Annotated in this window: 62 protein-coding genes and 1 pseudogene (1 of these 63 running past the window's edge); 7 read left to right on the forward strand and 56 right to left on the reverse strand. The window is 64.0% G+C overall.

Features of this window, described 5'->3' with window-relative positions; genetic code table 11:
* The 6 genes from A9J21_RS01450 to A9J21_RS01475 form a co-directional block, all read right to left on the reverse strand.
* Positions 1–32, reverse strand: partial view of a phospholipid-binding protein MlaC gene (locus A9J21_RS01450; protein WP_066731181.1) — the 5' end (the start) only. 598 nt of this gene lie to the left of the window's left edge; 32 of the gene's 630 nt are visible here — the first part of the coding sequence; the start codon lies at positions 30–32; its stop codon lies beyond the left edge, outside the window.
* A gap of 249 nt (positions 33–281) precedes the next feature.
* The gene (locus A9J21_RS01455; RefSeq protein WP_082926169.1) at positions 282–1076 is read right to left on the reverse strand and encodes a VacJ family lipoprotein; all 795 of its coding nucleotides are present in this window, start codon (positions 1074–1076) and stop codon (positions 282–284) included.
* On the reverse strand, positions 1073–1711 hold the full coding sequence (gene mlaD, locus A9J21_RS01460) for an outer membrane lipid asymmetry maintenance protein MlaD (protein WP_066731183.1): 639 nt from the start codon (positions 1709–1711) through the stop codon (positions 1073–1075). The genes A9J21_RS01455 and mlaD overlap by 4 nt, the downstream gene beginning before the upstream one ends.
* A 23-nt stretch (positions 1712–1734) precedes the next feature.
* On the reverse strand, positions 1735–2511 hold the full coding sequence (mlaE, locus tag A9J21_RS01465; protein ID WP_066731185.1) for a lipid asymmetry maintenance ABC transporter permease subunit MlaE: 777 nt from the start codon (positions 2509–2511) through the stop codon (positions 1735–1737).
* Positions 2508–3359, reverse strand: coding sequence for an ABC transporter ATP-binding protein (locus A9J21_RS01470; protein ID WP_066731187.1), 852 nt, complete (start codon positions 3357–3359; stop codon positions 2508–2510). Before A9J21_RS01470 ends, mlaE begins: the two co-directional genes overlap by 4 nt.
* 150 nt (positions 3360–3509) lie before the next feature.
* Complete coding sequence (locus A9J21_RS01475) at positions 3510–4598, reverse strand: tripartite tricarboxylate transporter substrate binding protein (protein ID WP_066731189.1); 1089 nt, start codon at positions 4596–4598, stop codon at positions 3510–3512.
* 173 nt (positions 4599–4771) lie between these two features.
* Here A9J21_RS01475 and A9J21_RS01480 point away from each other — a divergent pair, with 173 nt between their 5' ends.
* Positions 4772–5305, forward strand: coding sequence for a GNAT family N-acetyltransferase (locus tag A9J21_RS01480; protein WP_066731192.1), 534 nt, complete (start codon positions 4772–4774; stop codon positions 5303–5305).
* Positions 5306–5398: 93 nt separating this feature from the next.
* On the opposite strand, the gene A9J21_RS01485 is transcribed toward A9J21_RS01480, so the two are convergent.
* From A9J21_RS01485 to pilM, 11 genes are all read right to left on the reverse strand, one after another.
* The gene (locus tag A9J21_RS01485; RefSeq protein WP_066731194.1) at positions 5399–6862 is read right to left on the reverse strand and encodes a glutamate synthase subunit beta; all 1464 of its coding nucleotides are present in this window, start codon (positions 6860–6862) and stop codon (positions 5399–5401) included.
* A gap of 112 nt (positions 6863–6974) precedes the next feature.
* A complete protein-coding gene (locus tag A9J21_RS01490; RefSeq protein WP_231906775.1) occupies positions 6975–11642 on the reverse strand; it encodes a glutamate synthase-related protein in 4668 nt (1555 codons plus the stop codon).
* A gap of 396 nt (positions 11643–12038) precedes the next feature.
* The gene (locus tag A9J21_RS01495) at positions 12039–12764 is read right to left on the reverse strand and encodes a transposase (RefSeq protein ID WP_066731196.1); all 726 of its coding nucleotides are present in this window, start codon (positions 12762–12764) and stop codon (positions 12039–12041) included.
* A 57-nt stretch (positions 12765–12821) separates the two neighbouring features.
* Complete coding sequence (locus A9J21_RS01500) at positions 12822–13985, reverse strand: deoxyguanosinetriphosphate triphosphohydrolase (RefSeq protein ID WP_066731197.1); 1164 nt, start codon at positions 13983–13985, stop codon at positions 12822–12824.
* 55 nt (positions 13986–14040) lie between these two features.
* Positions 14041–15147, reverse strand: coding sequence for a 3-dehydroquinate synthase (gene aroB / locus A9J21_RS01505; protein ID WP_066731199.1), 1107 nt, complete (start codon positions 15145–15147; stop codon positions 14041–14043).
* Positions 15144–15743, reverse strand: coding sequence for a shikimate kinase (locus tag A9J21_RS01510; protein ID WP_082926170.1), 600 nt, complete (start codon positions 15741–15743; stop codon positions 15144–15146). Before A9J21_RS01510 ends, aroB begins: the two co-directional genes overlap by 4 nt.
* A 213-nt stretch (positions 15744–15956) precedes the next feature.
* Entirely contained in the window at positions 15957–18086 is a 2130-nt protein-coding gene (gene pilQ / locus A9J21_RS01515) for a type IV pilus secretin PilQ (RefSeq protein ID WP_066731203.1), read from the reverse strand.
* Positions 18083–18622, reverse strand: coding sequence for a pilus assembly protein PilP (locus tag A9J21_RS01520; protein ID WP_082926171.1), 540 nt, complete (start codon positions 18620–18622; stop codon positions 18083–18085). The genes pilQ and A9J21_RS01520 overlap by 4 nt, the downstream gene beginning before the upstream one ends.
* The gene (locus A9J21_RS01525; RefSeq protein WP_066731205.1) at positions 18619–19302 is read right to left on the reverse strand and encodes a type 4a pilus biogenesis protein PilO; all 684 of its coding nucleotides are present in this window, start codon (positions 19300–19302) and stop codon (positions 18619–18621) included. Before A9J21_RS01525 ends, A9J21_RS01520 begins: the two co-directional genes overlap by 4 nt.
* Positions 19303–19304: 2 nt before the next feature.
* On the reverse strand, positions 19305–19952 hold the full coding sequence (locus tag A9J21_RS01530; RefSeq protein ID WP_066731207.1) for a PilN domain-containing protein: 648 nt from the start codon (positions 19950–19952) through the stop codon (positions 19305–19307).
* Positions 19953–19972: 20 nt separating this feature from the next.
* On the reverse strand, positions 19973–21043 hold the full coding sequence (pilM, locus tag A9J21_RS01535; RefSeq protein ID WP_066731210.1) for a type IV pilus assembly protein PilM: 1071 nt from the start codon (positions 21041–21043) through the stop codon (positions 19973–19975).
* Between the two features lie 465 nt (positions 21044–21508).
* Here pilM and A9J21_RS01540 point away from each other — a divergent pair, with 465 nt between their 5' ends.
* Entirely contained in the window at positions 21509–23887 is a 2379-nt protein-coding gene (locus A9J21_RS01540; RefSeq protein ID WP_066731212.1) for a penicillin-binding protein 1A, read from the forward strand.
* A 63-nt stretch (positions 23888–23950) separates the two neighbouring features.
* Here the strand turns inward: A9J21_RS01540 and cyaY are convergent, their stop codons facing one another.
* Entirely contained in the window at positions 23951–24286 is a 336-nt protein-coding gene (gene cyaY, locus A9J21_RS01545) for an iron donor protein CyaY (RefSeq protein ID WP_066731214.1), read from the reverse strand.
* 132 nt (positions 24287–24418) lie between these two features.
* On the opposite strand from cyaY, the gene A9J21_RS01550 reads away from it, so the two are divergent.
* Together A9J21_RS01550 and lysA are read left to right on the forward strand one after the other, a co-directional pair.
* Positions 24419–24670, forward strand: coding sequence for an LPS translocon maturation chaperone LptM (locus tag A9J21_RS01550; protein WP_066731275.1), 252 nt, complete (start codon positions 24419–24421; stop codon positions 24668–24670).
* A 14-nt stretch (positions 24671–24684) separates the two neighbouring features.
* Positions 24685–25947, forward strand: coding sequence for a diaminopimelate decarboxylase (gene lysA / locus A9J21_RS01555; protein ID WP_066731215.1), 1263 nt, complete (start codon positions 24685–24687; stop codon positions 25945–25947).
* Between the two features lie 54 nt (positions 25948–26001).
* On the opposite strand, the gene msrQ is transcribed toward lysA, so the two are convergent.
* The 8 genes from msrQ to A9J21_RS01595 all read right to left on the reverse strand — a co-directional run bounded on the left by msrQ (position 26002) and on the right by A9J21_RS01595 (position 34297).
* Positions 26002–26700, reverse strand: a complete 699-nt coding sequence (gene msrQ, locus A9J21_RS01560; protein WP_082926173.1) for a protein-methionine-sulfoxide reductase heme-binding subunit MsrQ — start codon at positions 26698–26700, stop codon at positions 26002–26004.
* The gene (msrP, locus tag A9J21_RS01565; protein ID WP_066731217.1) at positions 26700–27710 is read right to left on the reverse strand and encodes a protein-methionine-sulfoxide reductase catalytic subunit MsrP; all 1011 of its coding nucleotides are present in this window, start codon (positions 27708–27710) and stop codon (positions 26700–26702) included. Before msrP ends, msrQ begins: the two co-directional genes overlap by 1 nt.
* A gap of 93 nt (positions 27711–27803) precedes the next feature.
* A complete protein-coding gene (locus tag A9J21_RS01570; protein ID WP_404851337.1) occupies positions 27804–28634 on the reverse strand; it encodes an anti-sigma factor family protein in 831 nt (276 codons plus the stop codon).
* Positions 28634–29167, reverse strand: a complete 534-nt coding sequence (locus A9J21_RS01575) for an RNA polymerase sigma factor (RefSeq protein ID WP_066731220.1) — start codon at positions 29165–29167, stop codon at positions 28634–28636. The genes A9J21_RS01570 and A9J21_RS01575 overlap by 1 nt, the downstream gene beginning before the upstream one ends.
* A 33-nt stretch (positions 29168–29200) precedes the next feature.
* Positions 29201–29629 (reverse strand): hypothetical protein, encoded by a 429-nt coding sequence (locus tag A9J21_RS01580; RefSeq protein ID WP_066731221.1) that lies wholly within the window; start codon positions 29627–29629, stop codon positions 29201–29203.
* 227 nt (positions 29630–29856) lie between these two features.
* Positions 29857–31080 carry a c-type cytochrome biogenesis protein CcsB gene (ccsB, locus tag A9J21_RS01585; protein ID WP_066731222.1) on the reverse strand — a complete coding sequence of 408 codons (1224 nt, stop codon included), beginning with the start codon at positions 31078–31080 and terminating at the stop codon, positions 29857–29859.
* 106 nt (positions 31081–31186) lie between these two features.
* Positions 31187–33439 (reverse strand): cytochrome c biogenesis protein ResB, encoded by a 2253-nt coding sequence (locus tag A9J21_RS01590; protein ID WP_066731223.1) that lies wholly within the window; start codon positions 33437–33439, stop codon positions 31187–31189.
* A gap of 198 nt (positions 33440–33637) precedes the next feature.
* Positions 33638–34297 carry a cytochrome c gene (locus A9J21_RS01595; RefSeq protein ID WP_066731224.1) on the reverse strand — a complete coding sequence of 220 codons (660 nt, stop codon included), beginning with the start codon at positions 34295–34297 and terminating at the stop codon, positions 33638–33640.
* Positions 34298–34627: 330 nt separating this feature from the next.
* Between A9J21_RS01595 and yihA the strand changes: the two genes are divergently transcribed.
* The 3 genes from yihA to A9J21_RS01610 all read left to right on the forward strand — a co-directional run bounded on the left by yihA (position 34628) and on the right by A9J21_RS01610 (position 37903).
* Entirely contained in the window at positions 34628–35302 is a 675-nt protein-coding gene (gene yihA / locus A9J21_RS01600; RefSeq protein WP_066731225.1) for a ribosome biogenesis GTP-binding protein YihA/YsxC, read from the forward strand.
* A 286-nt stretch (positions 35303–35588) separates the two neighbouring features.
* Positions 35589–36587 (forward strand): porphobilinogen synthase, encoded by a 999-nt coding sequence (gene hemB / locus A9J21_RS01605; RefSeq protein ID WP_066731227.1) that lies wholly within the window; start codon positions 35589–35591, stop codon positions 36585–36587.
* Between the two features lie 17 nt (positions 36588–36604).
* Positions 36605–37903, forward strand: a complete 1299-nt coding sequence (locus A9J21_RS01610; RefSeq protein ID WP_066731229.1) for a magnesium transporter CorA family protein — start codon at positions 36605–36607, stop codon at positions 37901–37903.
* A gap of 33 nt (positions 37904–37936) precedes the next feature.
* Here the strand turns inward: A9J21_RS01610 and dsbD are convergent, their stop codons facing one another.
* From dsbD to rplC, 30 genes and pseudogenes are all read right to left on the reverse strand, one after another.
* Entirely contained in the window at positions 37937–39922 is a 1986-nt protein-coding gene (gene dsbD / locus A9J21_RS01615) for a protein-disulfide reductase DsbD (protein WP_404851336.1), read from the reverse strand.
* Positions 39923–39951: 29 nt separating this feature from the next.
* Positions 39952–40332, reverse strand: coding sequence for a divalent-cation tolerance protein CutA (gene cutA, locus A9J21_RS01620; RefSeq protein ID WP_066731233.1), 381 nt, complete (start codon positions 40330–40332; stop codon positions 39952–39954).
* A 100-nt stretch (positions 40333–40432) separates the two neighbouring features.
* Positions 40433–40828, reverse strand: coding sequence for a 50S ribosomal protein L17 (gene rplQ / locus A9J21_RS01625; RefSeq protein ID WP_008642987.1), 396 nt, complete (start codon positions 40826–40828; stop codon positions 40433–40435).
* A gap of 157 nt (positions 40829–40985) precedes the next feature.
* Entirely contained in the window at positions 40986–41966 is a 981-nt protein-coding gene (locus A9J21_RS01630; protein ID WP_066731234.1) for a DNA-directed RNA polymerase subunit alpha, read from the reverse strand.
* A 175-nt stretch (positions 41967–42141) separates the two neighbouring features.
* On the reverse strand, positions 42142–42765 hold the full coding sequence (gene rpsD, locus A9J21_RS01635; protein WP_066731235.1) for a 30S ribosomal protein S4: 624 nt from the start codon (positions 42763–42765) through the stop codon (positions 42142–42144).
* Positions 42766–43045: 280 nt separating this feature from the next.
* Complete coding sequence (gene rpsK, locus A9J21_RS01640) at positions 43046–43447, reverse strand: 30S ribosomal protein S11 (protein ID WP_066731240.1); 402 nt, start codon at positions 43445–43447, stop codon at positions 43046–43048.
* Positions 43448–43471: 24 nt separating this feature from the next.
* Positions 43472–43837: a 30S ribosomal protein S13 gene (gene rpsM, locus A9J21_RS01645; protein WP_011299299.1), complete on the reverse strand. Its 366-nt coding sequence runs from the start codon at positions 43835–43837 to the stop codon at positions 43472–43474.
* 19 nt (positions 43838–43856) lie between these two features.
* Positions 43857–43973, reverse strand: coding sequence for a 50S ribosomal protein L36 (gene rpmJ, locus A9J21_RS01650; protein ID WP_008642959.1), 117 nt, complete (start codon positions 43971–43973; stop codon positions 43857–43859).
* Between the two features lie 31 nt (positions 43974–44004).
* Positions 44005–44222: pseudogene (gene infA / locus A9J21_RS01655) on the reverse strand (translation initiation factor IF-1).
* A gap of 28 nt (positions 44223–44250) precedes the next feature.
* Complete coding sequence (secY, locus tag A9J21_RS01660) at positions 44251–45594, reverse strand: preprotein translocase subunit SecY (protein ID WP_066731241.1); 1344 nt, start codon at positions 45592–45594, stop codon at positions 44251–44253.
* Between the two features lie 49 nt (positions 45595–45643).
* On the reverse strand, positions 45644–46078 hold the full coding sequence (gene rplO / locus A9J21_RS01665; RefSeq protein WP_008642954.1) for a 50S ribosomal protein L15: 435 nt from the start codon (positions 46076–46078) through the stop codon (positions 45644–45646).
* A gap of 19 nt (positions 46079–46097) precedes the next feature.
* Positions 46098–46280, reverse strand: a complete 183-nt coding sequence (rpmD, locus tag A9J21_RS01670) for a 50S ribosomal protein L30 (RefSeq protein ID WP_008642953.1) — start codon at positions 46278–46280, stop codon at positions 46098–46100.
* A 10-nt stretch (positions 46281–46290) separates the two neighbouring features.
* Positions 46291–46809, reverse strand: coding sequence for a 30S ribosomal protein S5 (gene rpsE, locus A9J21_RS01675; RefSeq protein WP_066731242.1), 519 nt, complete (start codon positions 46807–46809; stop codon positions 46291–46293).
* A 21-nt stretch (positions 46810–46830) separates the two neighbouring features.
* Entirely contained in the window at positions 46831–47187 is a 357-nt protein-coding gene (gene rplR / locus A9J21_RS01680; RefSeq protein ID WP_066731243.1) for a 50S ribosomal protein L18, read from the reverse strand.
* 11 nt (positions 47188–47198) lie between these two features.
* Entirely contained in the window at positions 47199–47732 is a 534-nt protein-coding gene (gene rplF / locus A9J21_RS01685; RefSeq protein ID WP_066731245.1) for a 50S ribosomal protein L6, read from the reverse strand.
* A 9-nt stretch (positions 47733–47741) separates the two neighbouring features.
* Positions 47742–48137: a 30S ribosomal protein S8 gene (gene rpsH / locus A9J21_RS01690; RefSeq protein ID WP_019451029.1), complete on the reverse strand. Its 396-nt coding sequence runs from the start codon at positions 48135–48137 to the stop codon at positions 47742–47744.
* 27 nt (positions 48138–48164) lie between these two features.
* Positions 48165–48470 carry a 30S ribosomal protein S14 gene (gene rpsN, locus A9J21_RS01695; protein ID WP_008642942.1) on the reverse strand — a complete coding sequence of 102 codons (306 nt, stop codon included), beginning with the start codon at positions 48468–48470 and terminating at the stop codon, positions 48165–48167.
* A gap of 9 nt (positions 48471–48479) precedes the next feature.
* Complete coding sequence (gene rplE, locus A9J21_RS01700) at positions 48480–49022, reverse strand: 50S ribosomal protein L5 (protein WP_008642941.1); 543 nt, start codon at positions 49020–49022, stop codon at positions 48480–48482.
* Positions 49023–49047: 25 nt separating this feature from the next.
* Positions 49048–49356 carry a 50S ribosomal protein L24 gene (rplX, locus tag A9J21_RS01705; RefSeq protein WP_066731247.1) on the reverse strand — a complete coding sequence of 103 codons (309 nt, stop codon included), beginning with the start codon at positions 49354–49356 and terminating at the stop codon, positions 49048–49050.
* Between the two features lie 9 nt (positions 49357–49365).
* Positions 49366–49734, reverse strand: a complete 369-nt coding sequence (gene rplN / locus A9J21_RS01710; RefSeq protein ID WP_006576237.1) for a 50S ribosomal protein L14 — start codon at positions 49732–49734, stop codon at positions 49366–49368.
* Positions 49735–50006: 272 nt separating this feature from the next.
* Positions 50007–50285 (reverse strand): 30S ribosomal protein S17, encoded by a 279-nt coding sequence (rpsQ, locus tag A9J21_RS01715; protein ID WP_066731249.1) that lies wholly within the window; start codon positions 50283–50285, stop codon positions 50007–50009.
* The gene (rpmC, locus tag A9J21_RS01720; protein ID WP_008642937.1) at positions 50282–50476 is read right to left on the reverse strand and encodes a 50S ribosomal protein L29; all 195 of its coding nucleotides are present in this window, start codon (positions 50474–50476) and stop codon (positions 50282–50284) included. The genes rpsQ and rpmC overlap by 4 nt, the downstream gene beginning before the upstream one ends.
* Before the next feature lie 10 nt (positions 50477–50486).
* A complete protein-coding gene (rplP, locus tag A9J21_RS01725) occupies positions 50487–50903 on the reverse strand; it encodes a 50S ribosomal protein L16 (protein ID WP_006576240.1) in 417 nt (138 codons plus the stop codon).
* A gap of 2 nt (positions 50904–50905) precedes the next feature.
* Complete coding sequence (gene rpsC, locus A9J21_RS01730) at positions 50906–51703, reverse strand: 30S ribosomal protein S3 (RefSeq protein ID WP_066731250.1); 798 nt, start codon at positions 51701–51703, stop codon at positions 50906–50908.
* Positions 51704–51712: 9 nt separating this feature from the next.
* Positions 51713–52042, reverse strand: a complete 330-nt coding sequence (rplV, locus tag A9J21_RS01735) for a 50S ribosomal protein L22 (RefSeq protein WP_066731251.1) — start codon at positions 52040–52042, stop codon at positions 51713–51715.
* Positions 52043–52051: 9 nt separating this feature from the next.
* The gene (gene rpsS / locus A9J21_RS01740; RefSeq protein WP_066731252.1) at positions 52052–52327 is read right to left on the reverse strand and encodes a 30S ribosomal protein S19; all 276 of its coding nucleotides are present in this window, start codon (positions 52325–52327) and stop codon (positions 52052–52054) included.
* 22 nt (positions 52328–52349) lie between these two features.
* Positions 52350–53180 (reverse strand): 50S ribosomal protein L2, encoded by an 831-nt coding sequence (rplB, locus tag A9J21_RS01745; protein ID WP_066731254.1) that lies wholly within the window; start codon positions 53178–53180, stop codon positions 52350–52352.
* 2 nt (positions 53181–53182) lie between these two features.
* Positions 53183–53497 (reverse strand): 50S ribosomal protein L23, encoded by a 315-nt coding sequence (rplW, locus tag A9J21_RS01750; RefSeq protein WP_061956557.1) that lies wholly within the window; start codon positions 53495–53497, stop codon positions 53183–53185.
* On the reverse strand, positions 53494–54114 hold the full coding sequence (gene rplD / locus A9J21_RS01755) for a 50S ribosomal protein L4 (protein WP_066731257.1): 621 nt from the start codon (positions 54112–54114) through the stop codon (positions 53494–53496). The genes rplW and rplD overlap by 4 nt, the downstream gene beginning before the upstream one ends.
* A 12-nt stretch (positions 54115–54126) precedes the next feature.
* Positions 54127–54771 (reverse strand): 50S ribosomal protein L3, encoded by a 645-nt coding sequence (gene rplC / locus A9J21_RS01760; RefSeq protein WP_066731279.1) that lies wholly within the window; start codon positions 54769–54771, stop codon positions 54127–54129.
* Positions 54772–54833 lie beyond the last annotated feature (62 nt).

A 54833-nucleotide genomic window follows, 5' to 3' on the forward strand; every position in this document is an offset into this window, starting at 1 on the left:
GTGAGGAAGGGGAGCAACAGTCGCTTGATCATGTGAATTTATCCTTTCTTTCCGGGACGGCACCTGCAGGGTATCGGCAGATCCACGCCCATCCGACAGGGCAACAATGCACCGCCATCGGAAATCATTGAAACACAGGCGTTAGCGGGGCATGGTACACGCACATGCCTCAAACACCACTTTCATACACTTTGTTTCAGAGCTCACAGCGCGCTCACAGGCCGGCCAGGCCCGCGCCTGCCATGGCTTGCGGGCAGACCTCGCGGGCTGCCCCCGGCGCCTCAGCCTTCCTTGGTATCCGAACCGGCCGGCGCGGCCTTGCCACCGCCATCCGGGTCCTGCGGCGACTTCTGCTGGGGCTGCTGCGGCTGGTCCTCGTCATCCTGTGACGGCGGATTGCCGTCGTGGATCAGGTAATCGCGGCGCTGCAGGTACGAATCGCGCAGGAACGCGTATTTGTCCAGCGCGGCGGCTTCGATCAGGTTCGTGGCGCCAAGCAGCTGGGCCCGGCCGTCAACCACGCGCACGGTCGACACCGACAGGCTGGCGTACCACGGCGAAATATAGGTGGTCGGGTCCATGAAACGATCCACCACCATGCCCGTGCCATCCCGCACGCTGCTCGGCCCGAACAGCGGCAGCACCAGGTACGGCCCCGACGGCACACCCCACACGCCCATGGTCTGGCCAAAGTCTTCCTTGTACTTCGGCAGACCGGCCGGCGTGGCGATGTCGATCAGGCCGCCCAGGCCCAGCACGCTGTTGATCGCCACGCGCATCGTGTCTTCCGCGGCCCGCGACGGCTTGCCCTGCAGCAGGTTGTTGGCCGCCGAGTACACATCGCTGACATTCGAGAAGAAGTTGCCCACCGCAGTGCGCACCGGCGACGGGACGTAGTCCTGGTAGCCCTCGGCCACCGGCTTCAACGCGTATTTGTCGAGATTGTCGTTGAACGTGGAAACGCCACGGTTGAACGGCTCCAGCGGATCTGCCGGGTTGGCATTGGGCCCGGTGGCGCAGCCGGCCAGGGCCAGCGCGACCAGCGATGCCGCGGTCAGGCGATGAAAGGTACTCATTTGCTACCGCCCATCCCCGGCGCGGCCGGCAGGGCCGCTGCACCCGAGCCGGACGCATTCGACGAAGCAGAGGAGGACGAGGAGGAAGATGCAGCCGGGGCCGGCGCGCTGCCGCCGCTGCCGCCGCTGCCGCCGCTGCCGCCGCTGTTGCCGCTGTTGCCGCTGTTGCCGCCTGCGCCGGCATCGGCCGCCTTGTTGTACAGGAACTGGCCGATCAGGTTTTCCAGCACCACGGCGGATTGCGTCATCGTGATCTTGCTGCCCTGCGCCAGCATCTTGTCGTCACCGCCGGCTTCCAGCCCGATGTACTGCTCGCCGAGCAGCCCCGAGGTCAGGATCTTGGCCGACGTGTCCCGCGGGAATTCGTAGCGCTTTTCCAGGTTCATCGTCACGGTGGCCTGGTATTGCTTGTCGTCGAAGTTGATCGACGCCACACGGCCCACCACCACGCCGGCGCTCTTGACCGGCGCACGCGGCTTCAGGCCGCCGATATTGTCGAACTGCGCGGTGACCGCGTAGGTATCCTGGAACGACAGGCTGCTCATGTTGCCGGCTTTCAGCGCCAGGAACAGCAGTGCGGCGAATCCCACCACCACGAACAACCCCACCCAGTAGTCGAGCGAATTTTTCTTCATGCGAGTCTCTTGTCGAATGCTTGTCAGCTGAACATCAGTGCGGTCAGCAGGAAATCCAGGCCGAGCACGGCCAGCGACGCCATCACCACGGTCCGCGTGGTGGCGCGCGACACCCCCTCGGGCGTCGGGTTGGCCTCGAATCCCTGGTACAGCGCGATGAACGTCACCGCAATGCCAAAAATAAAGCTCTTGATCACGCCGTTCAGCACGTCGGCGCGCACGTCCACGCCGCCCTGCATCTGCGACCAGAACGCGCCGGCATCCACGCCGATCAGCTGCACGCCAACCAGGTAGCCGCCCAGGATACCCACGGCACTGAAGATCGCAGCCAGGATCGGCATGGCGATGACACCGGCCCAGAAGCGCGGCGCGATCACCCGCTGCAACGGGTTCACGGCCATCATTTCCATGGCGGTCAGCTGCTCGCCGGCCTTCATCAGCCCGATTTCGGCCGTCAGCGACGTGCCGGCGCGGCCCGCGAACAGCAGGGCCGACACCACCGGCCCCAGTTCACGCACCAGCGACAGCGCCACCAGCAGGCCCAGTGCCTGCTCGGACCCATAGCGGTTCAGCGTGTAGTACCCCTGCAGGCCCAGCACGAAGCCGACGAACAGACCCGACACGGCGATGATGACCAGCGACAGGTTGCCGACGAAGAACACCTGATCGGAAATCAGCCGGAAACGGCGCAGCAGGGCCGGCGACAGCGCCAGCACGGACAGGAACATGCGCGTGGCGCGGCCCAGGCCGCCCACGAACTGGCGCACCGCGGCGCCGATGGTAGTGAAGAAGCCGGTCAACGCGCGCCTCCGGCCAGGAAATCTTCGGCCAACGTGGGGCCGGCGTAGTGGAAAGGCACCGGGCCATCGGCCTCGGCGTGCACGAACTGGCGCACAAACGGATCGCTCGACGCGCGCAGGTCGTCGGGCGCCCCTTCGGCGGCAATCTTGCCGTTCGCGATGAAATAGACGTAGTCGGCGATCTGGAAGGTTTCCTGCACGTCGTGCGAGACGATGATGGTGCTGGCGCCCAGCGCGTCGTTGAGGTCGCGGATCAGGTTGGCCGTCAGCCCGAGCGAGATCGGGTCCAGCCCCGCGAACGGCTCGTCGTACATCAGCAGCGCCGGGTCCAGCGCAATGGCCCGCGCCAGCGCCACGCGCCGCGCCATGCCGCCCGAGATCTGCGCCGGCATCAGGTCGCGCGCCCCGCGCAGCCCCACCGCGTTGAGCTTCATCAGCACCAGATCGCGAATCATTGATTCGGGCAGGTCCGTGTGCTCGCGCAGCGGGAATGCGACGTTGTCGAATACCGACAGGTCAGTAAACAGCGCGCCAAACTGGAACAGCATGCCCATCTGCCTGCGCACCGCATACAGCGCGGTCTGGTCCATGGCGTCGATATCGGCGCCATTGAACGTCACGCGGCCACGCTGCGGGCGCACCATGCCGCCCACCAGCCGCATCACCGTGGTCTTGCCACAGCCCGACCCGCCCATGACGGCCACCACTTTCCCGCGCGGAAAACGCATGGAAAGGCCGGAAAGGATGGGCTTGTCGCCAGCCGCGTATGCAAAATCGACATCCGCGAGTTCGACGACGTTGGGGCCTGTAAAGGCCTGGCCAGACGGGTTCGGCACGTTAGCGGTCACGATGTCACCGGATTTGAACAGGCGGCCATTATAAGGGCTACTACCTATCGGTCGCCGTCCTGTGTGGTGATCTCACCATTGCACAGCCGGCAACAATCCGAGACAAAGGTGTGACGCCACCCCGACCCTGGCCAGGGCGGCAGCACGCGCTCAGGGTTCGGCGCGCGGGCCGGCCTGGCGCAGGATCACCTGCCACTGCACCGATTCCGAGCGGATGGCGGTGGCAAAGGCGTCGGGCGAGTCGCGCACCGGGGTCAGACCGGCAGCCATCAGCTGGGCCTGCACGCCGCGTTCGTTGGTCACACTGTCCAGCTCCGTAGCCAGTCGCGCGACGATTGCACGCGGCGTCTTGGCCGGCGCCATCACGCCATACCAGGCCAGCGCGCCGTACCCTTCCATGCCGGTTTCCTGCAGCGTCGGCACCTGTGGCGACAGCGGCGAGCGCACCGGCCCGGTCACGCCCAGGATTTTGAGTGCCCCCGAGCGCACATGCGTCTGCACCGCGGCCCAGGAACAAAAGCAGGCGCTGATGCGGCCCGCAAGCATTTCCTGGACGACTGCGCTCTCGCCCTTGGCTACCACCAGCGGGACGCTGGGCGGCATGCCGCGCACGGCGTACTCGGCATACAGATGCGATGGGCTGCCCGCCTGGCCATAGCCGTAGCTGTAAGACGCCGGGCTTGACCGCACCGCTGTGACCCATTGCTGGGGCGTGGTCATCGGCAAATGACCATCGATCACCAGGAACAACGGCGTCGCGGCCACCCGCGCCACGGGGGTGAAGTCGCGCATCACGTCATAGGGGACCGGTTCCAGCCCGGGCTGGATCAGCATGTTCGCCTGATGGAACAGCAGCGTATGGCCGTCGGAACTGGCCTTGGCGACGAGATCGCCAGCCATGGTGCCTGCTGCGCCGGGGCGATTGTCCACCTCGACCGGCACGCCAAGCCTCTGGGATAGCCGTTCCGCCACAAGACGCGCCACGGCGTCGGCAACGCCGCCGGCGGGAAACGGCACGATCATGCGCAGCGGCCGGGCCGGGAACGACACCGGGCGACTCGGCGGCTCCGCGCGAGCGGCAGGCGGAATGCTGGCAAGCTGGGCGACAGCGGGAGGTTGAGCAAGGGCCGTCGCCGTGCAAAGCGCCACGGCAACCGTACACCCCGACCATCTGGCAGCGAGTATTGGCAACTTCGCTATACCTCGCCAAAGCCGCATGCATTTGCGTACTTCGGGCATCAATTTCCTCCGGGCCGTACCCCACCGCTACGGCACCAAATCGGCTGAAAGGATTTCGAGGCAGTCTCTTCTTATCTAGTTTGAGGAAATTGTAGGGACATTGCGTGGCAGCGCCCAGACCGCGTAAACGCTCTCCGGGCGGACCCCAATGTGAGCGCCCGTATAATCGGTTGATGCCTGAATTCGTCCTGCGGCCCATGCACCCCGCCGATCTGCCCGCCGTGCTCGCCATCCAGGCACAGTGCTACGGCGAAGCGCTGGTCGAGTCCGCCGCTGCCCTGCAAAGCCGGCTTGCACTGTCTCCCGCCACCTGCTGGGTTGCGGCCGTGTCCTCGCCATCGCAAAACGGCCATTCCGATCCCTTGCTGGCCGCCTACCTGTTCACCCATGCCTGGCCCGAGTCATCGCTGCCACCCTGGAACGGCCAGCTTGTTTGCGACTGGCCCGATACCGAACCGCTGACGTGGTTTATCCACGACATGGCCGTTGCGCCAATCGGACGCGGCGCGGGACTGGCCTCCCAACTCCACGACGCGGCGCGCGATGTGGCGACGAAGGCCGGGCTGCGGTCGTCACGGCTCATCGCCGTGCAGTCGGCCGACCGATACTGGCGCAGGCTCGGATATGCACCACTGGCGGCCGGCAGGCATGCGGCCAAGCTGGCGGCCTATGGGGAGGGGGCGGTGTTGATGGGGTGTCTACTGTAGGTCAGCGCTTTCCGAGCCATCGTCCAAGACAAAAAACCCCCGCAGCCTTCCGGCATGCGGGGGTTTTTTCCAGCCAGGGCCGGAACCGGCAGCTTAGCGCGGCAGTTCCGAATGGCCCATCAGGAACGTGTCGACCGAGCGGGCGGCCTGGCGGCCTTCGCGGATGGCCCAGACCACCAGCGACTGACCACGGCGCACGTCGCCGGCAGCGAAGACCTTCGGCACGTTCGTGTGGTAGGCACGCTCGCCTTCGGTCGATGCCTTGGCGTTCTTGCGAGCGTCGGTGTCCACGCCGAAGGCTTCCAGCATCGAGCCCACCGGGTTCGTGAAGCCCATCGCCAGCAGCACCAGGTCGGCCTTCAGCACGAACTCGCTGCCCGGCACTTCCTGCATCCGGCCGTCCTTCCACTCCACGCGGCAGGCCTTCAGTGCCGTGACCTTGCCGTTCTCGCCGATCAGTTCCTTGGTCGCCACCGACCAGTCACGCGAGCAGCCCTCGTCATGCGACGACGACGTGCGCAGCTTGATCGGCCAGTACGGCCACACCAGCGGCTTGTTTTCTTCATCCGGCGGTTGCGGCAGCAGTTCGAACTGCGTGACCGATTCGGCGCCGTGGCGGTTCGACGTGCCCACGCAGTCCGACCCGGTATCGCCGCCACCAATCACGATCACATGCTTGCCTTCGGCGCGGATGTCGTTGACGCCGTCGCCAGCCACTTCCTTGTTCTGCGGGATCAGGAATTCCAGCGCGTAGTGGACGCCGGCCAGTTCACGGCCCGGCACCGGCAGGTCGCGCGGCACTTCCGAACCGCCCGCCAGCACCACGGCGTCGAACTGGTCCATCAGCGCCTGTGCCGAGATGGTTTCACGCGCATAGTTCTTGATGCCGGCCGGCAGCGCGCCGTCGGTCACCATCACGCCCGCGCGGAAGGTCACGCCTTCGGCCTGCATCTGCTCGATGCGGCGGTCGATCAGGTCCTTCTCCATCTTGAAGTCGGGGATGCCGTAGCGCAGCAGGCCGCCGACGCGGTCGTTCTTCTCGAACACGGTCACGTCGTGGCCGGCGCGCGCCAGTTGCTGGGCAGCCGCCATGCCAGCGGGGCCCGAGCCCACCACGGCCACGGTCTTGCCGGTCTTGTGCTTCGGCACCTGCGGCGCAACCCAGCCTTCTTCCCAGGCCTTGTCGATGATGGCGTGCTCGATCGACTTGATGCCCACCGGCAGTTCGTTGATGCCCAGCGTGCAGGCAGCCTCGCACGGTGCCGGGCAGATGCGGCCCGTGAACTCGGGGAAGTTGTTCGTCTGGTGCAGGACTTCGATCGCCGACTTCCAGTCCTGGCGATACACCAGGTCGTTGAAGTCGGGAATGATGTTGTTGACCGGGCAGCCGTTGTTGCAGAACGGGATACCGCAGTCCATGCAGCGGGCACCCTGGACCTTCGCTTCGCTGTCGGAGAGCGCGAACACGAATTCCTTGTAGTGCTTCACGCGCTTGACTACGGGTTCGTAGCCTTCGTTCTGGCGCGGAAATTCGAGAAAGCCTGTCGCCTTACCCATGTTGCATCCTTGGTCTTGCTGGCGCGAGGCGGCCGGGCCGGCCTCGCGTGGGGTCAGTATCTTGTTGGCGCCGCAGCCGTGGCGGCGGCGCCTCTCGTGGTGTGGCTGCCGGTCAGGCGGCTACCGCTTCGCGATCGCTGTCGCGGGCTGCCTGTTCCTTTTCGAACATCTCGCCCAGGGCGCGCTTGTACTCGGTCGGGAAGACCTTGACGAACTTGCGGCGTGCCGTGGTCCAGTCGGCCAGCAGCGCCTTGGCGCGCTCCGAACCGGTGTAGCGGAAATGCTGCTCGATCAGGTTGCGCAGGATCACTTCGTCCAGCTGGCGGGTGCCGTTGAACTTGTGCCATTGCGATTCCGGCTGGCCCTTCTGCTGGTCGGCCGAGGCGAGCACGGCTTCCAGCGCCACCATCGACGTGTTGCAGCGCTTGTCGAACAGGCCGTCCTCGTCATAGACGTAGGCCACGCCGCCCGACATGCCGGCCGCGAAGTTGCGGCCCGTGCCGCCCAGCACGACCACCGTGCCGCCGGTCATGTACTCGCAGCCATGGTCGCCGGTGCCTTCCACCACGGCAGTGGCGCCCGAATTACGCACCGCGAAACGCTCGCCGCCCACGCCGTTGAAGAACGCCTCGCCGGCCAGCGCGCCGTACAGCACGGTGTTGCCCACGATGATGTTGCGGGTCGGGTCGCCACGGAATTCGTGCGGGGCACGCACGATCACGCGGCCACCGGACAGGCCCTTGCCCACGTAGTCGTTGGCGTCGCCCACCAGATCCATCGTGATGCCATGTGCCAGGAACGCGCCGAACGACTGGCCGGCCGTGCCCTGGAACTGGATGTGGATCGTGTCGTCGGGCAGGCCCTCGTGGCCGTACTGCTTGGCCACCACGCCGGACAGCATCGCGCCCACCGTGCGGTTCACGTTCTTGACCGGCTGGATGAACGACACGCGCTCACCCTTGTCGATTGCCAGGCGTGCCTTGGCGATCAGCGTGTGGTCCAGCGCCTTGCCGGCTTCCACCGACAGGCCGTGATCCTGCACGTCGGTGTGGTAGCGCGGCACGTCGGCCGGGATCGGCGCCTGGAAGAAGATGCGGCTGAAGTCCAGGCCGCGGGCCTTCCAGTGATCGATGCCGTTGCGGATGTCGAGCAGGTCGGCACGGCCGATCAGTTCGTCGAACGTGCGGATACCCAGCTGGGCCATGATCTCGCGCGCTTCTTCCGCAACAAAGAAGAAGAAGTTCACCACGTGCTCGGGCTTGCCCTGGAATTTCTTGCGCAGCGCCGGATCCTGCGTGGCCACGCCCACCGGGCAGGTGTTCAGGTGGCACTTGCGCATCATGATGCAGCCCTCGGCCACCAGCGGTGCCGTGGCGAAGCCGAATTCGTCGGCGCCCAGCAGCGCGCCGATCACCACGTCGCGGCCGGTCTTCATCTGGCCGTCAGCCTGCACGCGGATGCGGTTGCGCAGGCCGTTCAGCATCAGCGTCTGCTGCGTTTCGGCCAGGCCCAGTTCCCACGGCGAACCGGCGTACTTGATCGACGACCACGGCGATGCGCCGGTGCCGCCGTCATGGCCGGCGATCACCACGTGATCGGCCTTGGCCTTGGCAACGCCGGCAGCCACGGTACCCACGCCCACTTCGGACACGAGCTTCACCGAAATGTCCGACGCCGGGTTCACGTTCTTCAGATCATGGATCAGCTGTGCCAGATCCTCGATCGAGTAGATGTCGTGGTGCGGGGGCGGCGAGATCAGGCCCACGCCCGGCACCGAGTAACGCAGCTTGCCGATGTAGTCCGACACCTTGTGGCCCGGCAGCTGGCCGCCTTCGCCCGGCTTGGCGCCCTGCGCCATCTTGATCTGGATCTGGTCGGCCGATGCCAGGTATTCGGCGGTCACGCCGAAACGGCCCGACGCCACCTGCTTGATCTTCGAGCGCAGCGAATCGCCGGCCTTCAGTTCCAGGTCCTTTTCCACCACGTGGTCGCCCAGGAGGCTCTTGAGCGAGTCGCCCTGCTTGATGGGGATGCCGCGCAGTTCGTTGCGGTAGCGCTTCTCGTCCTCGCCGCCTTCGCCCGTGTTCGACTTGCCGCCAATGCGGTTCATCGCCACGGCCAGCGTTGCGTGGGCTTCGGTCGAGATCGAGCCCAGCGACATGGCGCCGGTAGCAAAGCGCTTGACGATTTCCTTGGCCGATTCCACTTCTTCCAGCGGAATGGCGCGGGCCGGATCGACCTTGAACTCGAACAGGCCGCGCAGCGTCATGTGACGGCGGCTCTGGTCGTTGATGATGTTCGCGTATTCCTTGTACGTCTGGTACTGGCCCTTGCCATCGTCGGCGCGCACCGAGTGCTGCAGCTTGGCGATGGAATCCGGGGTCCACATGTGTTCTTCACCGCGGATACGGAACGCGTATTCGCCGCCGGCGTCGAGCATGCTGCTCAGCACCGGGCTGTTGCCGAACGCGTCGGTGTGCAGGCGCAGGGCTTCCTCGGCCACTTCGAAGATGCCGATGCCCTCTACGTTCGACGGCGTGCCGTGGAAGTACTTCTGCACCAGCTCGCGCGACAGGCCGATGGCTTCGAAGATCTGGGCGCCCGTGTACGACATGTACGTGGAGATGCCCATCTTCGACATCACCTTGAACAGGCCCTTGCCGATTGCCTTGACGAAGTTCTTGACCGCCTTTTCCGGCGACAGGTCGCCCGACAGGCCCGAGGCCATGTCGGCCAGCGTTTCCATGGCCAGGTACGGGTGCACGGCTTCGGCGCCGTAGCCGGCCAGCAGCGCGAAGTGGTGCACTTCACGGGCCGAACCGGTTTCGACGACCAGGCCGGCCGACGTACGCAGACCCTTTTCCACCAGGTGATGGTGGATGGCCGACGTCGCGAGCAGCGCGGGAATCGCTACCTGCGTGTCGTCGACACGGCGGTCGGACACGATCAGGATGTTGTAGCCCGAACGCACGGCGTCCACGGCTTCGGCGCACAGCGATGCCAGGCGGGCCTCGATGCCCTCCTTGCCCCAGGCCACCGGGTAGCAGATGTTCAGTTCGTACGAACGGAACTTGCCGCCGGTGTAGTGCTCGATGTTGCGGATCTTGGCGATGTCCTTGAAGTCCAGCACGGGCTGGGACACTTCGAGACGCATCGGCGGGTTGATGTTGTTCAGTTCCAGCAGGTTCGGCTTCGGGCCGATGAACGACACCAGCGACATGACCATGTTCTCGCGGATCGGGTCGATCGGCGGGTTGGTCACCTGGGCGAACAGCTGGCGGAAGTAGTGGTACAGCGTCTTGTTCTTCGACGACAGCACGGCCAGCGGCGAGTCGTTGCCCATCGAGCCGGTGGCTTCCTCGCCGGCCAGCGCCATCGGCGCCATCAGGAACTTGACGTCTTCCTGCGTGTAGCCGAACGCCTGCTGGCGGTCCAGCAGCGGCGACACGGGCTTCTTCTCGGCGGCCACGTCTTCGGGCTTGGCATCCAGCTCGTCGAGCTTGATGCGCACGGCGTCGATCCAGCTCTTGTACGGCTTGGCGTTCGCCAGGTTGTCCTTGAGTTCCTTGTCGTCGATGATGCGGCCCTGCTCCATGTCGATCAGGAACATCTTGCCCGGCTGCAGGCGCCACTTGTTGACGATGCGCGACTCGGGGAACGGCAGCACGCCGGCTTCCGAGGCCAGCACGACGAAGTCGTCCTCGGTCACGTAGAAGCGGGCCGGACGCAGGCCGTTACGGTCCAGCGTGGCGCCGATCTGGCGGCCGTCGGTGAAGCAGATGGCGGCGGGGCCGTCCCACGGCTCCATCATCGCGGCGTGGTACTCGTAGAAGGCACGACGGTTGTCGTCCATCAGCGTGTGCTGTTCCCAGGCTTCCGGGATCATCATCATCATCGCGTGGACGAGCGGGTAGCCGGCCATCGTCAGCAGTTCGAGGCAGTTGTCGAACGATGCCGTATCCGACTGGCCCGGATAGATCAGCGGCCACAGCTTGGGCAGGTCGTCGCCCAGCACCGGCGACGAGATCGCGCCGGTACGTGCGTTCACCCAGTTCACGTTGCCCTTGACCGTGTTGATTTCGCCGTTGTGGGCGACCATGCGGTACGGGTGGGCCAGTTCCCAGGCCGGGAACGTGTTCGTCGAGAAGCGCTGGTGCACCAGGGCCAGGGCCGACACGGCGCGCGAATCCTGCAGGTCCAGGTAGTACTCGCCCACCTGGTTGGCCAGCAGCAGGCCCTTGTACACGACGGTACGGGCCGACATCGACGGCACAAAGTATTCCTTGCCGTGCTTGAGCTTGAGCGCCTGGATGGCGTGGCTGGCCGTCTTGCGGATCACGTAGAGCTTACGTTCCAGCGCGTCCGTGGTCATGATGTCGCGGCCACGGCCAATGAAGATCTGGCGGATCACCGGCTCGGTGGTGCGCACGGTCGGGGACATCGGCATGTTGCAGTCCACCGGCACATCGCGCCAGCCCAGCACGACCTGGCCTTCCAGGCGTACGGTGCGCTCGAGCTCCTGCTCGCAGGCCAGGCGCGAGGCGTGTTCCTTCGGCAGGAAGATCATGCCGACGCCGTATTCGCCAGCGGGCGGCAGCGTCACGCCCTGCTTGGCCATCTCCTCGCGGTAGAACTGGTCCGGGACCTGGATCAGGATACCGGCGCCATCGCCCATCAGCGCGTCTGCGCCGACTGCGCCCCGGTGGTCCAGGTTCTCAAGGATCTTCAGACCCTGCGAAATGATCTCGTGGGATTTCTTGCCCTTGATATGCGCCACCATGCCGACGCCGCAGGCGTCGTGCTCGTTGGTGGGGTCGTACAGGCCCTGGGCCTGCGGGCGGGCGGCGAGGTCGGAAGATTGTTGCGAGTGGTCCACGGGCTGAATTCCGGTGAAGGCTGCGCAGCCAGCAAGGGCATAGACCGAACGGGTGGCTGTTGCGGGGGGCCTCTTTATCGGGCGTGGCAGACAGCTGGGACCGCAGCGGCGTACACGAGCGTGACGCGCCGCACAATGACTGTGGGTGGAGCAACTATAAGAGAATCGTCCGAGCCTCGCAAAAATATTAAATGGGGTCAGAACACATTAAATATTGCACCATCACAACTCCCATTTTAAATAGGGACACATTATCTTTGATCCACATTGGCACCATGTTGGTGCGCAATATCAGGGCAACTACGTTGACTCGGTCCCCGCCGCTTCGGCATCCGGAATAACCGACTTTCTTGGTCGACCTTTAGGCAGCGGCTGGACGCGTCGCGTCGCGTGGCGTTCAAGTTGCATCATGAACGCGTCGCTACCCAGTGGCCAGCCGCTGTGGGCGTGTTTCTGCAGCGTGGCGAGCGTGCGGCCCGACAAACCCTCGGCCGTCAGCGCGCGGTAGTTGGACTGCCGCTCGAATGGCGTATTGCCAAGACCCCAATAGATGGAGTGATCGCTCACAATCGGGTTGGATTCGAAGCCCGCGTGATGGCGGTAGCTGCTCCACCGGTCAGCCTCGGGCGCGATGACCTCGCCGGCCCGCACGGCATTGCCCTCCGCATAGAGCATGGCCGGGAGCAGCCAGGTATCTGCCTCGATGACAGCCGAGCGGAAGCGTCCCTCCCAGAGGGTGCCGGTGCGCTCGGCCACGCGGTTGAAATGGCGGGCGTAGCGGCGCCCAACCGCCTGCATGGTCAGGCTCAGCGAATCGGGGCCCTTGGGGGAGGCTACCAGATGGATATGGTTGGGGCGCAGCGCGTAGGCATGGATGGCCAGCTCATGCTCGCGGGCAGCCATGCGCAGGCAATCGAGGTAGTGCAGGTAGTCGTCTGCCCCCAGGAACACGGGCTGGCGGTTGTTGCCGCGCTGCAACACCATGGCCGGCAAGCCGGCGGGAGAGAAACGGGGAAGGCGGGCCATCGGGCATCCCGGTCGAAAGATGCCCGCATCATAACCTGATCTGTCCCCGTTTTCGGATCAGCCGATCGAGTTGCTCTCGCTGACGGCGAAGATGCGCCGGTGCTCGCGGATGGCATAGCGATCCGTCATACCGGCGATGTAGTGGGCGATCAGGCGCGGCTGGTCGGCGCCATGGCCTGCCTGGTACTGGGGCGGCAGCAGACGCGAATCCTGCATGAAGGCGCCGAAGAGATCCGTGATGATGCGCTGCGCCTTGGCCGACATGCGCATGACCAGGTAGTGCCGGTACAGATGCCGGAACAGGAAGCGCTTCAGCGCGGCGGCTTCTTCGTGGATCTTCGGGCTGAACGACACCAGCGGCCCCGCCGCCCGCACGTCGTCGATCGACTTCGGATTGGCGGCGGCGATATTGCGCCCGGTGGTCTCGATCAGGTCGACGATCAGCGTATTGATCATGCGCCGGACAGTCTCGTTGATCGCCCGGCGCCCGTTGATACCCGGGAACGCCGCTACCACCTCGGCGCGGTGGCGGCCCCACATCGGCACTTCGTCCAGTTGTTCCAGCGTCAGCAGGCCGGAGCGCAGGCCATCGTCGATATCGTGGTTGTTGTAGGCGATTTCATCGGCCAGATTGGCCAGCTGGGCCTCCAGCGAAGGCTGTGCCCCCTCCAGGAAACGCCGCCCCAGTTCGCCCAGCGCCGCCGCATTGACGCGCGAACAGTGCTTGAGAATGCCTTCACGCGTCTCGAACGTCAGGTTCAGCCCGTTGAAGCCGCCGTAGCGCTCCTCCAGTTCGTCAACCACCAGCAGGCTCTGCAGGTTGTGCTCGAAACCGCCATGATTCTTCATGCAGCCGTTCAGCGCATCCTGCCCGGCGTGGCCGAACGGCGTATGGCCCAGGTCATGGGCCAGCGAGATCGCCTCGACCAGATCCTCGTTGAGCCGCAGGTTGCGCGCGATGGAGCGGGCGATCTGCGCCACCTCCAGGCTGTGCGTCAGCCGCGTGCGGAACAGGTCGCCCTCGTGGTTGACGAAGACCTGGGTCTTGTATTCGAGCCGGCGGAAGGCCGTGCTGTGGATCACGCGGTCGCGGTCGCGCTGGAATTCACTGCGCGAGGACGAGGCCGGTTCGGCATGCACCCGGCCGCGCGTCTTTGCGGAGCGCGCGGCGTAAGGGGCGAGATGGGCTTCGAGGTCGGTCGCTGGAGCGGTGGTGGTCATGCGGGCAATCCGTTATTCCGTTGCTGGTTCAGGGTTGCAAGGCATAACCAGGCGCTTACGCGACCGGTGCCTCTGCGGGAGGTTTCAGGACGGCGTGGCGCAGCGTGTCACGCAGGTCCGGGTCCGGTACGGTGGTAATGAATGCTTCGCCAAGCTTGCGCAGCAGGATGAACTTGATGCTGCCGGCTTCGGCCTTCTTGTCCACCTTCATCAGCTCGATATAGCGGTCGATCCCCAGGTCCGGCGCCACCACAGGCAGCAGTGCCGCCTGCGTCAGCGTACGGATGCGCGCGCGGGTCTCGACGTCGATAAACCCCAGGCGATGCGACAGATCGGCCGCCATCACCATGCCGCAGCCCACCGCCTCGCCATGGAGCCATTCGCCATAGCCCATGCCCGCTTCGATGGCATGGCCGAACGTGTGGCCAAAGTTCAGGATGGCGCGCAGCCCGCCTTCGCGCTCGTCCTGCGCCACCACGGCGGCCTTGATCTCGCACGAGCGGCGCACCGCCTCGGCCATCAGGACGGTGTCGCATGCATTGAGCGCCGCGATGTTGTCCTCGATCCAGCCAAAATACCCGGCGTCGGCAATCGCGCCGTGCTTGATGACTTCGGCCAGCCCGGCGGCCAGTTCGCGCGGCGGCAGGGTCTTCAGCGTGTCGATGTCGGCGATCACGGCGTTGGGCTGGTGGAACGCCCCGATCATGTTCTTGCCCAGCGGGTGGTTGATCCCCGTCTTGCCGCCGACCGACGAATCCACCTGCGACAGCAGCGTGGTCGGCATCTGCACGAACGGCACGCCGCGCATGTAGCAGGCGGCGGCAAAGCCGGTCATGTCGCCCACCACGCCACCGCCCAGCGCGATCAGCGTGGTCTTGCGGTCGGCGCCCGCCCGTAGCAGGGCGTCGAAGATCAGGTTCAGCGTTTCCCACTGCTTGAAGCGCTCGCCGTCCGGGAGCACCACCGTACGCACGGTCTTGCCCAGGGCAGCCAGCACCGCTTCGACGCGGGCGGCATAGAGCGGGCCCACCGTCTCGTTGGTGACGATGACGGCATGCTGGCCGCGCACATGCGGTTGCAGCAGGTCGGCGCGGTCCAGCAGGCCGCCGCCGATGTGGATCGGGTAGCTACGCGCCCCGAGGTCGACTTCCAGCGTGATCATGAATGGGTGTCCTGCGCCGGCTGCCCTGCCACCGCGTCGGTGTCGGGGGCGGTTTCCGCGGGCGGAAACGTAAAACCGGCCATTTCAAGTTGCATGAGAACCATATTAGCAAGCTGTGCCACGGTCGGCTTGCCGGTTTCGATAATGAAGTCCGCCACTTCGCGGTAAAGCGGGTCGCGCTGGGCGTAAAGCGCCTCCAGCCGGCCCTTGGGATCTTCGGTCTGCAGCAGGGGACGGTTGCGGTCGTGGCGCGTGCGCAGCCACAAGTCATGCGGACTGGCGCGCAGGTAGACCACCGTTCCGTTGGCTTTCAGGGCCTCGCGGTTAGCCTCGCGCAGCACCGCCCCCCCGCCTGTGGCCAGCACGATGCCGGTGCGGCCGGTCAGTTCTGCAATGATCTGCGCCTCGCGGTCCCGGAACCCGGCCTCGCCCTCATGCTCGAAAATCACCGGTATCTTCACGCCGCAACGCGCTTCGATCTCGTGATCCGAGTCGAAGAACGGGTAATCGAGGCGTCGGGCCACCGAGCGGCCGACCGTGGTCTTGCCGGCGCCCATCAGGCCAACAAAGAAAAGATTCGGGCGATTGGCTGTCACTGGACTGTCTTGCGCGAAAAGGCTCGGGGCTTTGGCACGCCGCCCGGGCCACCTCGCTGGCGTGATTCATACGCCATTGTGCATCATTGCGGTCCGGTTCCGGCTGGCCGTCGGTACCGCCAACGATGCCGCGAAAAGGAAAAAGGCCGCGTCGGATACCGACGCGGCCTGCCAGTCTACTGCATCCGGGCCCCCTGCTGCACCCGGACGGTGTTATTTCAACGATACGCTGTCGTTCAGGATGCGCGGCGTCAGGAACACCAGCAGCTCGGTCCGGTTGTTGACCTTGGCGTTGTTCTTGAACAGGTTGCCCAGCACCGGGAGATCGCCCAGCCAGGGCACCTTGTTGACGGTGTTCGACTCGTCCTGGCTGTAGATACCGCCGATCACCACGGTGCCGCCGTTCTCGACCAGCACCTGCGTCTGCACGTGCTTGGTGTCGATGGCGAAGCCGCTGACGGTCTGGATACCGACGCTGTCCTTGTTGACGTCGACGTCCAGCAGCACATTGCCTTCCGGCGTGATCTGCGGCGTGACTTCCAGCTTCAGGTTGGCCTTGCGGAACTGGACCGACGTGGCGCCGCTCGACGTGGCGGACTGGTACGGCAGTTCGGTACCCTGCTCGATCAGCGCCTTGATGTTGTTGGCGGTCACGACACGCGGGCTGGAGATGACCTTGCCCTTGCCATCGGCTTCCAGCGCGGACAGTTCCACGTCCAGGAACCGGCCCGCAGCGGCATTGAAGATACTGAACGCCGCGGTAGCCGGGTTCGCGCCATTGATGGCCGCAGCCGGCAGGCTCAGCGCCGGCGAGAGGTCGTTCGTGGCGCCCGGCAGCGAGTTGCCGTAGTTGGTGCTCAGCGAGCTGCCCGACTTCGGCATCGCGAAACCGAGCTTCACACCGAGGTTACGGCTGAAGGTATCGCTGGCCTCGACGATACGTGCCTCGATAATCACCTGACGCACCGGGATATCGATCTTCTGCAGGAAGACCTGCACTTCCTGGAGCTTCGAACCGATGTCCGACACGAACAGCTGGTTGGTACGCGGGTCCGCCGTCAGCGAGCCGCGCTTGGACAACATGCGCGTGATGGCGGAAGTCCCTGCGCCACCCATCGCCGGGGCGGCAGCGCCACCGCCACCGGCACCCCCGGCCACTGCCAGGCCCAGCAGCATTCGGCGAACGTCGTCGGCGCGTTGGTAGTTCAGCTGGAATACCTGGCTGCGGATCGGCTCAAGCTCGTTGATCTGCTGCTGCGCTTCCAGTTCGAGCTTTTCCTTCGTGGCCAGTTCGGCCTTGGGCGCCACCCACAGCACGTTGCCGTTACGGCGCGATGCCAGGCCCTTGGAATCGAGCACGATCTGCAGCGCCTGGTCCCACGGCACATCCTTCAGGCGCAGCGTCAGGTTGCCCTGCACCGTGTCGCTGGTGATGATGTTCAGGTTCGTGAAGTCGGCAAAGACCTGCAGCAGCGAGCGGATGTCGATGTTCTGGAAGTTCAGCGACAGGCGCTCGCCCCGGTAGCCCTGCCCCGAGATCAGCTTGTTCGGATCTTCCTTGACCTGGCGCACCTCGACCACGAACTGGTTGTCAGTCTGGTACGAGCTGTATTCCCAGTTGCCGCGAGGCTCGATCGTCAGCCGTGCCGAGCCGTTGGCATCGCTGGCGCGCATGGCCTGCACCGGCGTGCCGAAGTCGGTCACGTCGAAGCGGCGGCGCAGATCGTTCGGCAGTCCGGTGCCAAGGAAGTCCACCACCAGGTGCTGGCCCTGCTGCTGGATATTGACGCCCGACTCGCGCGACGACAGGTCCACCACCACCCGGCCGGCACCATCGGTGCCGCGGCGGAAGTCGATGTTGCGGATCAGCGTACGGTTTGCCGCCACGGGCTGCATTGCCGGCGCCGTCGGCGCGAACGTCGGCACGGCTGCAGCCGCCGATTGCGTCACGTTGTCCATCAGCACCACGAACTGGTTGCCGCGCATTTCCGTGCGGTACGTGGCGTTGCGGGCCAGGTTCAGCACCACACGGGTGCGGTCACCGATCTGCATCACATTGGCGCTCTTGAGCAGCTTGCCCGCGTACTCGTACTGCGCGCGGCCCTTCGCAAATCCCGTATCGAAGAAGTCGATCGCGATCTTTGCCGGGTTCTGCGTCGTGAAGTCCGCAGGCTTCTGCGATAGCGGACCCTGCAGGTCGACCGTAAATACGGTCTGCTCGCCAACCACGTTGGCGTCTACCTGCTTGAGCTGGTTGTTCTGTGCCAGTGCGGCCGGAGAGGCCAGCACGAGCGCCATCGCTGAAGCGCCCGCAAGCGCCCGGACCCAACGTGCCGTGATCATGCGGATGCCTCCAGCTTCAGGCTGGTCATTTTCTCTTTCCAATCTGAGACCCCTTCCCGAACCAATTCGCGCAACACGATCTCCTGATCGCTGATGCGGACCACCCGGCCATAGCTCTGGCCGAGATACTGACCCACCTTGACGTGATGGATCTTGTTATCTACGCGTACGACACCGTAGGTCTCGCCGTTTTTCTTCAGCATGCCGAGCATCTTGAAGTTCTCCAGCGGATAATCTTCAAGCGGCTCGTGTCGCCGTCCGGCCTCCGGCGACTCAGACATCGTCTTGTTCAGATCGCCAATCTTGGTCTGCGCAAACGGCTCCGGCGACGCGCGCCCGCCGTACTCGCGTGGCGTGTACGACTTGACCTCGGGCAACGGTTCCGGCGCTGGCGCCTTGGCGGCGCGTGTCTGCGTCATCCACTGGCGCAGGTCATCGTCATCGCTCTGGCCGCAGCCGGCCAGTGCCACCACGGCCAGCGCGGCGGCCGCAAGCGTATGCAGCGCGGCGGGTGGACGTCGGGTCAGGCGGCTCACTTGGCGCCTCCCTTCTTGTCCTTCTTGTTCTTCGCGGCGGCGTCGGCGGCAGCCCTGCGCTGCGCGGCCTGCTCGTCCGGATCCAGTGCGCGATAGGCCATCGCCACCCCTTCCATCGACAGCGTGCCGTCCTTGCCGACCGACATGTTCAAGTTACGCATGGAAACGATCCGCGACAGGGCCGCCACGTCGGCATTGAACAGTGCGACGTCGTGATAGCGGCCGGTGACCTTCAGGTTGACCGGGATTTCGGCAAAGTACGGCTTGATGGTGGCCGCCTGCGGCTTGAACAGCTCGAACTGCAGGCCACGCGCCACGCCGGCGTGGTTGACGTCTGCCAGCAGCGCATCCATTTCCGTGCTGTTCGGCAGTTGCCGTTCCGCCAGGGCCACGCGCTTTTCGACCTCGACCTTCTGCTTGCGCAGTTCTTCGAGATTGGCGACCTGCGACACCTTCGACTTGAACTGCTGCTTCAGCTGCTCGTGTTCGGCGTGCTTGCGATCAAGCTCGTCGCTCTTGTCGCTCCAGTAGAACTGCCAGCCAAGCCCCAGCACGATCACGGCAGCCAGGACAGAGAACAGCACGCGCGGCGCGGCCGGCCAGGTTTCCGGCTCGTTCAGGTTCAGACCGCGGAACTGCGTGGTCAGGTCCTGCAGGGAGATATTGGAATTCAGCGCCATGATCAGACCTTGCCCTTCGCCGGCTTGTCCGCAGCTGCCGGTGCACCTGCCTTCTTCTTGTCAGCCGGCGGCTCCGGCGCACGATAGGCGAAACGCATCGAGAAATCGAACAGCCGGCGCTGTTCACGCAGGTTGTTGGTCATCACGATCGCCTTCGACTCCACCAGCTCCGCACGATCCAGCCATTGCACCTGGCCGATGTTACGCAGCAGCTCCGACACGCGTTCGTTGGACTGTGCGACGCCAGCGACGACAAAGGTGTCGCCCGTCTGCTTGAGCGAAGTCAGGTACACGCCTTCGGGCACCTGACGCACCAGCTCTTCCAGCAGCTGCACGGGCAGGTTGCGCTCGGCCTGCAGGCTTTCGATGGCGCGCTGGCGATCCAGCAGTGCCTCGATATCCTTCTTGAGTGTCATGACTTCCTTGATCTGCCCGTCCATGCGGGAGTTCTCGGTCGCCAGCGTCTGGTTGAGATGGGTCATCTCATCGATTTTTGAATCGATGAAGAAGCCGCCGATCAGCACGACCAGCGCTCCCGCGCCCGCCGCACCGCCCAGCATGGTGTAGACCTTCTTGCGCCGGGCTGCCTTGCGCGCCTCGTGATACGGCAGCAGGTTGACCGACGGAATGGTATTCGTCGTCGTGGACATGCGAGTCCCCCCGGGGTGGCTTATTGCAGGCCGCGCAGCGCCAGTCCCGCACTGACGATGTAGGCAGGCAGGTCGCGCTGGAGATAGCGCTCGTTGACCTTGCCTGCGGTCGTCATGTTTGCGAAGGGATTGGCCAGCGTGGTCGTGATCTGCGTCTGTTGCTGGATCGCCGCCTGTACACCAAGCAGCGACGCGTGCCCGCCGGAAAGCAGGATCTCGTCGACGCGGCCGAGGCTGGAGCTGGCAATGAAATTGCCGATTGCGCCCTGCACCTCCATGGCCAGCGCTTCCAGCGACGGCTTGAGCAGTTGCCCCCGCCACGCCTCGGGCAGCGTGTTCTTGCGCTTCTTGATTTCGGCCTTGAGCGCATCGAGCGTGAACATGCGTGCGGCGCTTTGCGTCAGCTGGTCGCCATAGCTGTTCAGCGGCTGCTCGTAGAGTTCCTTCCAGCCCTGGTAGAAGATGGCCTTGGAACGGCTGCCGCCCAGATGGACCACGGCCACCACGGGCAGGTCCTTGGCGTCGGTTTCGTTCAGGCCGGCGGGGACGCCGAGCATCTGCACGACCGAGCGCTGCACGGCGTACTCTTCCACGTCCATCACCTGCGGCTTCAGGCCCGCCATCTCGGCGGCCGTCACGCGCTCCTGGACACGATCACTGTTGGCGGCCGTGACGCGTACGCCGATGCCGCCTTCCGTTTCGCTGGGACCAATCACCGCGAAGTCGAAATTCACCGCCTGGGACGGCGGATAGAGGCGGTGCGCCTCGGATTCGACCTGCGAATAGAGTTCGTCTTCGGACAGGTTGTCCGGCAGACTGACCGTCTGGGATTCCGTCAGCATGGACGGCACGCCCAGGACTACGTCCTTGGTGCGGATGCCGGCCTTGCCGAGCGCGCGCTTGAGCGCAATCCCGACAGCTTCGATGTTGACCACGTTGCCATCGGCAACGGCGTTGCGGTCCAGCAGTTCGCTGGCGCATTTCTCCAGCCGATAGTCGTTTTTGCCTGCCCCAACGGACAGCTCAACGACCTTGACGCTGGACGAACCAATATCCACGCCGACCGTAGTCCGGCGCAGAAGACCCGACAAGATGCCCCGTCGCAAGGTTGACCCCCTGACATTTGAACTCGCCCACGGCATGTCCGCTCTAATGGTGCGAGCCAGTTTCTTGGATGAAACGTTTGCTCTTTTATGTTCGTGGATTCTTACAAAATCCGGAGGCGCTGGCAATGTGCCGGTTTGACCACGCTTTCTTTTTCGGAAGGTCCCCACGAATCCGTTGCCAAAATCCGACGGTCTGCAACCCCGCCATCGGGTGGCATCGTCCTGACACGATCGGTGCGCGCCAACTTGCGCGCTCCCCCGCAACACGCACCCCGCCCTGAGGCATCGCCCGCCAGCCCGCGCCACGCCTGCGTCCTGCAGCACGTGACAGACTGATCTCAACGACATTACATCTTGTAACAGCGCGGTAGCGACTTTCGCGGCACAGCGTCGCGGGAGCCGTCAGGTACCGACGATATAATCCCGGGCACTCTTGTTAGGTAAACCCTTATGGCCACAGCACAACAGAAGCCGTCCCTTCCCGTCCGCCGTCCGTTGTGGGCGCGCATCACGTTCTGGGTACTCGGGCTGCTTGCTGCCGGTCTCGTAGCCGTGGCACTGCTGGTGGGCTATGCGCTGGTCGTGGCGGCGCCGAACCTGCCGTCGCTGGACACCATCACAGACTACCGGCCGAAGATTCCGCTGCGCATCTACACTGCCGACAACGTGCTGATCGGCGAGTTTGGCGAAGAGCGCCGCAACTTCGTGCCGATCACCGAGATCCCCGACGTCATGAAGAAGGCCGTGCTCGCCATCGAGGATGACCGCTTCTACGAGCATGGTGGCGTCGACTTCGTGGGCGTGATGCGTGCCGGCCTGGCGAACCTGCGTGGCGGGCTGTCGCAGGGTGCGTCGACCATCACGATGCAGGTGGCGCGCAACTTCTTCCTGTCGAGCGAGAAGACCTACACGCGCAAGATCTACGAGATGCTGCTGGCGTACAAGATCGAGGCCAACCTGACCAAGGACCAGATCCTCGAGCTGTACATGAACCAGATCTACCTGGGTCAGCGCGCCTATGGCTTTGCCAGCGCGGCGCGCGTCTACTTCGGCAAGTCGATCAAGGACGTGACGCCGGCCGAGGCCGCGATGCTGGCCGGGCTGCCGAAGGCGCCGTCGGCCTACAACCCGGTGGTGAACCCGCGCCGCGCCAAGGTGCGCCAGGAGTACATCCTGCAGCGCATGCGCGACCTGCGCTACATCACCCCCGAGCAGTACGACCAGGCCGTGCGCGAGGAACTGAAGGTACGCAGCGAGGGGAACGAGTTCTCCACGCACGCCGAGTATGTGGCGGAAATCGTGCGCCAGCTGATGTACGCGCAGTATCGTGAAGAGACCTACACGCGTGGCCTGACCGTCTACACCACGCTGAACAAGGCCGACCAGGACGCCGCCTACGAGTCCGTGCGCAACGGCATCATGACCTACGAGCGCAAGCACGGTTATCGTGGCCCCGAGGCATTCATCGACCTGCCGTCCGACGCGGCCGAGCGCGAGCAGGCCATCGACGACGCCCTGGTGGAGCATCCGGGCAGCGACGACCTGCGTTCTGCCGTGGTGACCAGCGTCACGCCGAAGCAGGTGAAGGCGACGCTGCTGTCCGGCGAGGTGGCGACCATCGAAGGCACCGCACTGCGCTTCATCTCCCCGTCGCTGTCGGCCAATGCCCAGCCCAAGGTCAAGATCCGCCCCGGCGCGATCATCCGCGTGACGCAGGACCCGAAGGACAACTCGTGGTCGGTGACGCAACTGCCCGAGGTGGCCGCGGCGTTCATCTCGCTGAGCCCCGAGGACGGCTCGATCCGTTCGATGGTGGGCGGCTTCGACTACAACCGCAACAAGTTCAACCACGTGACGCAGGCCTGGCGCCAGCCCGGTTCCAGCTTCAAGCCGTTCATCTACACGGCGGCCCTGGAAAAGGGTTTCTCGCCGGCCACGGTGATCAACGATGCACCGCTGACGATCGGCCCGGACACCGGCGGCCAGGTCTGGGAGCCGAAGAACTACGACGGCAAGTTCGAGGGCCCGATGACCATGCGCCGCGCGCTGGCCAAGTCGAAGAACCTGGTGTCGGTGCGGATCCTGCGCGCGATCGGCACGCAGTACGCCCAGGACTACATCACGCGCTTCGGCTTCGAGGCCGACAAGCATCCGGCCTACCTGCCGATGGCGCTTGGTGCCGGCAGCGTGACGCCGCTGCAGATGGCCGGCGCCTACTCGGTGTTCGCCAACGGCGGCTACCGCGTGAATCCGTACCTGATCCAGCGTGTGGAAGATTCGCGCGGCAAGGTCATTTCGGAGACCCACCCGCAGAAGGCCGGTGAAGACGCCGTGCGCGTGCTGGATGCCCGTACCGCGTTTATCGCCGACAGCATGCTGCGCGAAGTGGTGCGCAGCGGCACGGCCAACCCGGCCAAGCAGCGCCTGGGCCGCAACGACCTGGCCGGCAAGACCGGTACCACCAACGACGCCGTGGATGCGTGGTTTGCAGGCTACACGCCCAAGCTGGTGGCGATCGCGTGGATGGGTTACGACCAGCCCAAGAGCCTGGGCGTGCGCGAGACCGGTGGTGGCCTGGCGCTGCCGATCTGGGTGGGCTACATGAGCAAGGCACTCAAGGGCGTGCCCGAGAGCCCGGATCGCCAGCCGCCCGAAGGGGTGGTCATGGCGGCCGGCGACTGGACGCTGGAAGAGAACGCGGCCGGCGCCGGGGTGGCGTCGGTGGGCCTGGGCGATCCGTGGCCGGGCAAGCCGGAGGAAAGCTCGCGCCCGCCGCAGGACACCGAGCAGGAAAAGAAGAAGATCCTGGAAATGTTCGGCGGCGCCTGACGGCGTTCGCCAGCAACAAAAAACCGGCCCTGGTGGCCGGTTTTTTGTTGCGCCGCGAGCGCTTTACTTCAGCGTCAGCGTGGTGCCCGCCTGCAGGCTCATGTAGCCCGACAGCGCCGCGTACAGCTCGGCCCCGCTGCGGGTGTCCACCCACCGGGCGCCATCGTGGCGGAAATGGAAACCGCCGGCCTTGGCCGCCACCCACAGTTCCTGCATCGGCGCCTGGCTGTTGACGATGATCTTGGAGCCGTCCTCGAACTCCAGTTCCATCACATTGCCGGTACGGTTGATTTCCACATCGGCATCGGCGGCGTCGGCGGCCGCTTCGATATCGGCTTCCAGCTTGTCCAGGGCCGCACCGGCCAGCACCAGGAACTCGGTCTCGTTGAGGGGGGGCATGCTACACTCCAAGGCCGCCGGCAGCCCGTTTCCACGGGTATTCGGACCGGCAAATCAGATTGATGGAAAACGGGAAAGCCGTGCGCTTTCCGCAGCCATCCGAAAGCCATCCAGACAATGAAGGACTCCCCGATGCTGCGTCGTGGTGCGATTGTATCGGCCTTTGCCGCCCTGCTCGCGATGCCCCTTGCCGGGTGCGGCATTCGCGGCCCGCTCTATATGCCCCGCGTACCGGCGGAGCCCACGCCGCCCACGGTGTCCGATCCGGGCCTGGGCCAGCCGGGCGCCACCCCGCCCGCGGCGCGTCCGATGGGCGAGCCCGCCACGTCCACGCCCACCGTCGCCGAACCCGCAAAGAGCAGCTCCGCCCCCTCCGCACGCTGAGTGCAAGCCAGAACATGACTGATTTTTTCCTTCGCCGTGAAGACGGCACCCTGACCGTCGAACAAGTACCGCTGGCCCGCATTGCCGAGGAATTCGGCACGCCCACGTACATCTATTCGCGCGCCGCGCTGACCACGGCGTACAACGCGTATGCCGCCGCCTGCAAGGGACGCAACGCGCACGTGCAGTATGCGGTCAAGGCCAATTCCAACCTGGCCGTGCTGCAGGTGTTTGCAAAGCTGGGTGCCGGTTTCGACATCGTCTCGGGCGGCGAACTGCTGCGCGTGATTGCCGCTGGCGGCGACCCGCGCAAGGTGGTGTTCTCGGGCGTGGCCAAGAGCGAAGCCGACATGACGCTGGCGCTCGAGCACGACGTGCGCGGCTTCAACGTGGAATCGATCCCGGAACTGGATCGCCTGAACGCCGTGGCCGGACGCCTGGGCAAGCGCGCCCGCGTGTCGCTGCGCATCAACCCGGACGTCGACGCGAAGACCCACCCCTATATCTCCACCGGCCTCAAGGGCAACAAGTTCGGCGTGGCGTTCGAGGACGTGCTGTCCACCTACCGCACCGCCGCCGCGCTGCCGCATCTCGAAGTGACCGGCATCGATTGCCATATCGGCTCGCAGATCACCGAAGTGGCGCCGTATCTGGAAGCACTGGACAAGGTGCTCGACGTGGTCGAAGCGCTCGAGGCCGAGGGCATCAAGCTCGAACATATCGACGTAGGCGGCGGACTGGGCATCACCTATGACGACGAAACCCCGCCGGACATCACCGGCTTTGCCACGACGCTGATCGATCGCGTGGCCGCACGCGGCCATGGTCACCGCGAGGTGCTGTTCGAACCGGGCCGCTCGCTGGTGGGCAATGCCGGCGCGCTGCTGACGCGCGTGGAGTTCCTGAAGCCCGGCGCGGCCAAGAACTTCTGCATCGTCGATGCCGCGATGAACGACCTGGCCCGCCCGGCCATGTACGAGGCCTACCACCGCATCGAGCCGGTGGCGCCGCGTGCGGATGCCAAGATCACCTACGACGTGGTGGGTCCGGTATGCGAATCGGGCGACTGGCTCGGCCGCGACCGCGCGCTGGCGGTGCAGCCGGGCGACCTGCTGGCCGTGATGTCGGCCGGCGCCTACGGCTTCGTGATGAGCTCGAACTACAACACGCGCGGCCGCGCGGCCGAGGTGATGGTCGACGGCGACACCGTGCACCTGGTGCGCGAACGCGAACTGCCGGCCGACCTGTTCCGCGCCGAGCGCCTGCTGAACGCCTGATTCCGGTTCAGGCCGAAAATAACGAAAGGGCGACACTGCGGTGTCGCCCTTTTTCTATGGTGCCGCAACAGCAGTGCGCGGCCGGCGCAGCCACCACCAGATCCGCATGGCCAGCAGCACAAACACCACGGCCGCATAAATCGAAACTTCTCCAAAATCGTGCTTACCGGCCTTGTGCCACCAGTAATGCAGGATAGCCAGCACGGCAATGGCATAGATCGATCGATGCAGCAACTGCCAGCGCTTGCCGCCAAGCCAGCGGACCATGGCGTTGGTCGACGTGGCGGCCAGCGGAATCATCAGGACGAACGCGGCGAAACCCATCGTGATAAATGGCCGCTTGCCGATGTCCTTGATCATGTAGGCCAAGTCAAACCCACGGTCCACCGCCAGCCAGAGCAGGAAATGCTGCACCGCGTAGAAGAACGCAAACAGGCCCAGCATGCGGCGCAGGCGCAGCAGCCAGTGCCAGCCCGTGATCCTGCGCAGCGGCGTGACCGCCAGCGTCACGCACAGCATCACCAGCGTCCAGGTGCCCGTCGACCGGGTCACGAATTCCAGCGGATTGGCACCAAACTGTGACGTCGTGCCCAAGTACATCAGGCGCAGGAACGGTAGCAGCGCCAGCAACCAGACCAGCACCTTCAGTGTCTTCACGCTCGCTGGTGCGAGCATCGCCAGACCGCCCGGCGTACGCCGGCTGGCCTGGGATGCGCGTGCCGGCGCCGCCGCACGCGGATCGCGCTCGGCCATCAGAAGTTCTTCCTCAGGTCCATGCCCTGGTACAGCGATGCCACCTGCGCGCCGTAGCCGTTGAATGGCAGCGTCTTGCGCTTGGGGGCGAACAGCGCGGAAAACCCGCCGCCGCCCTTGTCTTCGCCGATGCGGCGCTCGGTGGCCTGGCTCCAGCGCGGGTGATCCACGTCGGGGTTCACGTTCGAATAGAAGCCGTACTCGTTGGCGGCGGCCAGGTTCCAGCTGGTGGGCGGCTGCTTGTCGACGAAGCGGATCTTCACGATCGACTTGGCGCTCTTGAAGCCATATTTCCAAGGCAACACCATCCGTACCGGCGCGCCGTTCTGGTTCGGCAGCACCTCGCCATAAAGACCGAACGTCAGCAGCGCCAGCGGATGCATCGCCTCGTCCATGCGCAAGCCTTCGCTATACGGCCAGTCGAGTACGCCGCTGCTCAGGCCGGGCATCTGCTTCTTGTCGGCCAGCGTGATGAACTGCACAAACTTCGCGCCCGGTTGCGGTTCGACGCGCTTGATCAGTTCGGCCAGCGGATAGCCGATCCACGGAATCACCATCGACCAGCCTTCGACGCAGCGCAGGCGGTAGACACGCTCTTCCATCGGTGCGAGCTTCAGCAGTTCGTCGAGATCGTAGACCTTGGGATGCTTGACCAGGCCTTCCACCGCCACTTGCCACGGACGCGGCCGCAGCGTGCCGGCATTGCGCGCCGGGTCGGACTTATCGGTGCCGAACTCGTAGAAATTGTTGTACGTGGTGATGTCCGTGTACGGCGTGCGCCTTTCGGTCACGGCGTAGGCACTGTTGAGCGTGGCAGGCAGCTTCGGCAGCTTGCCCGGCGCCTCCTGCGCAAACGCCTGGCGCGCGAACCATGGCGAGGCCAGGCCGGCGGCCGCGGCGGCACCGCCCATCGCCAACAGGCGCCGGCGCGACCGGTACAACCGTTCGGGCGTGATTTCCGACGCGGCGATATCGTCACCGCGCAACCATTTGGGAGAAGGGATCAGCATGTTTCGCAGCGTTGGGTAGGACTTGCAGCATTGGACATCAAAAGCCGCGGGAAGGTGCGCAGCCGTCCGGCCGTCCGGAGGCCGTGCGGGCGGCTATCCCCGCTGGTATTGCTGGTAGACCACCTGGGCCAGCGCCAGCAGCCGTTCGCGCTCCAGCGGGCCCGCCAGCGCGAAGCCCAGGTCGCGATCGACCCAGTAGAACGCCATCGTGGCATGCCCGGCGGGATTTCGGGCAGTGGTACGCGGCGGCATCCGTTCAAGCCGGAACGCAGTGTCCGGGGTGCCCTGCGCCATGCGCCGCAGTTGCAGCGACACGCGCGTGCCGGCGTCGTCCTCGTACATCAGGATCGCCATGGGGCCGCCCTCTGACGCGCCAAGGCGCCCGCCGATCAGCCGGAAGCCCTGCGGATGCAGGTCGGGCACCTGCAGCGACGCACCGAGGCGCTTTGACAGCCAGGCGATCAGATGGGCCTCGTCGCTGGCGGGCACCTCGACGACATGCCTGACCTCTGGCGCGTAGACCACGTAGCTGGCCAGCGCCTCGCGCGCAAACCGCTCCATTGGCGCGGCCGCCACGGCATCGGCACCGACGCGGTCGCGGGCATACCATCCGCCGGCGGCGCCCACCACCAGCGCGCACAGGCTGGCGGCCAGCGCCATCGGCCACGCCAGGCGCACGCGGGTGGCACGGCCGCCCTGGGCATGCAGCTGACGCGGCAGTGCAGCCAGTGGCACGGCTTCGTTGAGCACGCCATCCAGCCGGGCGTGCAGCGCGGCGGCCTGCTGCCGCCAGGCTTCCACCTTGCTTGCCGCCTCGGCATCGGCGGCCAGGTACGCCTCGACCTCCGCCCGGCGCGGGCCGTGCAGCTGGCCATCGGCATAGGCGTGGAGATCGGCTTCGCTCACCGGTGTCTGGGGGCTCATCATTTCACCCGCTGCAGCACATTCGGCGCCGCAACGTCCTTCGCACCGCCATCGAGCAGACGGCGCATCTGTTCACGGGCACGGCTCAGGCGTGACATCACCGTGCCGATGGGGACTTCAAGTACCTGCGCAGCTTCCGCGTATGAAAACTGCTCCAGGCTGACCAGCAGCAACACCGCCCGCTGCGCTTCCGGCAATGCGTCCAGCGCCCTGAGCAGGTCGCGGCGCAGGCCCGGATCGTCGCCGGGAACGGCCACGTCGGGCGGCTCGTCGGTCACGCTGATCAGATCCGCGCGACGCAGCCCGTTCAGGCGCAACCGGTGCATCAGCGTCAGCAGCCACGGCAACAGACCGTCTGCGCCGTCGCCCCAGAGCGATCCGGGACGCAGGCGGAAGCGCCAGCGGTAGCGCAAGGCACGCTCCAGCGTGTCCTGCACCAGGTCGTCGGCCAGCGCGGCGTCGCCGGTCAGGCCGCGCGCGTGGCGCCGCAGTCGCGGCGCCAGCGCCACCAGCTGGCGTTCGAACCCATCCATGCCGTGGTTGCCGTGCGCTCAGCCACCCAGGAATCAGGGCTTCGCCACGTGCCAGACGTTGTTGAGGTTGTCGCCCGCGCGGTCGCCCGGCTTGGCATCCTTGGCAAAGCGGTACAGCGGCATGCCCTTGTAGGCGTACTGGCGCGTACCATCGTCACGCGTGATGATCGAGTAGCTGCCCGATGCCGACTTGCCCGGCTCTGCCAGCAGCGGCGGCCAGTTGGTGGCGCACATGCCGTTGCAGGCGCTCTTGCCGCCGTTGGCGGGATCGCGATCGAACGTATAGAGCGTCAGGCCCTGCGGATCAGTCAGCACGCCGTTGGTCACCTTCACGGTCGGCGGCATGTCGCCAGCCCCCGAGCCCATGCCCATGCCGGAACAGCCAGCCAGCAGGATCGTTGCGGCGCCAGCAGCGATGACAAACGGACGAAGTGCGGATACAGCAGTGTGGCGAGTATTCATCTTCAGGTCTCCTTCTCCGGGGCGGTGCCGACCGTCGGCGCCGTGTACCTTCAGTAAACACCCGATGTGACGTCCTTATTCCGTTTGCATCGAAAAAAAGTGGCGCCTTCGAGCGAAAAGTGCCTTTTAGGTTGCCTGAATTGAGATATGCCGTGCACATCGGTCGGGCCGGAAAGAACAAAAGCCTGTCGCAAGGGACAGGCTTTTGATTTGGGGCCGCCGACGAATCAGAGTTCGCCGTAGCTGTGCAGGCCGGACAGGAACATGTTCACACCCAGGAACGCGAAGGTCGTGACCAGCAGGCCCACCAGCGCCCACCAGGCGGCCATCGTGCCGCGCAGGCCCTTCATCAGCCGCATGTGCAGCCATGCCGCGTAGTTCAGCCAGACGATCAGCGCCCAGGTTTCCTTCGGGTCCCAGCTCCAATACCCGCCCCAGGCCTCGGCTGCCCACAGCGCGCCAAGGATCGTGGCGATCGTGAAGAAGGCAAAGCCTACTGCAATGGCCTTGTACATCACATCGTCAAGCAGCTCCAGCGACGGCAGGCGCTCTGCCAGGATGCCCCGCTGCTTGAGCAGGTATGCCACCGACACCATCGCGGCCAGCGCAAACGTGCCGTAGCCGATAAAGTTGGCCGGTACGTGGATCTTCATCCACCAGCTCTGCAGCGCGGGCACCAGCGGCTGGATCTCCTGCGCATTGCGGGTGACCGTGTACCAGAGCAGGAAGCCCACGGCTGCTGACACCACCAGCATCACGAACGGCCCCAGCGCCCGCGTGGCGTAGCGGCGTTCGTAGTACAGGTAGAACAGCGAGGTGATCAGCGTGAAGAGAACAAAGACCTCGTAGAGGTTCGAGATGGGAATGTGGCCGATATCCGCGCCAATCAGGTACGACTCGTACCAGCGCACCATCAGGCCCGTGAAACCCAGCACCACCGCCGCCCAGCACAGCTTGCTGCCGATGCTCGACCCGGTGTCCGATCTCGAGGCAAACCCGACCCAGTAGAACAGCGTCGACAGGAACACCAGCGCGCTCATCCACAGGATGGCCGACTGGCTCGACAGGAAGTACTTGAGGAAGAACGCCTGCTCGGCGCGCGCCAGGTTGCCCTGGTACATCTGGATGGCAAGCAGCGACAGCACCGCAATACCCAGCATCAGCGGCCGCACCGCCTTCCAGTGCCAGCCAAGCAACGCGAACGTGGGCACGGCGGCAATCAGCACGGCCTTGTCGTATACGTTCATCCAGTGGCCATAGCGGGCCAGCGCAAACCCGGCGCCCAGCACCAGCAGCAGCGCAAACGCCCAATCGACCCAGGTCAGCCGGCGCAGGAACGAGGGTTCAAGGAAATCGGCTTCCAGCTGTGCCGGGTCATTCGGCACATTGCCGGCTGCGGCATTTTGCCGCGGCGTCAGGCCTGAGGAGGCGTGGTTGAGATTGGAGGACATGGCATTCCTGCTCTGCGGTGCGAAGCACCTGTAATGTCTGCGGTATCAACGTGGCGCGGCAGGCCGGGAATCTCGCACTTCCGGCCGCCGGAAAGCCCTCTTTCTACTATAGCGACGGCCCCTGCTTATCATCCGGCCCTGATGCGTCGGATCGCGGTGCCGCGTGCGTCATCGGCGCGGCGCCGTCCACTTGCGCAGGCGTCACTTCCGCGTCCACGGCACGGCCGACGTCATCGCGCAATGTGACGAATTCCTTCTCGAAATCCATCGTGCGGCGCTGCGTGGACATGGCCATCAGCACGTGACTGCCGGCGGAGTTTCCTGCGTCGGCAGGTTGCTTGTCCTTGACCCAGATCCAGACCCGGCGCTCGCGGATATAGAACATCGCGAACACGCCCAGCACCAGCAGCAGGCAGCCAAGATACACGATGTTCTTGCCCGGCGCACGGGTCATCTGGAACACGCTGGCCTTGACCTCCTGGAAGTCGTCGAGCTGCAGGAAAACGGGCGCCGCATAGAAGAAACTGTCCGACAGCGCGTTGATGGCCTGCTGCAGGAACTGGCCGCTTTGCGCGTCGTTGGGGATCACGGGCAGCTTGTCCTGCTCGCGCGCCAGTTGCCACAGTTCCCACATCGAGCCGTTGAGGATCTTTAGCAGGACATCGGCCGCCTTCTGCTGCTCGCCCTGCGGCACCGATTTTTCGAGGAAGGCGGCAATGGCGGTGAAGCCTCCGGGCGGCGCGTCGGGCGACGTGCGCGTGGCGCCGGCGAACAAATCCATGGCCCGCTGGGCGCTTTCCGCCAGTTGCTTGCGCAGCACCGCCTTGTCGTCGCCGGGCATCGACACGGCGGCAAAGCGGCGTGCAGCCTCGCCGCGCATGGCACTGCTCTGCAGCGCGGCGCGCAGGCGCATCCAGTCGGCCACGCTGCGCTGGTCGTCGGCGGGAATGCGCAGATAGCGGAACTGTTCGCTCGGCGAATCGCGCATGCCAGCCAGGAATACGGTCTGGCCGTCGAGTTGCACCGGCAGCATGTAATTGTTGAACTCGCGCGCCTGTCCGGTGCGGTCGCGCAGCTTGTACTGGACCGACGGACCCACGTTGCGCAGATTCTTTTCCTTGTCCAGGCTGGCCGCCGCGCCCAGGTGCTGCTCCAGCGCACCCAGCGACGACTTGCGCGCCACACCGCGCACATCGGCCTTGCCCGAAGCGTCAGTGACGGTCTCGACATTGATCTGCCGGAAATCGCTGAATTCGACCGTCAGGCTGTCCTGATCCGCGGCCGAGCCCGTATCGCTCAGTTCCACATTGCCGCCCACGGTGCCCGCGATCGGGAACGTGCCGTGCGTGCTGCCCGTCATCGGGTAGCCAACGAACTTCAGTTTCGAGCCGCCGTCCTCGAAGCTGGACTGGTAGATCGCCACGCCATCGACAATCAACGGCTCGTTGACCTTGATCGTCGCCGCGGTCTGCTTGCCCGTGGCGCGGTCGGTCACCACCACGTCCGACGCGAACAGCTTCGGCATGCCGGTGGAGTAGTAGTCGACGGTGAACTTCTTGAGCGTGATCGTGAACGGCAGATCCTGCACCAGCGCGCCATCGGCAATGTTCAGGATGGCCGTGGAGACGGTGGCGCCCTCGGGCACGAACGCGTTGCCGCGGAATCCGGGATTAGCCGGCGACAGGCGGTGCTTGGCTGGAATCTCGCTGATGATGGCGTTGCCGGCGATGGGCGTCTTGCCGCCGAACCACATCTGCGCGCGGATCAGCATGTCGCCGTCCAGCAGGCCGCCCACGCAGATCACGACGATGGCCGTGTGAGCCAGGATGTAGCCAAGCTTGTTGGCCGAGCCTGCCTTGGCGGCCAGCAGCGTTGCGCCATCGTGCTCCACCGGCTTGACGCGGAATCCGCGGTTGCGCAGCAGCGCGCCCAGGCGGGCCACGGCTTCCGCACGGCCGCGCGGCGCCTCGTACTCTCCGCGATGGTGGAACGCGCGCAGGCTGCGCTCGCGTACGTGGTCTTTCCACGAGCGCATGTCCACGATCATCTTTGGCGCGTTGCGCGCGATGCACAACGACGTGGAGATCACCAGGAACGCCAGGATCAGCAGGAACCACCAGGAGCCGTACACCTTCTGCAGCGACAGCGTATGGAACAGGTCCGCCCAGAACGGCCCGAACTGGTTCACATAGTTCGGATACGGTTCATTCTGCTTGAGCACGGTGCCGATGACGCTGGCGATGGCAATCACCGTCAGCAGCGTGATCGCGAAGCGCATCGAGGACAGCAGTTCGACGGCATCGCGCAGCACGCGGTGTTGGGTCTTCAGGTGCAGCCCTGAAGTGGATGGGGTCGACATGTGCGGTAAAGCCTGAAAGCCGGTTGGGCGCTATTTATGGTCGGCGCCAGTGTTGCGCGCCGATGTGACGCGATATGGTGCCGCTAAAAATGAAAAAGGGTGGACATGCTTTGGCAAGCAGGCCACCCTCTTCGATTGTTGCCCACGCGTCCGGTTCATCCCCCGAGGGATTCTCCGGACATGCAGGCCTGATACGACTTAACGGACGCCGGCGACGTAATCCGCCACCGCCTTGATCTCGGCATCCGACATCCTGGCGGTAATCGTGCTCATGACCGAATTGTTCTTTCGGGTGCCCTGGCGGAATGCCACCAGTTGCGCTTCGGTGTACTCGGAATACTGGCCTCCAATGCGCGGATACTGTGCCGGAATGCCGGCGCCGGTCGGTCCGTGGCAGCCTGCACAGGCCGGCACGCCCTTGGCGGCAATACCCCCGCGGTAGATCTTCTGGCCTTCCTCGATCGTTACCTTGTTCTTGGCCGTGGCCGGCTTGAGCTGCTGCTTGGCAAGGTAGGCGCCGATGTCCTTCATGTCCTGGTCGCTCAGTGCCTGTGCGTACAGCGACATGATGGCGTTATCGCGAGACTTGGCCTTGAAATCGGCGAGCTGCTTGTGAACGTAATCGCCCTGCTGGCCCGCCAGCTTGGGATTGACGGCGGCCGTGCTGTTGCCGGCTGTACCGTGGCAGGAAAAGCATGCCGGGACATTGCGATCGGGAACACCTTGCGTGTAAAGCGTCTCGCCCTTGGCGGGATCCGCCTTGGCGGGGGCCTGCTCTGCGGCAGATACCAGCCCTGTCATCGCGCCCAGCGGAACTGCCAGCGCCATGACTCCCAAAAGTTTCGCAATGCGGTTCATCCTTACACCTTGTGAGATTTTGTTATGAACACCGTAATGCATGCCGGTCGTCCTTATCCCCCTGCCCGGCGGTGAGGAAGCGCCATGGGGCAGGAGCCGGTAACGCGTATGCGCGACGTCCTATTCTTGATCAGGGACAATATGCCCGATCCATTTTCAGAGTTCGCCGATGACATCCGGCAAGGATGCCACACGTCACCCGCTCAGGAGACCGTAAACCGGGTTATTGTACAATAAATCGCTTTCCGGATTGACTTAGGTCAGTGTCTGTGGCGACGTCTGCACTGGCCCCTTGCCAGCGCCCTGCCCGCCAGCTCCACGTATTTGCGCATGTCCCTTCTACAACAGGCCCGTTTCTTCGATACCGTCAACCATCTGCGCGACCTGCCGGCCACGGCAGTTCCCGAGGTGGCGTTCGCCGGGCGTTCCAACGCCGGCAAGTCGACGGCCATCAACACACTGTGCAACCAGAAGCGGCTGGCGTTTTCGTCCCGCACCCCTGGCCGCACGCAGCATATCAACTACTTCACCGTCGCCCCGGTCAAGGCGACCGATCCGCTCGGGTTCCTGGTGGACCTGCCGGGCTATGGCTACGCCGAGGTCTCGGGCAGCGCCAAGTACCACTGGCAGGGCCTGCTTTCCGATTACGTGCAGAGCCGCACCCAGCTGGCCGGCCTGATCCTGATGATGGACGCGCGCCGCCCGTTTACGGACCTCGATTGCCAGATGGTGGAGTGGTTCCTGCCCACCGGCAAGCCGATCCATGTACTGCTGACCAAGGCCGACAAGCTGACCAACAGCGAAAACGCCACGGCACTGCGCGAAACGAAGCGCATGCTGGCCGACTACGCGGCCCAGATGGACAATCCGCCGGCCATGACCGCCCAGCTGTTCTCCAGCCTGAAGCGGCGCGGCATCGAGGAAGCCCAGCGCGTGGTGGCAGGATGGCTGGCATTGCCCGAGGCCCAGCCGCCCGAGGCTGCCGCCGGCGCGCCGCAGGCGTAGGTACGCCCGAATTCTCGTCATCCGCATCCGGACCGGCCAAAAAAAAGCCCCGTTGCAAGCAACGGGGACGAACTTTCCCACCGGTTCAGGGCGGGTACCCGCTCAGGGAGGAGTAGCGGGGGACACAGCGCTGCGCGAAGCAACACAGAGTGTCCGCGAGTATGATAGCGGGCACGCACAAAAGTTCTTTCTTCTTTTGGCGCACGTGTTTCGTCATTGCCCGCAGCCCGCTGCGGTGACGTGCGCCACGCATTCGTCCACGACTTTCTCCTCCCCCGATTCCGCCATGTCCACGTTCCCCGAGTACCGTCCCCGCCGCATGCGTCGCGATGACTTCTCGCGCCGCATGATGCGCGAGAACCGCCTGTCGCCCGATAACCTGATTTATCCGGTGTTCATCCTGGACGGCCAGAACAAGCGCGAATCCGTGGCGTCGATGCCCGGCGTGGAACGCGTGTCGGTGGACCTGCTGATGGCTGTGGCCGAAGACTGCGTGAAGCTGGGCATTCCCGTGATCGCCCTGTTCCCGGTCATCGATCCCTCGCTGAAGACCCCCGATGGCATCGAGGCCACCCGCGCCGAAGGCCTGGTGCCCCGCGCCGTGCGCGCGCTGAAGGACCGCTTCCCAGAACTCGGCGTGCTGACCGACGTGGCGCTCGACCCGTACACCAGCCACGGCCAGGACGGCGTGCTGGACAAAAACGGCTATGTCATCAACGACATCACCGTCGACATCCTGGTCAGGCAGGCGCTGGTCCAGGCCGAGGCCGGCGTGGACATCGTCGCACCGTCCGACATGATGGACGGCCGCATCGGCGCCGTGCGCGCCGCGCTGGAAGAAGCCAACCACATCCACACACGCATCATGGCCTACTCGGCCAAGTACGCGTCGGCCTTCTATGGCCCGTTCCGCGATGCAGTCGGCTCGGCCGCCAATCTGGGCAAGGGCAACAAGATGACCTACCAGATGGACCCGTCCAACACCGACGAAGCACTGCGCGAAGTGGGCCAGGACATCATGGAAGGCGCCGACATGGTGATGGTGAAGCCCGGCATGCCGTACCTGGACATCGTGCGCCGCGTGAAGGACGAGTTCCGCTATCCGACCTACGTCTACCAGGTCAGTGGCGAATACGCGATGCTCAAGGCCGCCGCCCAGAACGGCTGGCTGGATCACGACAAGGTCATGATGGAATCGCTGCTGGCGTTCCGCCGCGCCGGCGCCGACGGCATCCTTACCTACTTTGCACGCGATGCCGCACGCCTGCTGAAGGCCGCCGGCTGACCGGCCGACATTGCCGCATGCAACTGCTCGGCTTCTCGGCCAGCCAGGTACACCCGCTCGCGACGCTGGACGCCGCGCGCGACTTTCTTTCCGGAAACGCCGCGGCGCGCTTTGTCTGGGCTGACTTTGGCACCGACGAGGTGACTCCCGCGCCTGGCGCGTGGCGAGACCGTCTGGTGGCGTTGACCGGCGCGCCCATTCTTGACCTGCACCTGGCCGACGCCACCAATCCAGCGCATCCGTCGTTCTTCGACACGACCAATGCGTATGACATGGTGATCTTCCGCAAGCTGACCTTCGAGACCAGCCGGCAGTTTGCCGAGGCGGATGCCGCGCAGGCCGGCGCAGCCGGTGATACCGTCATGGCAGCGACAACGGTCTCGACGGCCCCCGCAACGGCCACGGCCGTCCCGCCGACTGTCGCTCCGCCGCCACAGGCCGGCGCGGCAGCCGTGCCGATCCCGGCGCCTCGCAAGGCCTCGCGCAAGTACGCGCCGGGATTTTTGCCCGCGCTGGCGCGCATCGACACCCAGCCGGTGGCATTTTTCGTGTTCGACAATGTGCTGGTCACCGTGCGCCCGTCGCCGTCGCGCACCATCGACCTGGTCAGGCAACGGCTGCTGGACACTTGCGGCTCGCCGCAATCCGCGCCGGCGCGCGCCAACGGCACCGCGTCACTGATGCATGGGATTCGACCGCCCACGCGGCCAGAAGACCTGATGTTGCGGCTGCTGAACGCCATGGTGGACCGCTACCTGGATCTGCGGACACCGCTCACGCGGCAACTTGACCGCTGGCAACGCGCGCTGCTGAGCGCCCGGCAGAGCTTTTCGAGCTGGGAAGGCCTGCTCGACGCGCGTATCCAGTTGCGGCGGCTTGAAAACCTGAGTGAGGAGCAGCGCGACGCGCTGCAGGAATTCCGCGACAGCCTGCTCGACAACCGCTACAGCACCGGCGACGGCGACCCCGGCGCCGCCAGCCGTGACGAAGTGCTGCTCGTGCGATTGACCGACCTGATGGAGCACATCATGCGGGTCCTGGCGCACGCCCGGCGGCTCGAGGACTCGATCGAGTCAGCCGTGCAGATTCACTTCTCGGCCGTGGCCCACCGCACCAACCGCACCATGCGCGCGCTGACGATCATCACGGCCCTGTTCATGCCGCTGACGCTGATTACGGGAGTGTTCGGCATGAACTTCGCGCGCATGCCGTGGCTGCAGGAGCCGGACGGCTTCTGGTGGTCGATCGGCCTGATGGGCGGCGTGGTGGCCACCATTGCGGGAATCTGGGCGCTGGGGCGCTGGCTGGATCGATAGACTTCGCCCGGCCCGCCGCCCGGTGGAGCGTACTCAGGTCTGCGGCGCCTTGCCGAACGCGCGCTCCAGGCTGTCCAGGAAGCGGTTCGCCGACTGATAGCCGATCACGCGCACCGGCCGCTCGCGCCCGTCCGCTCCGAACAGGATGATCCCCGGCGGGCCAAACAGTCCAAAACGCTTCAGCAGCGCCTTGTCATCGGCGTTGTTGGCCGTGACATCAGCCTGCAGCAGCACGACGTTGGACAGGCGGGCCTTGACCTTCGCATCGGGGAACGTCAGCTTTTCCATCTCCTTGCAGCTGACGCACCAATCCGCATAGAAATCGAGCAACACCGGCCGGCCCGCCGCAGCGGCCTGCGCAACGCGCGCGTCCAGTTCCGCCACGCTGCGCACGCGTTCAAAGCGCACGGCGTCCTTGGCGACTGGCTGGCCCTGCGCACCCGCCAGGCCACTCAGATGCGACAGCGGCTGCAGGGGATCGCGTCCACCGGACGCCACACCCACGATCTGGATGGCGCCGGCCAGCGCGGCCAGCAATCCAAGGCCCTTGCCCAGGCGCAGCAACCCGCGCGGATCCGGCCCCAGCGCGTCGAACGCACCCAGGTACACGGCCGCGACAAGCAGCAAGGCCGCCCAGGCCAGCATTACCACCCAGGCCGGCAGCACCGGCGTGACCATCCAGATCGCCACGCCAAGCAGCAGGAAGCCGAAGAAGCGCTTGGTGGCCTCCATCCATTTGCCCGCACGCGGCAGCAGGTTGCCCGCGCCCACGCCTACCAGCAGAAGCGGCACGCCCATGCCCAGCGCCATCGCCAACAACGCGGCGCCACCCGTCAAGGCATCGCCGCTCTGGGCGATGTAGGCCAGGGCACCCGCCAGCGGCGCGGTCACGCACGGCCCGACAATCAGCGCCGAAAGGGCGCCCATCGCCACTGCACCGGCAACCTGGCCGCCCTGCCGGCGATTGGACGACTCGGTCAGGCGGGTCTGCCAGCGCTGGGGGAGTTGCAGTTCGTAAAGGCCGAACATCGACAAGGAAAGCCCGATCATCAGCAGCGCAAACAGGCCCAGCACCCAAGGCGTCTGCAGCGCGGCCGACAGACCCTCGCCGGCCAGCCCCGCCGCCACGCCCACGGCGGTGTAGACCACGGCCATGCCCAGCACATAGGCCAGCGACACGACAAAGGCACGGCCACGCGTGACGTGCTCGCCCACCACGATCGACGACAGGATGGGCACCATCGGCAGCACGCACGGTGTAAATGTCAGCAGCAGCCCAAGCCCGAAGAACAGCGCGCCGATTAGCGGGAGGCTGCGGCTCGCCAGCGCACCGGCAATGCGATCGTTCTCGTCGATCTGGGCGCCGCGTACCGCAGATGACCGCGGTGCCTCGTTCGCGGGAGTGTCCGCCTGAGGTGCGGCGGGCGTCGACCGGGCTGGCGCGCTGCGGTCACCGAAAAGATTGCCCAGCGCCGACCCGCCAACCTTGTACATGCTTTCCATCGGCGGATAGCACAGCCCCTTGTCCGCGCAGCCCTGCGATGTCACCACCAGCGTCCAGCGTCCATCGGCTGGCGCCTGCTCGACCGGCACCTTGACGACGACGGCGCCCCGGTAGGTCTCCATATCCTTGCCGAAGGTCTCGTCGAAATGGACCTTCCCCTGCGGCATGGCCGGCGCCCCCAGCTTGACACCCGCTGGCTGCGCGGCAAAGGCAAAGCGCTCGCGGTACAGGTAGTAGCCGTCTGCGACGTCGAACCGGACCTCGATGGTTTGGGGATCGATCTGCCGGGCGGCAAACCTGAACGCCTGTTCGGGTGGCAGGAAGTCGTCTTCCGTCGCTGCCCGGGCACCGCTCCAGGTCACAAGGCACACGAGGAACACCAGGGCGATTGCGACAATATGACGCAACGCACGCGCCCACTGAAGCGTCCCCTGCGCCGCATCGGAGCGTGCTCCGAAGGCGCGCGCGGCACCGTCGAGCCATGTTCCGTTCCTGCTGATCCCCGACATTCCCATGTGTTGTTCCGATACTTGTTGTTCTGGCTTCAGGGCTGGCCTGGCGCCCCTGTGGCTTCCGCTCGGACCCACCCCAGGTAGGCTGGCAATCCGGCCGCCAGCGGCCACGCAATGAGCTCTGGCACGTCGTAGGGGTGCTCGGCGCGGATCACGGCTTCCAGCGCCGCATACTGGCCCTGCGTGGTCTTGATCAGCAGCGGCCATTCCTGCGCCTGCTCCAGCTGGCCTTGCCACCAGTATTCGGACTGGCACGGCGCCAGCCGGTTCACGCAGGCCGCCACCCTGGCTTCCAGCACGGCGCGCGCCACGCGGGCGGCGGATGCTTCGTCAGGCAGGTTGGTCATCGCCATCCAGACCGATTCTGCCGGTTCCGGGGCCTTGGCGCCATGAGAGGAGTCTGAGAGTGTCATGCGTGGATACGGGCACAAAACAAAAGAGCCAGGCAAAAGCCTGGCTCGATTGTAGTGCCGTGTCCGATAACCCGTCAGCGGGGACGGGATCGGTCATCACTTATTCCGCAGCTTCTTCAGCCGGGGCTTCGGTGATTTCCGGACGGTCCACCAGCTCGACCAGCGCCATCGGCGCATTGTCGCCCTGACGGAAGCCGAACTTCAGGATACGGGTGTAGCCGCCCGGACGGGTGGCGTAACGCGGGCCCAGTTCGGTGAACAGCTTGGTGACCATGTCGCGGTCGCGCAGACGGGCAAAAGCCAGACGGCGGTTGGCAACGGTGTCCTTCTTGGCCAGCGTGATGAGCGGCTCGACAACCTTGCGCAGTTCCTTGGCCTTGGGCAGGGTGGTCTTGATCAGCTCGTGCTGGAACAGCGAGTTGGACATGTTGCGCAGCATCGCGAGACGGTGCGACGAGGTGCGGTTCAGTTTCCGCAGACCATGACGGTGACGCATGATGATTCCTTTCGATTACAGTGTTTGACCAGCTCTTCTATCGCCTTGCCTGCTGGAAGCGGGCTCGGGCGCGGGCCGGTAGTGCTACGGTGCCGCCGGCGGAATTGCCAGCGGCGCGTTGACAGTGGAGCCGCCTTGCGACGGCTCCACCCGCCAATTACTTCTCCAGACCTGCGGGCGGCCAGTTCTCGAGCTTCATGCCGAGCGTCAGGCCACGCGAAGCCAGGACTTCCTTGATCTCGTTGAGCGACTTGCGACCCAGGTTCGGGGTCTTGAGCAGTTCGTTCTCGGTACGCTGGATCAGGTCGCCGATGTAGTAGATGTTTTCGGCCTTCAGGCAGTTGGCCGAACGCACCGTCAGCTCGAGGTCGTCCACCGGGCGCAGCAGGATCGGATCGATCTGCGGTGCGCGGCTCGAAGCAGCCTCGGCGGCCGACTCGGTGCCTTCCAGCGCGGCGAACACCGACAGCTGGTCCACCAGGATACGGGCCGACTGGCGAATCGCTTCCTCCGGCGAGATCACGCCGTCGGTTTCGATGTTCATCACCAGCTTGTCCAGGTCGGTACGCTGTTCCACACGAGCCGATTCCACGGCGTACGAAACGCGGCGCACCGGCGAGAACGAGGCGTCCAGCACGATACGGCCGATCACCTTGCCCGACTCGTCGCCGAACTTGCGCACGTTGCCCGGCACGTAGCCGCGGCCTTGCTCGACCTTGATCTGCATGTCGAGCTTGCCGCCTGCGGACAGGTGGGCAATGACGTGACCCGGGTTGATGATTTCGACATCGTGCGGCAGCTCGATATCGGCCGCCGTGACCACGCCTTCGCCATCCTTGCGCAGCGACACCGTGACTTCGTCACGGTTGTGCAGCTTGAACACCACGCCCTTCAGGTTGAGGAGCAGGTTGACGACGTCTTCCTGCACGCCATCGATGGTGGAATACTCGTGGACGACCCCAGCGATCGTGACCTCAGTCGGCGCATAACCGACCATCGACGACAGCAGGACGCGACGCAGCGCGTTACCAAGCGTATGCCCATAACCGCGTTCAAACGGCTCCATCACGACTTTGGCGTGGTGGTCGCCCAGCGGTTCGACGGCGATGATTTTTGGCTTGAGGAGTGCTGTTTGCATTAGGTTGTCCTTTTCAATACCCTCGGCTCGTTACACCGATAAGGCTGACGTTTGGAACCTGAGAAAACCCATCGCATGATGGGCAATAAGCCCGGCGCGCCGCATGGCGCGCCGGGCTGAAAGCGAAGCCTTGTGGATAAGGCAAGCGCTGAACCGTTCGAATCTCGGTTCGCGATTAACGCGAATACAGTTCGACGATCAGGCTTTCGTTGATGTCGCCCGAAATATCGGCGCGATCCGGAGCCTGCTTGAACGTGCCTTCGAACTTCTTGGCATCCACGGCAACCCAGGTCGGGAAGCCCGATTGTTCAGCCAGCGACAGGGCTTCGGCGATACGAACCTGCTTCTTCGACTGTTCGCGGATCGACACGATGTCGCCAGACTTGACCTGGGCCGACGGCACGTTCAGCGGCTGACCGTTCACCAGGATCGCCTTGTGCGAAACCAGCTGACGCGCTTCAGCGCGGGTCGAGCCAAAGCCCATGCGGTACACGACGTTGTCCAGACGCGATTCCAGCAGTTGCAGCAGCTTTTCGCCGGTGTTGCCCTTGCGGCGGTCGGCTTCGGCGAAGTAGCGGCGGAACTGACGCTCCAGCACGCCGTAGATGCGCTTGACCTTCTGCTTTTCGCGCAGCTGGTTGCCGTAGTCGGACGTACGGGCGCCCGAGGTGCGGCCGTGCTGGCCCGGCTTGCTGTCCAGCTTGCACTTGTCGGCCAGCGAGCGGCGTGCGCTCTTCAGGAACAGATCGGTGCCTTCGCGGCGGGAAAGTTTGGCCTTCGGGCCGGTATAACGTGCCACTTTATCTTCCTTTGATCGATCGCGACGCCATCAGGACGCGCCGCGAGTCCGTCACCTACTGTGACGGACGGTGGGCTTATGGTTCTTCATCCGCAATGGCCAGGCCACGCAGAGGCAACGCAAAAGCATGACGATATCGCCCTCGCCGAGGCGGCAGCCTCTAGGCGCGGACGCAAAACGAAAGCCCGCCGCAAAAAATTGCAGCAGGCCAACGCGGGATACTACCACAGACCGGAGATACGGGGTAAGACCCTGATCGCGTCTCCGGCAAGCCTGGCGCTTAGATACGGCGGCGCTTCGGCGGACGGCAGCCGTTGTGCGGCACCGGCGTCACATCTTCGATCACCGAAATCTTGATGCCCAGCGCGTTCAGCGCACGGACAGCCGATTCGCGACCCGGGCCCGGGCCCTTGATGCGCACTTCCAGGTTCTTGATACCCTGGTCTTGCGCCACGCGGCCGGCGTTCTCAGCGGCAACCTGGGCTGCAAACGGGGTCGACTTGCGCGAACCCTTGAAGCCCTGGCCACCAGCGGTCGCCCACGACAGGGCGTTGCCCTGGCGGTCGGTGATCGTGATGATGGTGTTGTTGAACGAAGCGTGGACGTGCGCAATGCCGTCGGCAACGTTCTTCTTGACCTTCTTACGCGCGCGCTGGGCGGCGTTATTCGGACCTTTTGCCATTCGTCTATTCCTCTGCCTTCGGCTTTACTTCTTCAGTGCCACGCCGGCCTTGCGCGGACCCTTACGGGTACGGGCGTTGGTGCGGGTACGCTGGCCGCGGAGCGGCAGACCTTTGCGGTGACGCATGCCACGATAGCAACCAAGGTCCATCAGACGCTTGATGTTCATCGTGGTTTCACGACGCAGGTCACCCTCGACCGTGACCTTGCCCACTTCGTCACGAAGCTTTTCCAGGTCGGCGTCGGTCAGATCCTTGACCTTCTTGTCAAACGGTACACCGGTGGCCTCGCAAATCTTGCGGGCGCGCGAGCGGCCGACACCATAAATAGCCGTCAGGCCGATTTCGGTGTGCTTGTGGTTCGGGATGTTAACCCCTGCGATACGTGCCATTCGTCAATCCTCTTTCCGATTAGCCTTGGCGTTGCTTGTGGCGGGGATCCGACGAGCAGATCACGCGCACGACACCGTTGCGCTTGATGATTTTGCAGTTGCGGCAAATGCGCTTAACAGAAGCCAGCACTTTCATGATTTTCCTCTTCCTTCAATTCCAGTTCGCTTCACTTCGTCCGGAAGACGATACGTGCGCGAGACAGATCATATGGAGTCAGCTCAACCGTCACCTTGTCACCCGGAAGAATCCGGATGTCGTTCATTGCATCCTGCCGGAGATGTGCCCCAGTACTTCGTGGCCATACTCCAGTTTGATACCGAACGTCGCGTTGGGGAGATTTTCCAGGACCTCCCCTTGCATCTGGATGACGTCGTCCTTTGCCATACCTGGTGCCCGTCCCGACCCCGGCTTCCTAGCGTAAGGTCAGGTTACCCTTGAAATTCGCCTTCTTCAGCAGCGACTCGTACTGCTGCGACATGACATAGGACTGTACCTGTGCCATGAAGTCCATCGTGACAACCACGATGATCAGCAGTGAGGTTCCGCCGAAATAGAACGGAACGTTCCAGCGCAGCACCAGGAATTCCGGCAACAGGCAGACCAGCGTGATGTAAATCGCACCAGCCAGCGTCAGGCGCACCAGGATCTTGTCGATGTAGCGCGTCGTTTGCTCGCCTGGACGGATGCCCGGAATGAAGGCTCCACTTTTCTTCAGGTTGTCTGCCACTTCACGGCTGTTATAGACCAGAGCCGTATAGAAGAAGCAGAAAAATACAATTGCAGTCGCATACAGCAGGATGTAGACCGGCTGGCCCGGCGACAGCGTGGCAGCCAGGTCCTTGATGAACCGGCCAACCGCACCCGTCGAGTCAGACGTGAACCAGCCTGCAATCGTCGCCGGGAACAGAATGATCGACGATGCAAAGATCGGCGGAATCACCCCTGCCATGTTCAGCTTCAGCGGCAGGTGCGACGACTGACCGCCGTACACCTTGTTGCCGACCTGACGCTTGGCATAGTTCACCAGGATCTTGCGCTGGCCACGCTCGACAAACACCACGGCGTAGGTCACACCAGCCACGATCGCCACGATCAGGATCGCCGCGATGATGCTCATGGAACCCGTACGGACCAGTTCAAACAGTCCGCCGATCGCATTGGGCAGGCCCGCCGCGATACCACCGAAGATGATGATCGAAATACCGTTGCCCAGACCGCGCTCGGTAATCTGCTCACCCAGCCACATCAGGAACATCGTGCCGGTCACCAGCGTGATTACCGCCGTGGCCCGGAACATCAGACCCGGATCAATAACCAGGCCTGGCTGCGACTCCAGCGCCACCGCAATCGACAACGCCTGGAACGTGGCCAGAACCACGGTGCCGTAGCGTGTGTATTGCGTAATCTTCCGTTGCCCTGCCTGCCCTTCCTTCTTCAGCGTCTCCAGCTGCGGCAGCACGATCGTCAGCAATTGCATGATGATCGACGCCGAGATGTACGGCATGATGCCGAGCGCGAAGACGGTAAAGCGCGACAGCGCACCGCCCGAGAACAGGTTGAACATCCCGAGGATGCCACCCGACTGACTCTGGAAAAGCTTCGCAAGCTGGTCCGGATCGATTCCCGGCACCGGAATATGTGCACCGATGCGGTAGACGATCAGGGCCAGCACCAGGAACATAAGACGGCGCTTGAGATCGCCGTACTTAGCCGTGTTCCTGGCCTGCGCGCTTGCATTGGGTTTCGCCGTGGCCAAACGATGCTCCGACTGTGACTTCGCCTATGCTGCGAATGCTACTGCGTAATTACGCTTCGATCTGGCCGCCAGCGGCTTCGATCGCAGCCTTGGCGCCAGCGGTGGCACCCAGACCCTTGATCGTCACCTTGCGGGACAGTTCGCCAGCCTTGATGACCTTCGCGCTCTTGACCAGCTCGCCCACGAGGCCAGCTTGCTTCAGGACCAGCAGGTCCACTTCGGCAGCTTCCAGGCGTTCGATGTCGCGCAGGGTCACTTCAGCGGTGAAGGCCTTGGTCAGCGAGGTAAAACCACGCTTCGGCAGGCGACGATACAGCGGCATTTGACCGCCTTCGAAGCCAACCTTGTGGAAGCCGCCCGAACGCGACTTCTGACCCTTGTGACCACGACCAGCCGTCTTGCCCAGGCCGGAGCCGATACCGCGGCCGACGCGACGCTTGGCGTGCTTCGAACCGTCGGCCGGTTTCAGGTTGTTCAGTTGCATGTTGCTCTCCGAGTCCCGATCAGGCCAGAACCTTGACCAGGTACGAGACCTTGTTGATCATGCCGCGCACGGCGGGCGTGTCCTGCAGCTCCGAAACGGAGTTCAGGCGACGCAGGCCCAGGCCACGTACGGTGGCGCGATGATCCTCGCGCGTACCGATCAGGCTACGCACGAGTTGCACTTTTACGGTTTTCTGCGACATTTCGTTCACCTTAGCCGAGGATGTCTTCGACCGACTTGCCACGCTTGGCGGCGATTTCGCCCGGCGTGCTCATCTTGGTCAGACCATCGATGGTGGCGCGAACCATGTTGTACGGGTTCGTCGAACCGTGCGACTTGGTCACAACGTTCGTCACACCCATCACTTCGAAGATCGCGCGCATCGGACCACCGGCGATCACGCCGGTACCTTCCTTGGCGGGCATCATCAGCACCTTGGCGGCGCCGTGACGGCCAACAACTTCGTGTTGCAGCGTGCCGTTCTTCAGCGAGACCTTGACCATCTTGCGACGGGCTTCGTCCATTGCCTTCTGCACGGCCACCGGAACTTCCTTGGCCTTGCCCTTGCCCATGCCGATGCGGCCATCGCCGTCACCAACCACGGTCAGCGCAGCGAAACCGAGGATACGGCCACCCTTCACCACCTTGGTGACACGGTTGACCGAGATCATCTTCTCGCGGAGGCCGTCGTCGCGTTCGTCCTGTTGGACTTTTGCTTGCATCTTTGCCATGACGTATCTCTCTTTGAGCGCTTAGAACTTGAGGCCGGCTTCACGCGCGGCATCAGCCAGGGCCTTCACGCGGCCGTGGAAGCGGAAGCCACCACGATCGAACGCGACGGTTTCCACGCCAGCAGCCTTTGCCTTTTCGGCAACGCGCTTGCCCACGAGGGTGGCGGCGGCAACGGTAGCACCGCTGCCAGTCAGTTCCTTGCGCACTTCTGCCTCGGCGGTCGAAGCCGAAGCCAGCACTTGCGTGCCGCACGGCGAGTACACCTGAGCGTAAATATGCGTATTGGTACGGAACACGGTCAGACGATTGATCTTCAGTTCCGCGATTTTCGCGCGGGTCTGACGTGCACGGCGCAAACGAGCGTCTTTCTTGTTCATCTCTGGACCCCTTACTTCTTCTTGGTTTCCTTCAGGATGACGCGCTCGTCAGCGTAACGAACACCCTTGCCCTTATAGGGCTCGGGCGGACGGTACGCGCGAACTTCCGCGGCAACCTGACCGACTTTCTGCTTGTCAGCACCCTTGATCACGATCTCGGTCTGCGTCGGCGTTTCGGCCTTCACGCCTTCCGGCATTTCGTGAATCACATCGTGCGAGAAACCAAGCTGGAGCTTCAGCGCGGCGCCTTGCAGTTGAGCGCGGTAACCCACGCCAACCAGCTGCAGCTTGCGCTCGAAACCGGTAGTCACGCCCTTGACCATGTTTGCCGCCAGGGCGCGCATGGTGCCTTGCAGGGCGTTTGCTTCACGCGATTCGTCAGCCGGTTCGAAAGTCAGCGTGCCATCGGCAACGTTGGCCTTCACCAGGCTGTGAATCGGCTGGGTCAGCGTACCGAGCGGGCCCTTAACGGAGAGCACGCCAGCCGCCACATTAACTTCCGCGCCTTTCGGCAGCGCGATGGGAGCCTTACCTACACGGGACATGTTTGCTCCTTACGCGACGTAGCAGAGAACTTCGCCGCCCACGCCAGTGGCACGTGCCTTGCGGTCGGTCATCAGACCCTGCGGGGTCGAGATGATCGCCACACCCAGGCCGTTCATCACTTGGGGGATGTCGCTGCGGCCCTTGTACACGCGCAGACCCGGCTTCGAAACGCGCTCGATGCGCTCGATCACCGGACGGCCGGCGTAATACTTCAGACCAATGGTCAGTTGCGCCTTGCCGCCATCTTCCTGAACCGAGTAGTCGTCGACGTAGCCTTCGTCCTTCAGGACTTTGGCGATCGCAACCTTCAGTTTGGACGAGGGCATGACCACCGACGCCTTCTGCACGCCCTGGGCGTTGCGAATGCGCGTCAGCATATCGGCGATAGGATCGCTCATGCTCATACTGTTTCTCCTGTAGCCTGTGCGTAATTACCAGCTGGCTTTCGTCAGACCCGGGATTTCGCCCTTGAAGGCGATTTCGCGGATCTTGTTACGCGCCAGGCCAAACTTGCGGAAGGTACCGCGGGGACGACCGGTGATCGCGCAGCGGTTACGCTGGCGAGTCGGGTTAGCGTTGCGCGGGAGCTTCTGCAGCTCGAGGCGCGCCAGATAACGCTCTTCTTCCGACTTTTCTTGGTCGTCAATAATGGCCTTGAGGTTTGCGCGCTTGTCGGCGTACTTCGCCACGAGCTTTGCGCGCTTCTTCTCACGTTCAATCAGAGCCAGTTTAGCCACGGTTACCCCTTAATTACGGAACGGGAACTTGAACGCGTTCAGGAGAGCCTTGGCTTCCTCGTCGTTCTTAGCCGTCGTCGTGATGCTGATGTTCAGACCACGCAGTGCGTCGATCTTGTCGTACTCGATTTCGGGGAAAATGATCTGCTCTTTCACACCGATGTTGTAGTTACCACGACCGTCGAACGATTTGCCCGAAACGCCACGGAAGTCACGCACGCGCGGCAGGGCCACGGTCACGAAACGGTCCAGGAATTCGAACATACGCTCACCGCGCAGGGTCACCATCGCGCCGATGGGGTAGCCCTGACGGATCTTGAAGCCGGCGATGGCCTTCTTGGCCTTCGTCACAACGGGCTTCTGACCGGCGATCTTGGTCAGGTCACCGACTGCCAGCTCAATGACCTTCTTGTCATTGATCGCTTCGCCCAGACCCATGTTCAGGGTGATCTTGGTGAAACGCGGCACTTCCATGACCGACTTGTAGCCGAACTGCTTCATCAGCGCCGGCACAACCTGTTCTTTGTAAAACTCTTGCAGACGTGCTGTCATGCTCAACTCCTATCTGTGCCCAGAATCAAGCGGCCAGGACGGCACCGGTCGTCTTCAGCACGCGCACGCGCTTGCCGTCTTCGACCTTGATACCGACACGCGACGGCTTGCCATTGGCATCCACGAGCGCAACGTTGGAAATATGCAGCGGCATCAGCTTGTCGACCACGCCACCGGTGGTACCCAGCATCGGGTTCGGGCGAGCGTGCTTCTTGGCAACGTTCACGCCTTCAACCACGACCTTGTCGCCTTGCACTGCCTGGACGGCACCGCGCTTGCCCTTGTCCTTGCCGGTCAGCACGATGACTTCGTCGCCTTTGCGAATCTTGTTCATGGCGGCTCCTTACAGCACTTCCGGAGCGAGCGACACGATCTTCATGAAGCGCTCGGTACGGAGTTCACGAGTCACCGGCCCGAAGATACGGGTGCCGATCGGCTCGAGCTTGTTGTTCAGCAGTACGGCGGCATTGCCGTCGAACTTGACGAGCGAACCGTCAGCGCGGCGCACGCCCTTGGCGGTACGCACGACGACTGCGTTATAGATGTCGCCCTTCTTCACGCGACCGCGCGGCGCTGCGTCCTTCACGGTCACCTTGATGATGTCGCCCACGCTCGCGTAGCGGCGCTTGGACCCACCCAGTACCTTGATGCACAGCACTTCGCGCGCACCGGTGTTATCGGCCACTTCGAGCCGGCTTTCTGTCTGAATCATGGTGTTATCTTCCCAACTTAATCCGTCAGGTCTTCTGGTATGAAGCCCGTCGGTCAGTCTTGGTCCCGTCGGAGCCAGGCATTGCGCCAGCACCGCTTGGGTTGATCAACTTGGAAGTCGGTAGTGCCCGCACCCAAAACTACCGGATGCCAGCCCTTGCTCGCCCTACAGGCCCGCCCGGGTGGTACTGCTAAGGCGAACGCAATAAAGCGGAAGTCCAGGATTATAGCAACATAATCCTGGACTTGCAAGTCAGCAAAGTACTGTTGTACTTAGATGACGCGCGCAGCTTCTACCAGCCGGGAAACCACCCAGGACTTGGTCCGCGACAGCGGACGCGTTTCCTGGATTTCAACCTTGTCGCCTTCCTTGTACTGGTTGGCTTCGTCGTGTGCGTGGTACTTCTTCGAACGCAGCACGTACTTGCCGTACAGGGGATGCTTGACGCGGTTTTCGATCAGGACCGTAACGGTCTTGTCCATCTTGTCGCTCACGACACGGCCCACGAGGGTCCGGTGAAGCTTTGCTTCAGTCTTCGCAGCTTCGGTCATTTCGCGTTCGCCTTCTCGGTCAGCACGGTTTGCACACGCGCGATGTCCTTGCGCACCTTCTTCAGCTGGCTGGTGTTCTGCAGCTGTTGGGTGGCCTTTTGCATGCGCAGGCTAAATTGGGCCTTCAGCAGCTCGGAGAGCTCCTGGTTCAGGCCTGCGGCGTCCTTGCCGCGCAGTTCGGATGCTTTCATCCCAATCTCCTTACGTACCGACCTGACGCACCACGAAATTCGTGGCGATCGGCAGCTTGGCGGCGGCGAGACGGAACGCCTCACGTGCCAGCTCTTCGCTAACGCCATCCATTTCGTACAGCATCTTGCCCGGCTGAATTTCAGCCACGTAGTATTCCGGGTTGCCCTTACCGTTACCCATACGGACTTCGGCAGGCTTCTTCGAAATCGGCTTGTCCGGGAAAATCCGGATCCAGATGCGGCCGCCACGCTTGATGTGACGGGTCATCGCACGACGTGCCGACTCGATCTGACGAGCGGTCAGACGGCCACGGCCCATTGCCTTCAGGCCGAATTCGCCGAAAGACACGGCGTTACCACGGGTAGCCTTACCCGTGTTGCGGCCCTTCTGCTCCTTGCGATACTTCCTACGCTTAGGTTGCAGCATTCTTATTCTCCACTCTTCGCGTCTGCGCCAGGCGCAGCGCGACGACCAGCACCGGCACCACCGCGGCGGTTGCCCGACGGACGGCCTTCGCCTTCACGGCGGCGGCCTTCCGGGCGACCCGGACGACGACGACGGTCTTCTTGCGGCTCTTCCACCACAGGCGCGTCATTGCGGCCCAGGTGATCGCCCTTGTAGACCCACACCTTGACACCGATGATGCCGTAGGTGGTTTCGGCTTCCGAGAAGCCGTAGTCGATGTCGGCACGCAGGGTGTGCAGGGGCACGCGGCCTTCGCGGTACCACTCGGTACGTGCGATTTCAATACCGTTCAGACGGCCCGAGCTCATGATCTTGATGCCTTGGGCACCCAGACGCATGGCGTTCTGCATCGCGCGCTTCATGGCGCGACGGAACATGATGCGGCGCTCGAGCTGCTGCGTGATCGAATCGGCGATCAGCTGCGCATCGGTTTCCGGCTTGCGGATTTCTTCGATGTTCACGTGCACGGGCACACCCATGCGACGTTGCAGCTCGGCCTTCAGCAGTTCGATGTCCTCACCCTTCTTGCCGATCACCACGCCCGGACGCGAGCTATAAATGGTGATACGTGCATTACGGGCCGGACGCTCGATCACAACACGGCCAACCGATGCGTTCTTGAGCTTCTTCTTCAGAAACTCGCGAACTTCGATGTCTTCTTTCAGCATGCCGGCGAACTTCGTGTTGTTGGCGTACCAACGCGAAGCCCAGTTACGGCTGACGGCCAGACGGAAGCCAGTCGGATGAATCTTCTGTCCCATCGTGACTCCTTAGTTGCCGAGCGTCACAGTGATGTGACAGGTTTGTTTCTCGATGCGGTTGCCGCGGCCCTTCGCCCGTGCGGTGAAGCGCTTGAGCGAGGTTGCCTTGTCGACGAAGATCGTCTTGACCTTCAGTTCGTCGATGTCGGCGCCTTCGTTGTGCTCGGCGTTGGCGATGGCCGATTCGACCACCTTCTTAACGATCCCGGCAGCCTTTTTCGGGCTGAACGTCAGGATGTTGAGCGCGCGCTCGATCGGCAGACCGCGGATCTGGTCAGCAACCAGGCGCGTCTTCTGGGCGGAGATACGGGCACCGCGATGAATCGCTTTCACTTCCATGATGGCACCTTACCTCTTCGCTTTCTTGTCAGCCGCATGGCCCTTGAACGTGCGAGTGATCGCAAATTCGCCGAGCTTGTGGCCAACCATGTTTTCCGTCACGTACACAGGCACGTGTTGACGGCCGTTGTGGACGGCGATCGTCAGCCCGATGAAATCAGGCATGATCGTCGAACGACGCGACCATGTCTTGATGGGCTTCTTGTCCTTGCCGCCTGCAGCTGCTTCTACCTTCTTCAGCAGATGGTCGTCGCAGAACGGACCCTTTTTTGCGGAACGAGTCATATCTTTAGCTCCTACCTACCGATTAGCGCTTGTGGCGGCGCTGGACGATCATGCTGTCCGTGCGCTTGTTGCTGCGGGTACGGTAACCCTTGGCCGGGGTACCCCACGGCGAAACCGGGTCGCGACCAGCAGCAGTCTTGCCTTCACCACCACCATGCGGGTGGTCCACCGGGTTCATCACCACGCCGCGAACGGTCGGGCGAATACCGCGCCAGCGCGTGGCACCGGCCTTGCCGATCACACGCAGGCTGTGCTCTTCGTTGCCCACTTCACCGATGGTGGCGCGGCATTCGATATGCACGCGACGCACTTCACCGGAGCGCAGACGAACCTGAGCGTACAGGCCTTCACGGGCCAGCAGCACGGCGGAACCGCCAGCAGCGCGGGCAACTTGCGCGCCCTTGCCAGGCAGGATTTCCACGTTGTTGATCGTGGTACCAACCGGGATGTTGCGGATCGGCAGGTTGTTACCGGCCTTGATCGGGGCTTCCGAGCCGTTCATCAGGGCCTGGCCAGCTACCATGCCCTTGGTGGCGATGATGTAGCGGCGCTCGCCGTCGGCGAACAGCACCAGCGCGATGTTCGCGCTGCGGTTCGGATCGTATTCCAGGCGCTCGACCTTGGCGGGGATGCCGTCCTTGTCGCTGCGCTTGAAGTCGACCACGCGGTAGTGGTGCTTATGACCACCGCCCTTGTGGCGGGTGGTGATATGACCGTTGTTGTTACGACCCGACTTCTGGAATTGCTTTTCCAGCAGCGGAGCGTGCGGGGCGCCCTTGTGAAGGTCCTTGTTGACCACCTTCACCATCGAGCGACGACCCGGGGAAGTCGGCTTGGTCTTGACGAGTGCCATGATTACTTGGCCTCCGCTTCAAAATTGATTTCCTGACCCGGCTTCAGCGCCACGTATGCCTTCTTGACGTGGTTGCGACGGCCCATGAAGCGGCCAAAGCGCTTTTGCTTGCCCTTCTGGTTCAGGATCTGAACGGACTGCACCTCGACCTTGAACAGCAGTTCGACGGCGGCCTTCACTTCTGCCTTGTTGGCATCGCGAGCCACTTCGAACACAACCTGTTCGTTCTTGTCGGCGACCAGGGTTGCCTTTTCGGAAACCACCGGCGCGAGCAGCACCTGCATCAAACGATGATCGTTCTTGGCTACTTGCGTCATTTCAGCAACTCCTCGATCTGCGCGACAGCTGCCTTCGTCACGAGCACCTTCTTGTAGTGCACCAGCGACAGCGGATCAGCGTGACGCGGCTCCACGACTGCCACGTTGGGCAGGTTGCGCGAAGCCAGGTAGAGGTTTTCGTCGAGGCTGTCGGTGATGATCAGCACCGAGTCCAGGCCCATGGCCTTGAACTTGTCGGCCAGCAGCTTCGTCTTGGGTGCGTCGACAGCGAAACCGTCCACTACGTTGATACGACCTTCACGTGCGAGCTGCGAGTAAATCGAGCGCATACCGGCACGGAACATCTTCTTGTTGACCTTCTGGCTGAAGTTCTCTTCCGGCGAATTCGGGAAGATACGGCCACCGCCACGCCACAGCGGCGAGGACGACATACCGGCACGAGCACGGCCCGTACCCTTCTGGCGCCACGGCTTCTTGGTCGTGTGCTTGACCTCTTCGCGGTCCTTCTGCTTGCGGTTACCGCTACGGGCGTTCGCCTGATAGGCAACGACGATCTGGTGAACCAGAGCTTCGTTGTAGTCACGGCCGAACACTTCCGGCGAGGCTGCAACGCCAGCGCCGACTTGACCGTTGTCCTGGAGGAGCTTGAGTTCCATTACATGCGCTCCTTAAGCTTTGGCCTTGACGGCCGGGGTCACGATGACCTTGCCGCCCTTGGAACCGGGGATGGCGCCCTTGACCAGCAGCAGCTTGCGCTCTGCGTCGATCTTGGCGATCTCGAGGTTTTGCACCGTGCGGGTGACGTCACCGAGGTGACCCGTCATGCGCTTGCCCGGGAACACGCGGCCCGGATCCTGCGCCATACCGATGGAACCCGGCACGTTGTGCGAACGCGAGTTACCGTGGGTGGCACGACCCGAAGCGAAGTGGTAGCGCTTGATGGTACCGGCGTAGCCCTTACCGATGGTCACGCCCTGCACGTCGATCTTCTGACCGACCTGGAACAGGTCGACCGACAGCGAACCGCCAGCTTGCAGTTCGGCAGCCTTGGCTGCATCGATGCGGAATTCTTTGATGATTTCGCCAGCTTCCACGCCGGCTTTGGCGAGATGACCCGCCAGCGGCTTGGTGACGCGGCTTGCGCGCCGGCTGCCGAAGGTGACTTGAACCGCGGTATAACCGTCGGTCTCGTCCGTCTTGATTTGCGTCACGCGGTTGTCGCCGACCTCGACCACGGTAACGGGAATCGAATCACCGTCGTCCGTGAAAATACGGGTCATGCCAACCTTGCGACCTACAAGGCCAAGGCTCATGGTTTGCTCCATTCCCAGCTGCGATTGGCCGGGGCTGATTGATACACGAAACTGTGCGATTT

Source organism: Cupriavidus sp. D384 (assembly GCF_001652915.1).
GTDB lineage: Bacteria > Pseudomonadota > Gammaproteobacteria > Burkholderiales > Burkholderiaceae > Cupriavidus.

Coding starts and splice junctions, on each gene's coding strand:
- A9J21_RS01590 (WP_066731223.1), bottom strand. CDS start 33,439: ATGTCGACCCCATCCACTTCAGGGCTGCACCTGAAGACCCAACACCGC.
- rplN (WP_006576237.1), bottom strand. CDS start 49,734: ATGATTCAGACAGAAAGCCGGCTCGAAGTGGCCGATAACACCGGTGCG.
- A9J21_RS01580 (WP_066731221.1), bottom strand. CDS start 29,629: ATGAATACTCGCCACACTGCTGTATCCGCACTTCGTCCGTTTGTCATC.
- rplW (WP_061956557.1), bottom strand. CDS start 53,497: ATGACGCAAGTAGCCAAGAACGATCATCGTTTGATGCAGGTGCTGCTC.
- A9J21_RS01480 (WP_066731192.1), top strand. CDS start 4,772: ATGCCTGAATTCGTCCTGCGGCCCATGCACCCCGCCGATCTGCCCGCC.
- aroB (WP_066731199.1), bottom strand. CDS start 15,147: ATGATCACGCTGGAAGTCGACCTCGGGGCGCGTAGCTACCCGATCCAC.
- rpsE (WP_066731242.1), bottom strand. CDS start 46,809: ATGGCAAAGATGCAAGCAAAAGTCCAACAGGACGAACGCGACGACGGC.
- A9J21_RS01495 (WP_066731196.1), bottom strand. CDS start 12,764: ATGGCCCGCCTTCCCCGTTTCTCTCCCGCCGGCTTGCCGGCCATGGTG.
- A9J21_RS01500 (WP_066731197.1), bottom strand. CDS start 13,985: ATGACCACCACCGCTCCAGCGACCGACCTCGAAGCCCATCTCGCCCCT.
- A9J21_RS01475 (WP_066731189.1), bottom strand. CDS start 4,598: ATGCCCGAAGTACGCAAATGCATGCGGCTTTGGCGAGGTATAGCGAAG.
- A9J21_RS01550 (WP_066731275.1), top strand. CDS start 24,419: ATGCTGCGTCGTGGTGCGATTGTATCGGCCTTTGCCGCCCTGCTCGCG.
- A9J21_RS01630 (WP_066731234.1), bottom strand. CDS start 41,966: ATGCAAACAGCACTCCTCAAGCCAAAAATCATCGCCGTCGAACCGCTG.
- A9J21_RS01490 (WP_231906775.1), bottom strand. CDS start 11,642: ATGGTGGCGCATATCAAGGGCAAGAAATCCCACGAGATCATTTCGCAG.
- rplQ (WP_008642987.1), bottom strand. CDS start 40,828: ATGCGTCACCGTCATGGTCTGCGGAAACTGAACCGCACCTCGTCGCAC.
- mlaD (WP_066731183.1), bottom strand. CDS start 1,711: ATGAAGAAAAATTCGCTCGACTACTGGGTGGGGTTGTTCGTGGTGGTG.
- yihA (WP_066731225.1), top strand. CDS start 34,628: ATGTCCCTTCTACAACAGGCCCGTTTCTTCGATACCGTCAACCATCTG.
- A9J21_RS01610 (WP_066731229.1), top strand. CDS start 36,605: ATGCAACTGCTCGGCTTCTCGGCCAGCCAGGTACACCCGCTCGCGACG.
- A9J21_RS01525 (WP_066731205.1), bottom strand. CDS start 19,302: ATGGCGCTGAATTCCAATATCTCCCTGCAGGACCTGACCACGCAGTTC.
- lysA (WP_066731215.1), top strand. CDS start 24,685: ATGACTGATTTTTTCCTTCGCCGTGAAGACGGCACCCTGACCGTCGAA.
- A9J21_RS01575 (WP_066731220.1), bottom strand. CDS start 29,167: ATGGATGGGTTCGAACGCCAGCTGGTGGCGCTGGCGCCGCGACTGCGG.
- rpsQ (WP_066731249.1), bottom strand. CDS start 50,285: ATGACCGAAGCTGCGAAGACTGAAGCAAAGCTTCACCGGACCCTCGTG.
- A9J21_RS01595 (WP_066731224.1), bottom strand. CDS start 34,297: ATGAACCGCATTGCGAAACTTTTGGGAGTCATGGCGCTGGCAGTTCCG.
- hemB (WP_066731227.1), top strand. CDS start 35,589: ATGTCCACGTTCCCCGAGTACCGTCCCCGCCGCATGCGTCGCGATGAC.
- rpmC (WP_008642937.1), bottom strand. CDS start 50,476: ATGAAAGCATCCGAACTGCGCGGCAAGGACGCCGCAGGCCTGAACCAG.
- rplB (WP_066731254.1), bottom strand. CDS start 53,180: ATGGCACTCGTCAAGACCAAGCCGACTTCCCCGGGTCGTCGCTCGATG.
- rplD (WP_066731257.1), bottom strand. CDS start 54,114: ATGGAACTCAAGCTCCTCCAGGACAACGGTCAAGTCGGCGCTGGCGTT.
- rplE (WP_008642941.1), bottom strand. CDS start 49,022: ATGACAGCACGTCTGCAAGAGTTTTACAAAGAACAGGTTGTGCCGGCG.
- cutA (WP_066731233.1), bottom strand. CDS start 40,332: ATGACACTCTCAGACTCCTCTCATGGCGCCAAGGCCCCGGAACCGGCA.
- rpmJ (WP_008642959.1), bottom strand. CDS start 43,973: ATGAAAGTGCTGGCTTCTGTTAAGCGCATTTGCCGCAACTGCAAAATC.
- rpsM (WP_011299299.1), bottom strand. CDS start 43,837: ATGGCACGTATCGCAGGGGTTAACATCCCGAACCACAAGCACACCGAA.
- dsbD (WP_404851336.1), bottom strand. CDS start 39,922: ATGGGAATGTCGGGGATCAGCAGGAACGGAACATGGCTCGACGGTGCC.
- A9J21_RS01455 (WP_082926169.1), bottom strand. CDS start 1,076: ATGAGTACCTTTCATCGCCTGACCGCGGCATCGCTGGTCGCGCTGGCC.
- rpsH (WP_019451029.1), bottom strand. CDS start 48,137: ATGAGCATGAGCGATCCTATCGCCGATATGCTGACGCGCATTCGCAAC.
- A9J21_RS01485 (WP_066731194.1), bottom strand. CDS start 6,862: ATGGGTAAGGCGACAGGCTTTCTCGAATTTCCGCGCCAGAACGAAGGC.
- rplP (WP_006576240.1), bottom strand. CDS start 50,903: ATGCTGCAACCTAAGCGTAGGAAGTATCGCAAGGAGCAGAAGGGCCGC.
- cyaY (WP_066731214.1), bottom strand. CDS start 24,286: ATGCCCCCCCTCAACGAGACCGAGTTCCTGGTGCTGGCCGGTGCGGCC.
- rplR (WP_066731243.1), bottom strand. CDS start 47,187: ATGAACAAGAAAGACGCTCGTTTGCGCCGTGCACGTCAGACCCGCGCG.
- A9J21_RS01530 (WP_066731207.1), bottom strand. CDS start 19,952: ATGTCCACGACGACGAATACCATTCCGTCGGTCAACCTGCTGCCGTAT.
- A9J21_RS01570 (WP_404851337.1), bottom strand. CDS start 28,634: ATGAGCCCCCAGACACCGGTGAGCGAAGCCGATCTCCACGCCTATGCC.
- rpsK (WP_066731240.1), bottom strand. CDS start 43,447: ATGGCAAAAGGTCCGAATAACGCCGCCCAGCGCGCGCGTAAGAAGGTC.
- ccsB (WP_066731222.1), bottom strand. CDS start 31,080: ATGTCCTCCAATCTCAACCACGCCTCCTCAGGCCTGACGCCGCGGCAA.
- rplF (WP_066731245.1), bottom strand. CDS start 47,732: ATGTCCCGTGTAGGTAAGGCTCCCATCGCGCTGCCGAAAGGCGCGGAA.
- rplO (WP_008642954.1), bottom strand. CDS start 46,078: ATGCAACTGAACAACCTGAAACCGGCCGACGGTTCGAAGCACGCCAAG.
- rpsS (WP_066731252.1), bottom strand. CDS start 52,327: ATGACTCGTTCCGCAAAAAAGGGTCCGTTCTGCGACGACCATCTGCTG.
- rpmD (WP_008642953.1), bottom strand. CDS start 46,280: ATGTCGCAGAAAACCGTAAAAGTGCAACTCGTGCGTAGCCTGATCGGT.
- msrP (WP_066731217.1), bottom strand. CDS start 27,710: ATGCTGATCCCTTCTCCCAAATGGTTGCGCGGTGACGATATCGCCGCG.
- A9J21_RS01540 (WP_066731212.1), top strand. CDS start 21,509: ATGGCCACAGCACAACAGAAGCCGTCCCTTCCCGTCCGCCGTCCGTTG.
- rplC (WP_066731279.1), bottom strand. CDS start 54,771: ATGAGCCTTGGCCTTGTAGGTCGCAAGGTTGGCATGACCCGTATTTTC.
- msrQ (WP_082926173.1), bottom strand. CDS start 26,700: ATGGCCGAGCGCGATCCGCGTGCGGCGGCGCCGGCACGCGCATCCCAG.
- pilQ (WP_066731203.1), bottom strand. CDS start 18,086: ATGATCACGGCACGTTGGGTCCGGGCGCTTGCGGGCGCTTCAGCGATG.
- rpsC (WP_066731250.1), bottom strand. CDS start 51,703: ATGGGACAGAAGATTCATCCGACTGGCTTCCGTCTGGCCGTCAGCCGT.
- rplV (WP_066731251.1), bottom strand. CDS start 52,042: ATGGAAGTGAAAGCGATTCATCGCGGTGCCCGTATCTCCGCCCAGAAG.
- rplX (WP_066731247.1), bottom strand. CDS start 49,356: ATGAACAAGATTCGCAAAGGCGACGAAGTCATCGTGCTGACCGGCAAG.